General features: G+C 60.9%; 49 protein-coding genes and 1 CRISPR repeat array (2 of these 50 cut by a window edge). Of the genes, 31 read left to right on the forward strand and 18 right to left on the reverse strand.

From position 1 onward, the window contains the following. Positions 1–681 carry the 5' portion of an ADP-forming succinate--CoA ligase subunit beta gene (gene sucC, locus ACR9Y2_RS25895; protein ID WP_435044617.1) on the reverse strand. The gene continues 477 nt to the left of window position 1, outside the view, so 681 of the gene's 1,158 nt are visible here — the first part of the coding sequence; its start codon is at positions 679–681; its stop codon lies off the left edge, out of view. A 50-nt stretch (positions 682–731) separates the two neighbouring features. Between sucC and trpD the strand changes: the two genes are divergently transcribed. Beyond that, entirely contained in the window at positions 732–1,754 is a 1,023-nt protein-coding gene (gene trpD, locus ACR9Y2_RS25900) for an anthranilate phosphoribosyltransferase (RefSeq protein ID WP_435044618.1), read from the forward strand. 13 nt (positions 1,755–1,767) lie between these two features. On the opposite strand, the gene ACR9Y2_RS25905 is transcribed toward trpD, so the two are convergent. Continuing rightward, the gene (locus ACR9Y2_RS25905) at positions 1,768–2,145 is read right to left on the reverse strand and encodes a response regulator (RefSeq protein ID WP_194450609.1); all 378 of its coding nucleotides are present in this window, start codon (positions 2,143–2,145) and stop codon (positions 1,768–1,770) included. A gap of 90 nt (positions 2,146–2,235) precedes the next feature. On the opposite strand from ACR9Y2_RS25905, the gene zwf reads away from it, so the two are divergent. From zwf to ACR9Y2_RS25930, 5 genes are read left to right on the forward strand one after another with little or no spacing between them, the layout of a single operon-like run. After that, on the forward strand, positions 2,236–3,765 hold the full coding sequence (gene zwf / locus ACR9Y2_RS25910; protein WP_435044619.1) for a glucose-6-phosphate dehydrogenase: 1,530 nt from the start codon (positions 2,236–2,238) through the stop codon (positions 3,763–3,765). Then, a complete protein-coding gene (locus ACR9Y2_RS25915; RefSeq protein ID WP_435044620.1) occupies positions 3,765–4,736 on the forward strand; it encodes a glucose-6-phosphate dehydrogenase assembly protein OpcA in 972 nt (323 codons plus the stop codon). The genes zwf and ACR9Y2_RS25915 overlap by 1 nt, the downstream gene beginning before the upstream one ends. Further along, positions 4,733–5,434 carry a 6-phosphogluconolactonase gene (pgl, locus tag ACR9Y2_RS25920; protein ID WP_435044621.1) on the forward strand — a complete coding sequence of 234 codons (702 nt, stop codon included), beginning with the start codon at positions 4,733–4,735 and terminating at the stop codon, positions 5,432–5,434. Before ACR9Y2_RS25915 ends, pgl begins: the two co-directional genes overlap by 4 nt. 51 nt (positions 5,435–5,485) lie before the next feature. Further along, entirely contained in the window at positions 5,486–5,857 is a 372-nt protein-coding gene (locus ACR9Y2_RS25925; protein WP_435044622.1) for a BlaI/MecI/CopY family transcriptional regulator, read from the forward strand. Further along, entirely contained in the window at positions 5,854–7,635 is a 1,782-nt protein-coding gene (locus ACR9Y2_RS25930) for a M56 family metallopeptidase (protein ID WP_435044623.1), read from the forward strand. The genes ACR9Y2_RS25925 and ACR9Y2_RS25930 overlap by 4 nt, the downstream gene beginning before the upstream one ends. A 155-nt stretch (positions 7,636–7,790) precedes the next feature. Here ACR9Y2_RS25930 and ACR9Y2_RS25935 read toward each other — a convergent pair whose 3' ends face one another. The 3 genes from ACR9Y2_RS25935 to deoC form a co-directional block, all read right to left on the reverse strand. Then, positions 7,791–8,948: a tetratricopeptide repeat protein gene (locus tag ACR9Y2_RS25935; protein ID WP_435044624.1), complete on the reverse strand. Its 1,158-nt coding sequence runs from the start codon at positions 8,946–8,948 to the stop codon at positions 7,791–7,793. A gap of 157 nt (positions 8,949–9,105) precedes the next feature. Continuing rightward, the gene (locus tag ACR9Y2_RS25940; protein ID WP_435044625.1) at positions 9,106–10,020 is read right to left on the reverse strand and encodes a sugar phosphate isomerase/epimerase family protein; all 915 of its coding nucleotides are present in this window, start codon (positions 10,018–10,020) and stop codon (positions 9,106–9,108) included. A gap of 12 nt (positions 10,021–10,032) precedes the next feature. After that, entirely contained in the window at positions 10,033–10,764 is a 732-nt protein-coding gene (gene deoC, locus ACR9Y2_RS25945) for a deoxyribose-phosphate aldolase (protein WP_435044626.1), read from the reverse strand. A gap of 137 nt (positions 10,765–10,901) precedes the next feature. Here deoC and ACR9Y2_RS25950 point away from each other — a divergent pair, with 137 nt between their 5' ends. The 8 genes from ACR9Y2_RS25950 to ACR9Y2_RS25985 all read left to right on the forward strand — a co-directional run bounded on the left by ACR9Y2_RS25950 (position 10,902) and on the right by ACR9Y2_RS25985 (position 20,624). Next, positions 10,902–11,504 (forward strand): DUF4126 domain-containing protein, encoded by a 603-nt coding sequence (locus ACR9Y2_RS25950; RefSeq protein WP_435044628.1) that lies wholly within the window; start codon positions 10,902–10,904, stop codon positions 11,502–11,504. Positions 11,505–11,533: 29 nt separating this feature from the next. Next, positions 11,534–12,001: a GyrI-like domain-containing protein gene (locus ACR9Y2_RS25955; RefSeq protein ID WP_435044629.1), complete on the forward strand. Its 468-nt coding sequence runs from the start codon at positions 11,534–11,536 to the stop codon at positions 11,999–12,001. A 79-nt stretch (positions 12,002–12,080) separates the two neighbouring features. After that, a complete protein-coding gene (locus tag ACR9Y2_RS25960) occupies positions 12,081–12,581 on the forward strand; it encodes a hypothetical protein (protein ID WP_435044630.1) in 501 nt (166 codons plus the stop codon). Between the two features lie 98 nt (positions 12,582–12,679). Next, the gene (gene gndA / locus ACR9Y2_RS25965) at positions 12,680–14,182 is read left to right on the forward strand and encodes an NADP-dependent phosphogluconate dehydrogenase (protein WP_435044631.1); all 1,503 of its coding nucleotides are present in this window, start codon (positions 12,680–12,682) and stop codon (positions 14,180–14,182) included. Positions 14,183–14,310: 128 nt separating this feature from the next. Continuing rightward, positions 14,311–17,433, forward strand: a complete 3,123-nt coding sequence (locus ACR9Y2_RS25970; protein WP_435044633.1) for a DUF1553 domain-containing protein — start codon at positions 14,311–14,313, stop codon at positions 17,431–17,433. Positions 17,434–17,441: 8 nt separating this feature from the next. Continuing rightward, positions 17,442–18,854 (forward strand): DUF1501 domain-containing protein, encoded by a 1,413-nt coding sequence (locus ACR9Y2_RS25975; protein ID WP_435044634.1) that lies wholly within the window; start codon positions 17,442–17,444, stop codon positions 18,852–18,854. Between the two features lie 89 nt (positions 18,855–18,943). Then, positions 18,944–19,543, forward strand: a complete 600-nt coding sequence (wrbA, locus tag ACR9Y2_RS25980) for an NAD(P)H:quinone oxidoreductase (protein WP_435044635.1) — start codon at positions 18,944–18,946, stop codon at positions 19,541–19,543. A gap of 124 nt (positions 19,544–19,667) precedes the next feature. Beyond that, the gene (locus tag ACR9Y2_RS25985) at positions 19,668–20,624 is read left to right on the forward strand and encodes a substrate-binding domain-containing protein (protein WP_435044637.1); all 957 of its coding nucleotides are present in this window, start codon (positions 19,668–19,670) and stop codon (positions 20,622–20,624) included. Positions 20,625–20,726: 102 nt separating this feature from the next. Here the strand turns inward: ACR9Y2_RS25985 and ACR9Y2_RS25990 are convergent, their stop codons facing one another. The 4 genes from ACR9Y2_RS25990 to ACR9Y2_RS26005 all read right to left on the reverse strand — a co-directional run bounded on the left by ACR9Y2_RS25990 (position 20,727) and on the right by ACR9Y2_RS26005 (position 24,801). Continuing rightward, positions 20,727–22,406, reverse strand: a complete 1,680-nt coding sequence (locus ACR9Y2_RS25990; protein ID WP_435044638.1) for a carboxylesterase/lipase family protein — start codon at positions 22,404–22,406, stop codon at positions 20,727–20,729. A 159-nt stretch (positions 22,407–22,565) separates the two neighbouring features. After that, on the reverse strand, positions 22,566–22,793 hold the full coding sequence (locus ACR9Y2_RS25995; protein ID WP_435044639.1) for a hypothetical protein: 228 nt from the start codon (positions 22,791–22,793) through the stop codon (positions 22,566–22,568). A gap of 5 nt (positions 22,794–22,798) precedes the next feature. Beyond that, positions 22,799–23,299, reverse strand: a complete 501-nt coding sequence (locus tag ACR9Y2_RS26000) for a hypothetical protein (protein WP_435044640.1) — start codon at positions 23,297–23,299, stop codon at positions 22,799–22,801. Between the two features lie 68 nt (positions 23,300–23,367). Further along, complete coding sequence (locus tag ACR9Y2_RS26005) at positions 23,368–24,801, reverse strand: sigma-54-dependent transcriptional regulator (RefSeq protein ID WP_435044641.1); 1,434 nt, start codon at positions 24,799–24,801, stop codon at positions 23,368–23,370. A gap of 662 nt (positions 24,802–25,463) precedes the next feature. Between ACR9Y2_RS26005 and ACR9Y2_RS26010 the strand changes: the two genes are divergently transcribed. Beyond that, positions 25,464–25,958, forward strand: a complete 495-nt coding sequence (locus ACR9Y2_RS26010; RefSeq protein ID WP_435044642.1) for a DUF4142 domain-containing protein — start codon at positions 25,464–25,466, stop codon at positions 25,956–25,958. Between the two features lie 60 nt (positions 25,959–26,018). Here ACR9Y2_RS26010 and ACR9Y2_RS26015 read toward each other — a convergent pair whose 3' ends face one another. Beyond that, complete coding sequence (locus ACR9Y2_RS26015) at positions 26,019–26,570, reverse strand: RNA polymerase sigma factor (protein WP_435044643.1); 552 nt, start codon at positions 26,568–26,570, stop codon at positions 26,019–26,021. Between the two features lie 314 nt (positions 26,571–26,884). Here ACR9Y2_RS26015 and ACR9Y2_RS26020 point away from each other — a divergent pair, with 314 nt between their 5' ends. Then, positions 26,885–27,382 carry a ferritin-like domain-containing protein gene (locus ACR9Y2_RS26020; protein ID WP_435044644.1) on the forward strand — a complete coding sequence of 166 codons (498 nt, stop codon included), beginning with the start codon at positions 26,885–26,887 and terminating at the stop codon, positions 27,380–27,382. Between the two features lie 81 nt (positions 27,383–27,463). Here ACR9Y2_RS26020 and ACR9Y2_RS26025 read toward each other — a convergent pair whose 3' ends face one another. Then, entirely contained in the window at positions 27,464–30,007 is a 2,544-nt protein-coding gene (locus tag ACR9Y2_RS26025; RefSeq protein WP_435044645.1) for a glycoside hydrolase family 2 TIM barrel-domain containing protein, read from the reverse strand. Between the two features lie 179 nt (positions 30,008–30,186). Beyond that, complete coding sequence (locus ACR9Y2_RS26030) at positions 30,187–30,897, reverse strand: TetR/AcrR family transcriptional regulator (protein ID WP_435044646.1); 711 nt, start codon at positions 30,895–30,897, stop codon at positions 30,187–30,189. A 294-nt stretch (positions 30,898–31,191) separates the two neighbouring features. Here ACR9Y2_RS26030 and ACR9Y2_RS26035 point away from each other — a divergent pair, with 294 nt between their 5' ends. Continuing rightward, entirely contained in the window at positions 31,192–31,506 is a 315-nt protein-coding gene (locus ACR9Y2_RS26035; protein ID WP_435044647.1) for a CRISPR-associated protein Csx3, read from the forward strand. Positions 31,507–31,511: 5 nt separating this feature from the next. On the opposite strand, the gene cas6 is transcribed toward ACR9Y2_RS26035, so the two are convergent. Beyond that, the gene (cas6, locus tag ACR9Y2_RS26040) at positions 31,512–32,021 is read right to left on the reverse strand and encodes a CRISPR system precrRNA processing endoribonuclease RAMP protein Cas6 (RefSeq protein WP_435044649.1); all 510 of its coding nucleotides are present in this window, start codon (positions 32,019–32,021) and stop codon (positions 31,512–31,514) included. 502 nt (positions 32,022–32,523) lie between these two features. Here cas6 and ACR9Y2_RS26045 point away from each other — a divergent pair. From ACR9Y2_RS26045 to ACR9Y2_RS26090, 10 genes are all read left to right on the forward strand, one after another. Then, on the forward strand, positions 32,524–34,776 hold the full coding sequence (locus ACR9Y2_RS26045; RefSeq protein WP_435044650.1) for a type III-B CRISPR-associated protein Cas10/Cmr2: 2,253 nt from the start codon (positions 32,524–32,526) through the stop codon (positions 34,774–34,776). Positions 34,777–34,787: 11 nt separating this feature from the next. Continuing rightward, a complete protein-coding gene (locus ACR9Y2_RS26050; RefSeq protein WP_435044907.1) occupies positions 34,788–36,062 on the forward strand; it encodes a type III-B CRISPR module-associated Cmr3 family protein in 1,275 nt (424 codons plus the stop codon). Beyond that, on the forward strand, positions 36,059–37,117 hold the full coding sequence (gene cmr4, locus ACR9Y2_RS26055) for a type III-B CRISPR module RAMP protein Cmr4 (RefSeq protein WP_435044652.1): 1,059 nt from the start codon (positions 36,059–36,061) through the stop codon (positions 37,115–37,117). The genes ACR9Y2_RS26050 and cmr4 overlap by 4 nt, the downstream gene beginning before the upstream one ends. Next, a complete protein-coding gene (locus ACR9Y2_RS26060) occupies positions 37,111–37,539 on the forward strand; it encodes a type III-B CRISPR module-associated protein Cmr5 (protein WP_435044653.1) in 429 nt (142 codons plus the stop codon). The genes cmr4 and ACR9Y2_RS26060 overlap by 7 nt, the downstream gene beginning before the upstream one ends. Continuing rightward, positions 37,523–38,308 (forward strand): type III-B CRISPR module RAMP protein Cmr6, encoded by a 786-nt coding sequence (gene cmr6 / locus ACR9Y2_RS26065; protein ID WP_435044654.1) that lies wholly within the window; start codon positions 37,523–37,525, stop codon positions 38,306–38,308. Before ACR9Y2_RS26060 ends, cmr6 begins: the two co-directional genes overlap by 17 nt. 17 nt (positions 38,309–38,325) lie before the next feature. Next, entirely contained in the window at positions 38,326–39,984 is a 1,659-nt protein-coding gene (locus ACR9Y2_RS26070) for a hypothetical protein (RefSeq protein ID WP_435044655.1), read from the forward strand. Positions 39,985–40,289: 305 nt separating this feature from the next. Next, positions 40,290–41,150, forward strand: a complete 861-nt coding sequence (locus ACR9Y2_RS26075) for a hypothetical protein (RefSeq protein WP_435044656.1) — start codon at positions 40,290–40,292, stop codon at positions 41,148–41,150. A gap of 1,925 nt (positions 41,151–43,075) precedes the next feature. Next, positions 43,076–45,034, forward strand: coding sequence for a CRISPR-associated endonuclease Cas1 (gene cas1 / locus ACR9Y2_RS26080; RefSeq protein ID WP_435044658.1), 1,959 nt, complete (start codon positions 43,076–43,078; stop codon positions 45,032–45,034). Next, entirely contained in the window at positions 45,007–45,282 is a 276-nt protein-coding gene (gene cas2, locus ACR9Y2_RS26085; protein WP_435044659.1) for a CRISPR-associated endonuclease Cas2, read from the forward strand. Before cas1 ends, cas2 begins: the two co-directional genes overlap by 28 nt. A 220-nt stretch (positions 45,283–45,502) precedes the next feature. Then, positions 45,503–46,134: a CRISPR direct-repeat array (repeat unit 37 nt; unit sequence GGGAGAAGGAGCGCCCCGAAGAGAAGGGGTTTAGAAC). A 631-nt stretch (positions 46,135–46,765) separates the two neighbouring features. Continuing rightward, positions 46,766–48,403: a hypothetical protein gene (locus ACR9Y2_RS26090; protein ID WP_435044660.1), complete on the forward strand. Its 1,638-nt coding sequence runs from the start codon at positions 46,766–46,768 to the stop codon at positions 48,401–48,403. Between the two features lie 148 nt (positions 48,404–48,551). On the opposite strand, the gene ACR9Y2_RS26095 is transcribed toward ACR9Y2_RS26090, so the two are convergent. Together ACR9Y2_RS26095 and ACR9Y2_RS26100 are read right to left on the reverse strand one after the other, a co-directional pair. Next, positions 48,552–49,487, reverse strand: coding sequence for an abortive infection family protein (locus ACR9Y2_RS26095; RefSeq protein ID WP_435044661.1), 936 nt, complete (start codon positions 49,485–49,487; stop codon positions 48,552–48,554). Positions 49,488–50,489: 1,002 nt separating this feature from the next. Then, the gene (locus ACR9Y2_RS26100; RefSeq protein ID WP_435044662.1) at positions 50,490–51,905 is read right to left on the reverse strand and encodes a PhoPQ-activated pathogenicity-related family protein; all 1,416 of its coding nucleotides are present in this window, start codon (positions 51,903–51,905) and stop codon (positions 50,490–50,492) included. A 38-nt stretch (positions 51,906–51,943) separates the two neighbouring features. Here ACR9Y2_RS26100 and tdh point away from each other — a divergent pair, with 38 nt between their 5' ends. Both tdh and ACR9Y2_RS26110 read left to right on the forward strand, forming a co-directional pair. Continuing rightward, positions 51,944–53,005 carry an L-threonine 3-dehydrogenase gene (gene tdh, locus ACR9Y2_RS26105; RefSeq protein WP_435044663.1) on the forward strand — a complete coding sequence of 354 codons (1,062 nt, stop codon included), beginning with the start codon at positions 51,944–51,946 and terminating at the stop codon, positions 53,003–53,005. A 124-nt stretch (positions 53,006–53,129) separates the two neighbouring features. Beyond that, a complete protein-coding gene (locus ACR9Y2_RS26110; protein ID WP_435044664.1) occupies positions 53,130–54,317 on the forward strand; it encodes a glycine C-acetyltransferase in 1,188 nt (395 codons plus the stop codon). Here ACR9Y2_RS26110 and ACR9Y2_RS26115 read toward each other — a convergent pair. Both ACR9Y2_RS26115 and ACR9Y2_RS26120 read right to left on the reverse strand, forming a co-directional pair. Further along, entirely contained in the window at positions 54,314–54,886 is a 573-nt protein-coding gene (locus ACR9Y2_RS26115) for a hypothetical protein (protein WP_435044665.1), read from the reverse strand. The genes ACR9Y2_RS26110 and ACR9Y2_RS26115 overlap by 4 nt on opposite strands. A gap of 18 nt (positions 54,887–54,904) precedes the next feature. Then, positions 54,905–56,092 carry a hypothetical protein gene (locus ACR9Y2_RS26120; protein WP_435044666.1) on the reverse strand — a complete coding sequence of 396 codons (1,188 nt, stop codon included), beginning with the start codon at positions 56,090–56,092 and terminating at the stop codon, positions 54,905–54,907. A gap of 467 nt (positions 56,093–56,559) precedes the next feature. Between ACR9Y2_RS26120 and ACR9Y2_RS26125 the strand changes: the two genes are divergently transcribed. Both ACR9Y2_RS26125 and ACR9Y2_RS26130 read left to right on the forward strand, forming a co-directional pair. After that, complete coding sequence (locus tag ACR9Y2_RS26125) at positions 56,560–56,757, forward strand: Flp family type IVb pilin (RefSeq protein WP_194451076.1); 198 nt, start codon at positions 56,560–56,562, stop codon at positions 56,755–56,757. 270 nt (positions 56,758–57,027) lie between these two features. Further along, positions 57,028–57,225 carry a Flp family type IVb pilin gene (locus ACR9Y2_RS26130; RefSeq protein ID WP_435044668.1) on the forward strand — a complete coding sequence of 66 codons (198 nt, stop codon included), beginning with the start codon at positions 57,028–57,030 and terminating at the stop codon, positions 57,223–57,225. An 83-nt stretch (positions 57,226–57,308) separates the two neighbouring features. Here the strand turns inward: ACR9Y2_RS26130 and ACR9Y2_RS26135 are convergent, their stop codons facing one another. Then, positions 57,309–57,671, reverse strand: partial view of a hypothetical protein gene (locus ACR9Y2_RS26135; protein ID WP_435044669.1) — the end only. The gene runs 900 nt beyond the window's last position; the window shows 363 of its 1,263 coding nt (coding positions 901–1,263); its start codon lies off the right edge, out of view; the stop codon is at positions 57,309–57,311.

Genomic DNA, 57,671 nt, shown 5'->3' on the forward strand with positions numbered 1-57,671 from the left:
ATCCTTATGCCGGAACATGGCGTTGTCGTCGAAGGTGACCTTCGCGTCCAGGGCAACCACACGGCCGTCGGAAGTGAGCACCAACGGGTTGATTTCAGCCAGGGACGAATCGGTTTCGACGTACGCCTTGACCAGGGCCTGCATCGTCTTCACCGCGGCGCCCACACTGGCGGCGGGGATGCCGATACCGAAGGCCAGCTTGCGCGCCTGCCAGCCCATCAGGCCAGCGCCCGGATCAAAGGCTTCCTTCAGGATCAGTTCCGGCGTCTTCGCGGCAACTTCCTCGATGTCCATGCCGCCAGCGGCAGAGGCCATCATGACGAGCTTGCCTTGCGCCCGGTCCAGGACGATGCCGACGTACAGTTCCTTCTCGATCGGCAGCGTCTCTTCCACCAGCAGGCACTTCACCAGCCGGCCTTCCGGCCCCGTCTGGTGCGTGATCAGCGTCATCCCCAGGATCTTGGCGGCCACTTCAGCCGCGGCCTCCGCGTTGTCGGCCAGCTTAACGCCGCCGCCCTTACCGCGTCCGCCCGCGTGGATCTGTGCTTTGACGACCACCCGGCCGCCGAGTTCCACCGCTATCGCTTTGGCCTCATCCACGCTGAGTGCCATGCGTCCGCGCGGTACTGGAACCCCATACTTGGCCAAGATCGCCTTGGCTTGGTACTCGTGTATTTTCATAGGAATCCGCTTGTGGTAGGCTCGAAAGAAGCCCCGAAATCCAATATAGCATGCCGTTTTTGCCCCTCCTGCACCGCCTCCTGAACAGGGAAAGTCTGCCCGCGGCGGATGCCCGCGCAGCCATGTCCGCCATCCTGGCCGGAGAAGCCTCCACCCCCCAGATTTGTGCCTTCCTGGCCGCCCTGCGAGTAAAGGGCGAAACCGCCGATGAGATCCTCGGCTTGGCGCAGGCCATGCGCGACAGCGCGGTGCGGATCGACCACGGAATTACAGACCGCATCGTACTCGACACCTGCGGCACCGGGGGCGATAATCGCGGCACCTGCAATGTCTCCACTATCGTCGCCATCGTCGTGGCCGCCTGTGGAGTGCCCGTCGCCAAACACGGCAATCGCTCGATGTCATCCCTCTGCGGCAGCGCCGATCTTCTCGAGGCGCTGGGCGTGAAGATGCTGACAGATCCGGCCGCCATCGCCCGCTCCATCCGCGAAATCGGCTTCGGCTTCCTCTTCGCCCCGGTGCTGCACCCGGCCATGAGGAACGTCATGCCGGCCCGCGCGGAACTCAAGACCAAGACCGCCATGAATCTGCTGGGCCCGCTCACCAATCCGGCTGGAGCGACCGCCCAGCTTGCTGGCGCGCCTTCCCTGCAGGCGGCCGAACTGATGGCGGTCACGCTCGCCGCATTGGGTCTCGAACGCGGCTATGTCGTGCATGGCTTTGATGGCCTGGACGAGGTCACCACCACCGCCCCCACCCACATGCTGGCCATCACCAAGGGCGCCATCGATCACCGTGAAATCACGCCCGAGGAGTTCGGTGTGCCACGGGCGACCATCGAACAGTTGAAGGGTGGAGACATCGCCACCAATCGCGACATCGCCGTGGCTGTGCTGAGCGGTACGCCAGGCGCCTATCGCGATATTGTCCTGGTGAATGCCAGTGTGGCGCTGAGGGCAGCCGGCAAGGCTCAGTCCTTCCAGGAGGGCATGGAAATCGCCGTCGCGGCTATTGATTCCGGCGCGGCGCTTACGAAGCTGCGGCAGGTGGCGGAGTTCAGTCAGGGCGCGTAACGCGCGCCCGCGCTTACATTGAGCCCGTGTGACGCTTCAGGATCTGTGGGAGATTGGTCGAGAAGGCAGAACGCGCCAGCACCATGTTGGCGCCTGCATCCTGTGCCTGTTGCTTCAACTCCCCCTGTACGTGCGAAACAAACCCAATCAGCGACACGCGCTTCAGATCCTCAATCGCCTTGAAGTTGGTAATCACGGAGACTGCGTTCACCGAGTGCGCATTGAGGTCCAGGATGACGAGCAGCGGCTGCTCGGCGACGCTCTTTTCGAGAACGTCTTTCTCTGACTTGAGAAATTCACAGGTCAGGCCGGCGCGTTTGGCGGCGTCGTTGATCTTCACGACGAAGAAGAGGTCGTCAACGACCGCGAGTATCTTGGTGGACTTGGGCATGGGAATTCAAAACAGACGGCAGGAAATTTGATTTTAGCTGCAATGGGGGCTGCGGGCAAGCGCCCCCCCTGCTCATGCTAATGTAGGCGCATGGCTGGGACCTATCCTCTCGAGGACCCGCTTCGCTACGAAAAGCCGGTTTCTCCTTCGGCTATTGTCATCTTCGGCGCGAACGGCGACCTCACCAAACGAAAGCTGTTGCCCGCCCTCTACAGGCTGGCTTACGAACGTCGTCTGCCCGCTGGATTCGCAATCATCGGCATCTCCAGGACCGAGATGACCGACGATCAGTTCCGCGAAAAAATGCGCGAAAGCGTGGAACACTTCCTGGAAGACAGCCCTTTCGACGCAGATCTTTGGACCAACTTCGCGAAGGGCCTTTTCTATGTCAGCGGCGACCTCGCAGACGCCGCCATGTACACCGCCCTGGACGCCAGGCTCAAGGAGATCGAAGTCAGCCGCCAGACCGGCGGCAACGTGCTCTTCTACCTGTCGACGCAGCCCAGCTACTATTCCGCCGCCGCCGCCGGCCTGGGTGCGGCCGGCCTGCAAAACCCTTCCACCCCTGGCGCCTGGCGCCGGCTCATCGTTGAAAAACCGTTTGGCCACGACACCGCCAGCGCGGCTGAACTCAACACCAACCTCCAGGCTGTCTTTCCGGAGAATGCGATCTATCGCATCGACCACTACCTGGGCAAGGAAACCGTCCAGAACATCCTGGCGTTCCGCTTCGGCAATGGCATCTTCGAACCCCTCTGGAACCGCCGCTACGTGAACCACGTGCAGATCACCGCGGCCGAATCCATTGGCGTCGAAGGCCGCGGAGCTTACTACCAGGAAGCCGGCGCGCTCCGCGACATGATCCAGAATCACCTGCTCCAGGTGATGGCCACCATCTCGATGGAGCCGCCCGCCAGCTACGAACCCAACGCCGTCCGTGACGAGCGCGCCAAACTCCTGCGGTCCATCCGGACCCTCAAGCCCGAAGAAGTGGCTACCCATGCCGTGAAGGGCCAGTACGGTCCCTCGAAAATCGGCGGCGCCGATGTGCCCGGCTTCCGCCAGGAGCACGGCGTCGATCCCGAAGCGCAGACCGATACCTTCGCGGCCATCACCGCGACGGTGGAGAACTGGCGCTGGGCCGGGGTTCCGTTCTACATCCGCACCGGCAAGCGCCTGCCCAAGCGCGTTACCGACATCGCCATCCAGTTCAACCAGGCGCCCCTGTCGATTTTCGAAGGCGAGACCGGCCAGCAGTGGCCCAACCTGCTGGTGGTCCGCATCCAGCCGGAAGAGGGCATCTCCCTGCGCTTCTTTTCGAAACTGCCGGGCGCGGGCATGAAGCTGCGTCCCGTCACGATGGACTTCAACTACGGCACCAGCTTTGGCACCCGCACGCCCACGGCCTACGAAACACTGCTGCTGGACGCCCTCGAAGGCGACGCCACCCTGTATACCCGCCTCGACATGGTCGAAGCCAGTTGGAACGTCGTCCAGCCCATTCTCAACGTCTGGAACGAGACGAAGTTCGAGTTTCCAAACTACGCCGCGGGGACCTGGGGCCCGGCTGCGGCAGACGACATGCTGGCCGCCCGCGGCCATGTCTGGAGGGTTCCGTAATGGCCGATCCATCAGTTATCGACGCGGGCCAGCTCCTCAAGGAGCTGGACAATAGCTGGCGATCCATCGGCAAGTCAGAAGGCTCGGGCGTACTCCGGGCCTGTGCCATGACCTTGCTGGTCGTCGTCCGGGCGGAAGAGGATCCGCAGGTTCTGGGCGAAACGCTGGCCGAGATCATGCACGAGCATCCCAACCGGACCATCGTGATCCGTGTCGGGGAAGGGAACGCGCCGGTGGAGGCCCGTACCACGCTCCAGTGCTGGATGCCCTTCGGCCGCCGCCAGCAGATCTGCTGCGAGCAGATCGACATTTCGGCAACCCGCGACAATCTGTCCGCCGTCCCGCCCATAATCTTCGGCCTCATGGTGGCTGACTTGCCCGTCGCTCTCTGGTGCCGGGATCTCTCGCTGGCATCGCTCGAAGAATTACGCCCCGTCCTGCGCCTCGCCGGCAAAGTCATGGTGGATAGTTCCTCCCAGCGTGACGCCGTCAAGGCTCTCGAGTGCCTCAAAAAGCTCTCCGGCGGCACCTGGACCCTCGCTGACCTCACCTGGGCCCGCATCACGCGCTGGCGCGAGACCATCGCGCAGGTGCTGCGGCGCGGGGAACCCATGGAATGGTGCGAGGTCACTTACGCTGGCAAAGGCATCTCCACGGCCGCCGGTTACCTGGCCGCCTGGCTGAAGCGCGTATCTGGCTCCGACGTCCCGTTGCGCTGCGAAGACGAGGAATGTCCCCCCGCCGGTATGGGGCGCATCCGGGCCGTCCGCCTGCAGGGCGGCAGCCAGGTGGTTTCCCTGCGCCGCACGGGACGGACCTCGCTCAGCATTGAAGCCGGCCGCATGGGTTCCACCGCGGTCTTCCCGCTGCATACGGACTCCATGCTGCTTCACGAGGAATTGAACGTCTTCGGACGCGATCCCCTGTTTCAGGACGCGCTGGCGACCCTGCCGGAGGTCGTGCGCGGATGACCGACCGCATCCACGTCTTCAGTGATGCCCAGGGCGCGGCGGAAGGCTGCGCCCGGGCTATCGCTGATCGCCTGAACGAAGCCATCGCTGCCCGCGGCATTGCTACGCTTGCTGTTTCAGGCGGCAGCACTCCCAAGCTCATGTTCCGGGAGATGTGCTCGCTGGCCCTCGATTGGTCGAGAATCCACCTCTTCTGGGTGGATGAGCGCATCGTTCCGCCCGATGACGAACAGAGCAACTACCGCATGACCCGCGAGAACCTGATCATTCCGGGCCAACTGCCTGAGAGTCAGGTGCATCGGATTCACGGCGAAATCGAAGCCAATTCGGCGGCAGCGCTCTATCGCAGCGAAATCGAAGCCATATTGGGCGCCGAGCCGCTTTTCGATGTAGTCCAATGCGGCGTGGGCGACGATGGCCACACCGCATCCCTCTTTCCAGGCGAACCAATGCTGGCTGACCGCACCGGACTCGTCGCCGCCCTGTGGGTTGCCAAGAAGAACCAGTGGCGCGTCACGCTTCTGCCCAAGCCGATTCTGGCGGCCCAGACCCTCTACGTCCTTTCCAGTGGGGCCGACAAAGCCACAGCCGTCCAGTCTGCCTTGCAAGGTCCCGCCAATCCGCTGGGCGTCCCCTCTCAGCTTCTGCGCGACGCTGAATGGTTCAGCGACGCCGCCGCCGTGCAACATCTTGCGTAATGTACGAAGTTCTTCGTTGACAGTACGAAGGACTTCGTATAACGTCGGGATGTGAGACCAACGTCAGCGGAATTAGAGATCCTCGGAGTGCTCTGGGAGCAGGGCCCGAGTACCGTCAGGCAGGTTCATGAAGTGCTGGAGGCCCGCAAGCCCACCGGCTATACCACCGTCCTGAAACTCCTCCAAATCATGTCGGAAAAAGGACTTGTGGCGCGGGAGGAATCTGCCCGCGCCCATGTCTACCGCGCCGCGCTGCCACGCGAGACCACCCAGGGCCAGCTTGTGGGCGACCTTGTCGACCGTGCTTTCGGCGGCAGTGCCGCGGAGCTCGTCATGCGCGCCCTTTCCACCCGGCCCGCGTCTCAGGAAGAACTGGACGAGATTCGCAGGATGTTGGATTCCTATCGCGGAGGGGCCGTATGATCTACCGGGACGCCCTCGGTTGGGCTCTCATTCACTTCCTCTGGCAAGGCACCGCCATCGGCCTGGCGGCGGCCGTCATTCTCACCAGGCTGCGCCGTCCCGAGACCCGCTATCTCCTGTGCTGTGCGGCTCTTGTGGCGATGATCGCGGCTCCGGCCCTCACCTTCGCGGTCCGCCTCTCCGGCCCGGCCGTTACCCCACTGGTCCTGGAGGGGACAGCAAAGATCAGCATCGACGCCCCGTTGCCGCCACCCAGCATGTGGGAACAGTTGGCCGGTTTCCTGGACGCATGGCTGCCCAATTTGACGGCTGCCTGGTGTATGGGAGCTTGCCTGCTGCTGTTGCGCGCGGCCGGCGGATGGTGGTGGGCGCTGCGCCAAACCAAGGCGCGCCAGTTGCCGCTGGACCCCCACTGGCTGGCCCAGGTGGAGCGCCTCCGTGTTCGCATGGCCATACCCGGCATGGTCCGCGCCTTCGCCTCCTCCACCGTCCTGGTCCCCCAGGTTTTCGGCTGGTGGAAGCCCGTGCTTCTGCTGCCCGTCTGCGCCCTGGCCCACATGGCTCCGGAACATCTGGAAGCGCTGATAGCGCACGAGTTAGCGCATGTCCGGCGCCGCGACTATCTGGTCAACCTGCTGCAGACCGTGGTGGAGAGCCTGCTCTTCTACCATCCAGCCGTGTGGTGGGTATCGGGCCGGGCGCGGCTGGAACGCGAGATGTGTTGTGACGAGGCGGCCGTCGAGGCGTGCGGCGACCGCCTGCTGTATTCCACCGCTTTGCTGCGGTTGGAGGAATCGCGAATTGAGTTTGCCATGGCCGCCACTGGCACCGGACTGAAAGATCGAATCGGGAGACTACTTGGCATGGAAGAACGAAAGAACGGAATATCCCCGGCCTGGCCGGCTGTCGCGCTCGTCTTATGCGGCGGGCTGGTCTGGGCTCAACTCGCGCCACCGGCCCCGCCGGCTCCACCTGCTCCGCCGCCGCCGGCAGCGGCGAAGAACCGGAAGCAACCTCCGCCTCCGCCTCCCCCGCCGCCCGTTCCCGAGGCACCGGAACCCGGCGCGGCCCCAGCCCCTCCTCCACCTCCTCCGCCCCCTCCTCCGCCGCCTCCGGCCGTGATCGCCGGGGTAGTGGGCGGAATCCCGGGCGGAATCGAGGGCGGGATTCCGGGCGGAGTCGTCGCTGGCGAAGACGCCCAGGATCAGGCGGAGTTGCAGGAACAACTGGCCCAGGTCCAGGCCAACATCGCCAGGCTCGAAGAGCAGCGCGCACGGCTGCAGGCCCAGTTGAGCCGACAGTCCGCCGCCAGCGCATCGATGGAGTCGGAACAGGCAAAACTCCAGATGCAGCGGGACAAGCTGGAACACGAAGCCGCCTCTGAAATGCGTCTGCAGAACAAACACGAAGCCGAGGAAGCGGCCCGCCTGAACCAACAACTTCTGCATGAGATGGCCAAGACCAAGCACGAGGCCGAGATGGCCGCCCAGGCCGCTAAACACGAGCGGGCCATGTCCATGGTCGAAATGGACCAGGCCAAACGCCAGGCCGAAGCCGCAGCCGCCGAACGGGAGCGCCGTATCGAATTCGCGAACCAGAAGTTCAAGGAAGCAGGCCGGCGCGGGTCGGATACGGACCGTGGCAAGTACTACATCCAGCACGGTCCCCCGGACCAGGTTGACGTGCAGCCCGACGGCGAGACCTGGAGATACCAGGAGGGCCTGATGGTCACCTTTGATCCGAAAGGCAAGCGCCGTTCGATCAAAGGCGGGGTCTAGGGAACGCAGCAACAGACGTAAAAATGGCCGGGCTCCGTAATGGGCCCGGCCTTTTTGTGTTCAGTCGGATAGGCGGTTTGGATAGGCAGGTTCAATGGAAAACCGCGCTCCGGCGCATGTCCGGAGCGCGGTTGACAGTCTAAACCAGGACAGGACTACTTCTTCGGAGCCTTCTTGCCGCCCTTCTTGGCGTCCGGATTCACGAAGTTGGTTTCGATCGTTCCACCCACCAGTTGAAGCAGGCCTTTGGCGGCCTCGACGTTCGGCCCGGTCGGGTCGAGCTCGAGATATTTCTCGCAGGCTTCCTTCATGCCGGCCGGCGCAACGGGCTTGTCACCCTGCAGGGTCATCTTGCCGCTCAACGCGCTGCAAAACTGGAACCAGGCCGGAGCATACTTCGGATCCAGCTCGGTGGCTTTGCGGAAAGCTTCGACGGCAGGATCGGTCTGGCCGGTGTTGATCAGCACCGCGCCCAGGTTGAACATGTACTTGCCGCCGCCCGCGGGTTCGAGGGAGACAGCCTTTTCCAGTTCAGCCTTGGCTTCCGGAATCTTCTTCTGGGCCGCGAGCACCAAGCCGTAGTTGTTGTGCAGGCCCGCGTCGGCGGGTTGCAGTTCCAGGGCCTTGAGGTAGTTCTCGGCGGCACTGTTCAGCGAGGCTTCCTTGTCGGCGCCCGACTGGGTCTTCGCCAGCAGGTCATGGGTCGCCGCCAATTGAATCCAGACCGCGGATTGCTTCGGATCCAGTTCACCAGCCTTCTTGAACGATTCGATGGCGGTGGGGTAATCCTTCGCTTCCTTGGCAGTCATGCCGGCATTGTAAGCGTCGTTCAGTGCTTTGTTCTTCTGCATCTGAGCGGAGCGCTCTTTCAACTGCTTCTCATAGGCGGCCTTCTGCTCGGGGGTCATTTCCTTCGCCAGTTCCTGGCTGATCTGACCGGTTTCGGCAGCCTTCTGAGCAGCCTGGCGCTGGGCGGCCATCTTGCGGAGATCGAAGATGACTTCCTGGGGTTCGCCCATCTGGCTGCGGATTCCGTTCACCGCATCCACCACCTGACCATTGATTTCGCAATTGATCACGAACTGACCGGGCACTGGCATGCCACTATAGGTCCATTCGCCCTTCTTGTTGGTCTTGGTGTTCCAATTCCCCTTGATGTCCTTGCGTTCGATCTTGATGACGGCGCCTTGAATGCCTTTGCCGTCCTCACCGATAACTTTGCCAGTAAATGTGCCCATCTGGCCAAAGGCCAAACCTGCCATGACGAGGCATGTGGCCGCCGTCAGGGCCGCTTTGCGGAGCTTGCGCAACATAAGAAAGAGACCTCCAACTCTGAATCGTACCTATCCAAACATAAGGTTACTACAACGCGATTCCGCGTTGCCAGACGAATTCGTAGAGTTCCGGCCGCCGCCGCTGTTACTTATTTCAGATGCGGCGGCCGGGACGGAAGTTGCCCGGCCACGAGGACTATGGAAGGAATTGCGCGAGGTAACCACCACTCTGCAACAGGGCGGCCTGCCGCAGCTCGAGGTTACCCTCGTAGGCCCGGTCTTCCACTTCAATACATACCGGACCGTCGTAAACCTCTGTTAACACAGAGAATAACTTGCTCCAGTTCACGTCGCCCAGCCCCGGCAGTTTCGGCGTATGGTACTGGTTCGGATACGCCAGCAGACCCACTTCGTTCAGGCGGTCCTGGTCGAGCCGGGCGTCCTTGGCATGAAAATGGAACAGCTTCGCCTTAAATTCGCGCAGCACTCCGACATAATCCATACCCTGCCATACGAAATGGGACGGGTCGAAATTTAGGCCAAAATTGTCCGATGGGATGTCGTTGAACATGCGGCGCCAGATCGCCGGAGAGGTGGCGAGGTTCTTGCCCCCGGGCCATTCGTCACGCGTGAACGACATGGGGCAGTTCTCAATCGCAATCTTCACGCCGTTGGCCTCGGCCAGGGCAATCAGCGGCTTCCAGGTCTTCAGGAAACGGGGCCAGTTCTCATCGACACTCTTCACGTGGTCGCGGCCAATGAAGGTATTGACCACCGGCACCCCCAGCAGCGCGGCCGCCTTGATCACCTTCTTGAGGTGGTCTGTATACACCTTGGCTTCGGCCAGATTCGCAGTGAGCGGGTTGGGGTAGTAGCCCAGTCCGCTGATGGAGACCCCTGCCTCGGCGCACTCTTCCTTAATACGGGCGGCGTCGGCCTTCTTCATGTCGACGACGTCGATGTGGGTCACCCCGGCGTAGCGGCGCTCCGCTTTCCCCTTGGGCCAGCACATCAGCTCCACACAATCGAATCCGCTCTCAGCGGCGAATTCCAGCACCTCGGTGAGCGTCTGGTCCGCGAGAATCGCGCTGACGAATCCCAATTTGAGCATTCAGTAATCTCCTTAATAACCTGAGGGCGCCGCGGCGCCTCGAAAATCGATGGCGGGCAACCCGAGGCGTTGACGGGCGTCCTCCAGCATGGAAGCCGTGCGGGTTGCGCCGCAGCGGGTGACACCCAGCGCGCGCACGCGCAGCAGGGCGTCCAGATCGCGAATGCCCCCGGCCGCCTTGACCTGGACTCCAGCCGGCGAATGACGGCGCATCAGGCGAAGGTCATCGTCCGTTGCCCCGGACGGAGCATACCCGGTCGAGGTCTTCACCCAATCAGCCTGCAGTTCAGCACAGATTTCGCACAAGCGGATCTTCTGTTCATCATTCAGGTAAGCATTCTCGAAGATGACCTTCACCTTCTGTCCGGCGGCATGCGTGGTCTCGACGACGGCCTGGATGTCGTTGGCGGCATAGGCCCAGTCGCCGCTCAGCACGGCGCTGATATTCACCACCATGTCCAGCTCTTCCCCTCCGTCGGCGAGGGCCTGGCGGGTCTCCGCAAGCTTGATTGCAGTGGAGTGACAGCCGTGGGGAAACCCAATGGTGGTGCTGGCTTTCACGCGGCTGCCGCGCAACCGTTCAGCACAGTGGCGCAGCGCATAAGGCAGAATGCAGACGCTGGCGGTGTCGTAGGCGAGGGCGAGACTGATGCCGTGCTCCAGATCGTCCCACTTAAGGGTCGGGTTCAGAAGGGAGTGGTCGATCATCTTCGCGACGTCTTCGTAGGTGTAGTCGAGTGACATGGCGATAGTGGGCAGACCGCAAGGTCCTCCCGTTCCAAGATATCGCGTGCGAGGCAGTGCATGGGCATCGCCAGGGCGCACGGAACGAATTCAGGCGATTCGGCGTATCATGTTCTGACATCTGGATTGACTAAGCTATGGACCCGGTACATCTGCTGGCCACCACGTTAGGGTTGGGTTTCGCCGCCGGATTGCGGTTGTATTCCACCGTTCTGGGCCTTGGACTCGCCATCCGGTTCGGCGTCCTGAAACTGCCGGCCGACCTCCACGGGCTGGACGTGCTGGCCCATCCGGCCGTGCTGATCGCCGCCGGTGTCGCCTTTGCGGCCGAATTCGTAGGCGACAAGATTCCGTGGGTGGATAGCGTATGGGATTCCGTCCACACCATCATCCGGCCTGTTGGGGCGGTGGTGCTGGCAGCCACTGCCTTTGCGGATCTTGATCCAGTCGTGCGCCTGGTGCTTGTCATCCTTTGCGGCGGGGTGGCGTTGTCGAGCCACGCCACCAAGGCGGCCACGCGGCTGGCCGTGAACCATAGCCCCGAGCCTTTTTCGAACGTCGCGCTGAGCCTCATTGGCGATGCGGCCGCGCCGTTCATGGTGTGGCTCACCGCCGCGCACCCGATGATTGCGCTGGTTCTCGTCCTCGGCTTCCTGGTGCTCTTCGCCTGGCTCGCACGCCGCATCTGGCGGTTGCTGCGCAGCGGCTTTGAACGGCTGCGCCGCTGGTCCATGGCGTGACGCGCAGCGGGTAAACTGGAGGCGTATCCATGCCGGAACCGATCGTCCTCACACTGGCCCCGCAACCTGCCCTGGTTATTCGCGCCACCACCGCTCCTGACCAGATTGCGGCCGTCCTGCATCGCTGCCTGCCGGCCGTCTGGCAATGCGCGGTGGAACGCGGCGCCACCATCTCCGGCGCGCCCTTCACCAGGTATCTGAATTTCGACGAACAGGGCCTGATGGAAATCGAGGTCGGTATGCCGATCCTGGAACTGGTCGAGGGACAGGATCCGGTACAAGCCGTGGAACTGCCCGGCGGTCCGTGCGCGACCCTGGTCCACGAAGGCGTCTATGAGCGCCTTCCGGCAACGCATATGGCGCTCGATGAATGGCTGGAGTCGAACGGGCGGCTGCCGGCCGGCCCTCGCTGGGAATCCTATGTAACTGACCCCGGTAAGACGCCGGATCCTTCCGACTGGCGCACCCTGCTTGCACAGCCGCTGGCGGCCAGTTAGGGCAGTCTCACACTTCTTCACATTTCGGCGCTAGGCCCGATCCCGCTACCTCTCGTCCGTGGAGATAGAGGCCAGCGCCATGACCCATACAGTAGCGATCCTGCTCCACTTCGCTTTTGCGGCCGGCCCGCAGTTTCCAGCGGCCGTCCAGGCGGAACTGAACGCCATCTATGCAGCCACTCCGGTGCGGTATCAGGTGGTGCTCGAAAGCAGGGAGATGTACCTGGGCGCGGTGGACGGGGTCGTGTATGTCGATGTGAAAGGCAGTTGCGCCGGGCAGGCGCGATGGACCGGCGGCGCGCTGGCCACGACAGAGAGCCTGGACGGCGTGCTGCAGCCGCTGATGACAGTGGAGTGCGACAAGCTCGCCAACTATGTCGGTTACCTGCCGGCCGTGCCGAAGGCCATGGCGCGCGTTCTGGCGCACGAACTGCTGCACTACCTGCTGCAGGAGCCCCACCACGCGTCGGAAGGCCTGTTCCGCGCTTCGCTGTCGCGGTCGAACCTGAAACACGGCGTCACTCTACTGCGGACCGTCGAGACCAACCGCGTCAAAGCCCGGTTCACCGGCAGCCTCTGATTGCTGCAGCCGTCCACCCGGATAGCGAATCTATACCTCCTAGTGCTGTCTTGCGGTAGTTGCGGCTACCATAAGGACAGATCCAGCAGAGGAGCGCTATGGCTGAACCTATTTCTGATATTGGCCTCATTGGCCTCGCCGTCATGGGCCAGAATTTCGCCCTGAATGTGGCCGACCACGGATTCCCCATCTCTGTCTACAACCGGACAACGGCCACGATGGAGAAGTTCGTGGCGGAGAACCCGAATACGCCCGGCGGGCTGAAAGGCTTTGCGACGCTCGAGGAGTTTGTAGCGTCACTGAAGAAGCCGCGGCGCGTGATGATTCTCGTGAAGGCCGGCGCCGGCACGGATGCCGTGATCAACGGCCTGATCCCGTTGCTGGAAAGCGGCGACATCATCATCGACGGCGGCAACGCAAACTGGAACGACACCATCCGGCGCGAGCACGAACTCAAGGCCAAGGGCCTGCGTTTCATCGGTTCCGGCGTCTCGGGCGGGGAAGAGGGTGCGCGCTTTGGTCCCTCCCTGATGCCGGGCGGCGATCCCGCGGCCTATGAATTCATCCGGCCCATCTGGGAAGCAGTGGCCGCCAAGGTGGACGAGGCTTCCGGCAAGCCGCTGGAAGGCGCCGCGCCGGGCAAACCCATCACCGGCGGGGTGCCGTGCACCACCTACATCGGGCCGGACGGGGCGGGGCACTACGTCAAGATGGTCCACAACGGCATCGAGTATGGCGACATGCAGATGATCTGTGAGGCCTACGCCCTGATGTCAGGCGTGCTGGGCTTTACGGCGCCCGAATGCGCCAAAGTCTTCGCTGAGTGGAACAAAGGCGTACTCGACAGCTTCCTCATCGAGATTACGGCGGACATCCTGGGCCAGGCCGATCCCGTGACGGGCAAGCCGATCGTCGACGTGATCCTGGACACAGCCGGACAGAAGGGTACGGGCAAGTGGACCTCGGTCAGCGCCCTGGATATGGGCGTGCCCGCGCCCACGGTGGCTGAAGCCGTGTTTGCGCGCTGCATCTCGGCGGTGAAGGAAGAGCGCGTGGCGGCGTCGAAGATTCTCACCGGGCCGGCCTCCACTTTCAGTGGCGACAAGGCTGCCATGGTCCAGGCCATTCACGATGCCCTGTACTGCTCGAAGATCTGTTCTTACGCGCAAGGCTTTCAGCTGATGCGCGAGGCGCAGAAGGAGTACAGCTGGACGCTCCACTTCGGTGAAATCTCGATGATCTGGCGCGGCGGATGCATCATTCGGGCTCGCTTCCTGCAGAAGATCAAGGAAGCCTACGACCGGGACGAAAAGCTGGCGAACCTGCTGCTGGATCCCTACTTCAAGAGCGAAATCGATCGCTGCCAGGAGAACTGGCGCAAGGTGGTGTCTGCAGCGGCCACTTACGGCGTACCCGCCCCGACGTTCTTCTCCGCCTTGGCCTACTATGACAGCTATCGCGCTCCGCGCCTGCCTGCCAATCTGCTGCAGGGCCAGCGGGACTTCTTCGGGGCCCACACGTACGAACGCGTGGACCAGCCGCGCGGGAAATTCTTCCACATCGATTGGCCGAAACCGTCGCGGCCGCAACTCGATGTGTAACAGGTAAGTTCAGGCGCCCGGGTGGTTTTGCCAGTTCCACCCGGGCGCGCACCAGGGCTTGTAGGGGTGTGATGCGGCCCGTGTTGAGATAACATGACAAGCATCACTTACTGAGGAGCCGGGCTGGGATGCGGGCTATCTGGATTACTGCTGTTTTACCGGGCGTTCTGCTGGCCGCAGGCGCCAAGAACGTCGACTTCGACCGCGAAGTGCGGCCGATACTCTCCGACAAGTGTTTCCAATGCCACGGCCCTGACGAGAAAACCCGCAAAGCCGGCCTGCGCTTTGACGACCGCGAAAGTGCCTTTGGCAAAGGTGTCATTTCCCCCGGCCATTCGGTCGACAGTAAGCTCTATAAACGCATCAGCCACGAGAAGAAGGGCCTGCGCATGCCGCCGCCCACCTCGGGCATGTCCCTGACGGACAATGAGATCGGGGTAATCAGGCGCTGGATCGACGAAGGCGCGAAGTGGGAAACGCATTGGGCCTACAGGCCGCCCAAGCGAGCCGCTGAGCCGGTCACCCGGCGCAAAAACTGGGTTCGGAATCCGATCGATTCGTTCCTGCTCGCCCGCATCGAGAGCGAGGGCCTGCAACCGTCGCCAGAAGCCTCCAAAGCCACATTGATCCGGCGTGTGACTTTCGACCTGACGGGCCTGCCGCCGACCCCGGCCGAGGTGACCGCCTTTCTCAACGACAAAGGCCCGCAAGCCTACGAAAAGGTAGTGGACCGGCTGCTGGCGTCCCCGCGCTATGGCGAACGGATGGCGATGCAATGGCTGGACCTCGCACGCTACTCCGATACGCACGGCTATCACATCGACTCGCACCGCGACATGTGGCCCTGGCGCGACTGGGTGATCTCCGCTTTCAATCGGAACCTGCCCTTCGATCAATTCACAGTCTGGCAGTTGGCCGGCGATCTGTTGACGAATGCGACTCGCGAGCAGCGCGTGGCCACGGGCTTCAATCGCAATCACATGATCAACTTCGAGGGCGGCGCGATTCCCGAGGAATACCAGGTGGAGTACGTGGCCGATCGCGTGGAGACCACCTCCAACGTCTGGATGGGCACCACCCTGGGCTGCGCCAAGTGCCACGACCACAAGTACGATCCCATCCGCCAGAAAGACTTCTACCGCTTCGGCGCTTTCTTCAATACGCTGCCCGAGAAAGGGCTGGACGGGCAGAAGGGCAATGCTGAGCCGCTGCTCGCCCTGCCGGATGATGCCCAGGAGAAGCAACTGGCGGAGCTGAAGCAGGCGCTGCAGGCACGCATGGACGAACTGCCTCCGGAAGACCTGATGCTCGGCCAGTGGCTCTGGGAGAAGAAGAACTTCGAGGGCATGAATCCTGCCTCCCCAACGGAAGGTCTGCGGGCCTGGTACGAGTTGGACGGAAATCTGACCGACATCAGCGGCCACTACCGGAACGGGCGGGTCTTGAAGGGCGATCTTACCTACGGCGCCGGCGCCCCGGTGAACCGGGCGGCCGACGTCGATGCCGCCACCGAGATCCGCTGGCCGGCTGGCGTCCTGGAGCCGGGCAAGCCCTTCACCCTGGCCTTCTGGTTCCGCATCGGACGGCAGAAGGAATCGAAGATGTTCCAGCAGCTCGAAGGCCAGAAAGGCTTCGAGGTCGGCTTCGGCGTACCGGAAACGCTGCCCCGACTGCGTCGCGGCCATCACCTGGAAGTGCGGTGGTTCGACGGGACGGCCAAGGAATACGCGCTGCGGTCAGACGAGTGGATTGAACAGGGGCGCATGTATCACGCGGCCCTGGTCAGCGATGGAAAACAGGTCACACTGTTCCTGGATGGCGAGCCGTCGAAACTGCTGGTCGAGAAACAGACACTCAGCGGGCCGGTGGACGTCAACGGCCCCATCGACCTGAACAATACCTCCACGGGCGGCTTCTTCCGGGGCCGTTTGGATGATCTGCGGATCTACGGTCGAGCGGTGAACCAGGAAGAGGCGCTGCGGCTGGCGGTCGAGTACCCGGCCGAAGTTCTGCTGGCGACAACCGGCAAACGGTCTGGTGACCAGTATGGGCGGCTTCGCGAATACTACCTGACGAAAGCAGGTCCGGCGGAATGGCGCCGGGCCTACGCTGAGTTCAAGAAATTGAGCGAGCAGAAGGAACTGCTGGAACAACAGATCCCCACCACGATGGTGATGGAAGAGGCGGCCAAGCCCCGCGAGACCTTCCTGCTGGGGCGCGGCGACTACACGAACAAGGTGGAGAAAGTCACGCCCGGCGTACCGTCGATGCTGCCGCCGCTGCCGGTCGGCGCGAAAGCTGACCGTCTGGCGCTGGCGCAATGGCTGGTGAATCCCAACCACCCGCTGACAGCGCGTGTGGCCGTGAATCGCTACTGGCAGATGTACTTCGGCACCGGCATCGTGAAGACCTCAGAAGATTTTGGTTCGCAGGGCGAGCCGCCGGTGCACGCGGAACTGCTGGACTGGTTGGCGACGGAGTTTGTCAGGACTGGCTGGGACGTCAAAGGCATGCAGCGGCTGATCGTAACTTCGGCGGCCTACCGCCAGACTTCGAAGGTGAGTCCGGCCCTGCACGAAAAGGACCCGGAGAACCGCCTGTTGGCCCGTGGCCCGCGCTTCCGCATGCCGGCTGAGATGGTACGCGACAACGCGCTGGCGGTGAGCGGGCTGTTGAAGGAAAAGATCGGCGGGCCCAGTGTTCTGCCCTACCAGCCGCCGGGACTCTGGGAAGAGCTGGCCTTCGGGGAAGCCTTTTCAGCGCAGGAGTATAAACAGGACCACGGGGACAAACTCTACCGGAGGTCGATGTACACCTTCTGGAAACGGACGGTTCCGCCGGCATCCCTGAACACGTTCGACGCGCCCGATCGCGAAAGATGCACCTCCCGACGTGCGGTGACGAATACTCCGCTGCAGGCGCTGGTCACTCTCAACGACCCCACTTATATCGAAGCGGCCCGGAACCTGGCGCAGAATCTGCTGGAGAAGAAAGAGACCGACGACCAGCGGCTGCGCGAGGCATTTGCGCAGGTGACTGCGCGCCCGCCCTCGAGCGCGGAACTGCAGGTGCTGCGCGCGTCCTTGAAGGGCGAAATGGCCAGCTATAAACAGAATGCGAGCGGCGCAGAAGAGCTGCTGAAGATCGGTGAATCGGCCGTGGACCGCAAGGTCGAACCGGCTGTGCTGGCTGCCTGGACGAATCTGTGCACGGTGCTCTTGAACCTGGACGAGACGATCACGAAGGAGTAGATGACAATATGAATCGCCGCGAACTCCTCACTCGATTGCCCATGGGCATTGGCGTGGCCGCGCTGTCGCATCTGTTTGGAGCTGAAACGAAGCATGGCATTCCCGGCCTGCCCGGCTTGCCTCATGTCCCGCCCAAGGCGAAGCGCGTCATCCTGCTGCACCAGTCGGGCGGCCCCTCGCAGATGGACCTTTTCGACTATAAGCCGGAGATGAAGAAGTTCCAGGGCGTCGATCTGCCCGGCAGCGTCAGGAACGGGCAGCGCATCACGGGCATGACCTCGGGCCAGGCGACGTTTCCCGTGGCTTCGTCGATGTTCCAGTTCCAGCAGTACGGGCAGACGGGAACATGGGTGAGCGAACTCCTGCCGTACACGTCAAAGATCGTCGACGATCTGGCATTGATCAAGACCGTGCATACGGAAGCGATCAACCACGATCCGGCCATCACGTTCTTCCAGAGCGGCAGCCAGCAGCCCGGCCGCCCCAGCATCGGCGCATGGGTGAGCTACGGCCTGGGCAGCGAGAACGAAAATCTGCCGGCGTTCGTAGTGATGGTGAGCCAGGCGCATGCCCTGAATACCGACCAGCCGCTGTTTTCCAGACTATGGGGCAGCGGATTCCTGCCGTCCAACTACCAGGGCGTGAAATTCAGGGCATCCGCGGATCCCGTCCTGTACCTTTCCGACCCCAAGGGCATCACGAAGCAGAACCGGCGCTCGATGCTGGATGCCATCGGCAAGTTGAACGAGATGAAGTTCAAGCAGGTGGGCGATCCGGAAATCGAGACCCGCATCACGCAGTACGAAATGGCGTACCGGATGCAGACCTCCGTGCCGGAACTGGTCGACCTGTCGAAGGAACCCGAGAGCACGTTCGAGATGTACGGCCCGGAGTCGAGGAAACCCGGCAGCTACGCCCGAAACTGCCTCCTCGCGCGCCGTCTGGCCGAGCGCGGCGTGCGCTTCATCCAGCTCTACCACCGCGGCTGGGACCAGCACAACGACCTGCCGCGCGATCTGGCGCTGCAGTGCCGGGGCACCGATCAGCCCACGGCGGCGCTGGTGGCGGACCTAAAACAACGCGGCCTGCTGGAGGACACTCTGGTCGTATGGGGCGGGGAATTCGGCCGGACGGTTTACTGCCAGGGCCGCCTGAGCGAGTCGAATTACGGCCGCGACCATCACCCGAGAAACTTCTGCATGTGGATGGCGGGCGGCGGCGTGAAGCCGGGTGTGCGGATTGGCGAAACGGACGATTTCAGCTACAACATCGTGAAGGATCCAGTGCATGTGCACGACATGCAGGCGACCATCCTGCGCTGCCTGGGCATCGACCACAAGAAGCTCACCTATCAGTTCCAGGGTCGGCATTTCCGGTTGACGGATGTGCACGGAGAACTGGTGGAGCCTGTGCTCAGCTAGCACCACGAGACCTCAGGATTGCAGTACGCCTTGCTGGATCCGCTTCACCAGGCGTCCGTCGGCCATGAATCAAAAGGGAAGGATCAATCATGAGCAAAGTTCTTGTTCTGTACTACTCCAGCTATGGCCACATCGAGCAGATGGCTGAGGCTGTCGCGGAAGGCGCACGGGGTACGGGCGCTGAAGTCGACATCCGAAGGGTTCCGGAAACGGTGCCCGAGGAAGCCGCCAAAGCCGCGCACTTCAAGCTCGACCAGAAAGCCCCCATCGCCACCATCGATGAGCTTGCGAACTACGATGCCATCGTCATCGGGGTGGGCACCCGCTTTGGCCGCATGGCCTCGCAGATGGCAAGCTTCCTCGACAAGGCGGGCAAGTTGTGGCTGAGCGGTGTATTGAACGGGAAGGTCGGCGGAGCGTTCTCGTCATCCGCCACGCAGCATGGGGGGCAGGAGACCACCTTGTTCTCGATCATTGCCAACCTGCTCCACTTTGGCCTGATCATTGTGGGCCTGGACTATGGCTACGCGGGGCAAATGGGCGTGGACGAAATCGTTGGCGGCGCACCCTACGGGGCCACCACGATTGCTGATGGGGACGGCTCCAGGCAGCCCTCGGAACGCGAATTGAATGGGGCCCGCTACCAGGGGCGCAGGATTGCTGAAGTCGCGAATAAATTGAAGGGCTAGTTCAAGCAATCCCGTGGTGGGGGAGTCGGGCTTGCCAACCGCGCCCCCACAGTACGATGGCGGCTACCCTGGCGCGGCAACCGGTGGGGTCAATAGGAATATAGTGAACGGAGAGAGTGTCACCATGAAACACACCTTAACCGTCGCATTCGCAGTTCTCGCCCTCACCGGCTGCGGTGGTGGCCCCCGCCACCAGCCCAGCGAAAAATACTATTTGGTCTGCTCTAATCCGAAGATTCCCTACTGGCAGGAAGCCGGCGCCGGATTGGCGAAAGCCGCCACCGAATTGAATGTCCAGGCTGAACTCATTGGCCCCGATGTCTACGATGCCAAGTCGGAACTGGCGGAATTCAAGCGCATCATGGGCAACAAACCTGCAGGTATTCTCATCTCACCTGGCGATTCCACTGTACTCCGGCCGGAAATCGATGCCGCTGTCGCAGCAGGCGTCCCGGTCATCACCATCGACTCGGATGCTCCGCAAAGCCAGCGGCTCTTCTTCATCGGTACCAATAACTATCAGGCTGGACAGATGGGCGGCGGCTTGCTCGCCAAACTCCTCAACGGCAAGGGCAATGTCGTCTTCTATAGCATCGCCAACCAGAAGAACATCGAGGAGCGCTTGAACGGCTACCGCGCCGCTCTCGCCTCTTCACCCGGCATCAAGATCGCCCAGGTCATCGACATGAAGGGCGACGCGCGTGTTGCCTTTGATATGACTACCGAACTCATCGACAAGAACACCCCCGTGGATGCGTTCGTCTCCCTCGAATCCCTGTCCGGCAGCGAGATCGCCGAAGTGCTGGAACGGAAGAAAGTGGAAGGCAAGATCATCATCGCCATGGACACCGCGGCCAGCACCCTCGGCTGGATCGAGAAGGGCAAGATCGCCGCTACCCTCATGCAGAAACCATACACCATGGGCTATTACGGCTTGAAGACCCTGGCTGGGATTGTCCTGGAGAAGCAGGCGGCCGCGGGGAAACCGAACGCCTCCGATCCGAAGGCGCCCTACCCGGTGTTTATGGACACCGGTACGATGCTGGTGGATAAGTCGAATCTGGCCGAGGTAAAGCACTAATCCAGATCGGATCCCACTGCACCAACTGGCCGGACCTACAGCTCAAACACAGAATACGCGGGGAACGGCTCCTTATTGGACATCCGTTCCCCGTTTCTCGTGCTAGCTGGGCAAAGCCTTCCGCGCCTCCCGGTCCGGATCATTCTCCACCTTGCAGGCGTCATCCAGGACCATGGTTTCGCCCTTCGCCGATGTGTACTTCGGCCAGGTTGGCAGCCCGCCGCCATTCGGATCGCCTGTCTTCATGAACTGCAGCAGGGCTCCGGCCATCTTCGTTGACAGGGCTTTCGGCCTCGGACCCCCGCCCGTGTGCGTCAGCATCACGTCGGTGTTATAGAACCAGAAGCAGATATCGACGCAATGGAACGCTCGCGCGCGGCCGTCGAACAACGGCGGCTGCCAGGTAAACCAGTCCACGAAAACCGGCGCCGGCTGTTTTGACTTCACATCCGCCAGTGCGACCACCGATTGCCGGTTGCTGCTCACCAGCGACCAGATCTCCGCCGGCGTCTTGCCCGGAAACGCCTTGGCATACGACTCCACTACGTCCTTCGCCTTGTCGCCGAAGCCTGCGCCAAAGCCCGCCCGCAGCTTCACCTTCTCCGCCACATCCGCCAGCGTGATGGCTTCGAGCGAAGAATCCGTCCAGCTTGGCGACTGCTCATTCTCCACCGAACTAATGATCATCGGCACATTGGCCGCAGTGGGCGCACCTACGGGATCATACGGATGCTGCGGCAGAATCGTGCCGTCCACCACGGGACTGAACCCGCGCATCATCCCGCCGCCCGGCCCCGCTTCCCGCGCCACGGCCTGCTGCGCTTTCGTGGCAATCGCGTAGAACTCCTTCCAGGGCATGGCCTGGAGCTTCTCCAGATCCGAGGCGGTCAGTCCGGCCTCTTTCACCACCGCGGCCCCCAGTTTCTCCGAGAAGGCCTTCTCACCGGATCTTCGGGATGCTCCGCTCAGGACAACTGCTTTGTGGAACAGGCCCTTTGCCGACGGCATCGCCGTGAGAATGCACACTTTCGCGCCTCCTCCGGATTGCCCCATGATGGTGACGTTGCCTGGATCCCCGCCGAAGTTCGCGATGTTGTCACGCACCCATTCCAGCGAGGCCACAATGTCCATCATGCCGACGTTGCCGGACGCGGCGAACTTCTCGCCACCCACTCCGGCCAGGTTACAGAAACCAAGCGGCCCCAACCTGTGGTTGATCGAGCAGAACACAGCATTGCCGAGGCGCGCAAAGTTCTCACCGCCATAGCCATCCTGCTCAATGGCATTGCCCGCCGTGAACCCGCCGCCATGAATCCAGAACAGCACCGGCCGCTTCTTTCCATCGTTGATGGCCGGCGTCATGACATTGATGCGCAGGCAGTCTTCACTGACATCGCCGTAGTTCCAGTGGTCCCGGAAAGAGGCGAACTGATTCGCATACCGGTTGTCCATGTTCTGCGGAGCCGAGTTGCCATAGAACAACGCTGGATACACATTGGTCCACGGTGCAGGTTTACGCGGAGGCATAAACCGGTTGGCTCCCGAGGTGTCCGCTCCATACGGCATGCCGAGGAAATGGTGGATACCGCGTAGAATGTAGCCCCGGACCTTGCCATATTGAGTGTTGGCGACCGCAATATTGTCACCCACCTGCAACAACTGCCCGTCGTTGCCTTTCGCTAGCGCAATGCCGGGAGAAGTCGTGAGGGCAGCCGCTCCCACGGCGAGTCCGGCGGAACCCGTGCCCAGTGCCTGCATGAAATCGCGTCTGTTTGCTTTCATTTCTGTGAGTGCCTCGCATTCTGGCCGCGGCTGCTCCTGGCGGGCGGTCCCGGCTTCAGACAGTCTATACCCGGCTTGCGGCGAATGCGCCCCCTCTGCAATCCGGCCGGGACGCCGCTCCGCCGGTTCGGTGCGACACCGGTCAGGCTTCAGTCCACCCTAGTGGATCGCAAGAATCCGCAGTGCCTCCGCCATGCCCGGATCCCGCCCGTTCCGCAGGTCTTCCTTCGCAAACACTCGTACCGGCACATCCGGAGGCACCCCCGTCACATCGTACGCCCGGTCGACCGCATCGCGATGAGCCGCATTCGGCAGCGCGAAACTCCAACCATTTGGAAGACGGCGTGACAGCGGATCGCAAAACACGCCCTGCGTACTCTCGCCCACACGCATCACCCGCTGCCCGCCGCAGTCGTTTCCGGCCTGACCCTGGCTCGCTGCTCCGCCACTCGCTGCGCCCAATCGACACCCCGCAAACCAAATCCGATGTACTGTTCGGCAAATGTCCGCGCAAACACATCGAAGTTGCCCAGTGGCGTATTGGCAGTTATCGGAGCGCAGGCCGCCGGCACCTCGGCCACCCGTTCCATCAGGAGGCTGTTGATTTCCCCCGCACGGATCAGTCGCTTGCGGAGCCCGTCCGGCTCATCGGCCACTGAGAACTCCGCGACGTCTATCGCCCGGAAGTGATCCCCGGAGCCCTTCATTCGCCGCGCCGAAAAACCCGCGACGCATGTCGAGGCCGTCACCTCGAAAGTCTGCCAGGAGTCACCGCGAACGACATAAACGTCGCCCCAGCCGATACTCCGCCAAACGCCGTCCAGTGGTGCGCCAGCTTCCAACACAGAGCCCGCGAGCACCACTGCCAGAACTGCGATCTTCCCAGTAGCCATGAGACGTGTCGCAATTATAGAGGTGGTGCCCGCATCCACTCAATCGAAACGACCCTGCCGGCCGCCTCTTAGCCCAGTCCTGCTTCCGGCAGCGCATCCTCAATGGGAGGGAGCTCTGCTGCCTTCGCGGCCTGATTCTTGTACGTCTTCAGCCTGGCGTGGATCGTCTTCACGCAAAGCCCCGTGATCCGCGCCGTCTCCCGTCGATCATTCTGCGTCATGGCCAAGGTCGCCAGGATGATCGATTCCTCGGCGCTTTCAATCGAAGTAGGGAAGGGCAGCGTGATCCGGCCCGCCTCCACCTCGCTGCGCATGGCCGCCGGAATCGAGCTGCTCGGTGCACTCAGAAAAGACGGCGGCAAATGGCACGGCAGCACGATATGGCCGTCGCTGAGGATCAGCGCACGCTCCAGGACATTGCGCAGTTCGCGGACATTCCCGGGCCAGGCATGCCGCTGCAGCATCTCCATCGCAATCTGGCCGACGTGAAACTCCGGGTGCCCATACTCCTCCCTCAGCAGTTGGCACAAACCAGCGGCCAGGGCCGGAATGTCGTCCCTTCGCGCACGCAAGGGTGGCAGATGGACGGGAATCACATTCAGGCGATGGAATAGGTCATTGCGGAACCCGCCGCTGCGGATCGCGTCCCCCAAATCCCGGTTCGTCGCCGAAATTACACGAAAATCCAACTCGCCCGACAACTCGCCGCCCAGCGGCTGCACCCTCGAATCCTCCAACACGCGCAGCAGCTTCGCTTGAGCGGCCAGCGGCATCTCGCCGATTTCGTCGAGAAACAGCGTGCCGCCGTCCGCCTGTTGCACCAGGCCGGCATGATCCTCTGTTGCCCCGGTGAACGTCCCGCGCCGGAAGCCGAACAACTCACTCTCAATCAGGCCCTCCGGTAGGCCAGCCGAGTTGATGGCGACAAATCGGCCCGATCTGTGGCTCAGCCGGTGGATCGTTCGTGCCAGCACATCTTTGCCTGTGCCGCTTTCTCCGTGGATCAACACGGCCGCTCGCGTAGTCGCGATGCGCTCGATGATCTGCTGGACCCGCAGCAGTTCATCGCCGCTGCCAAAGTGATACTCCTGCTTGGAGCCAGCCGGGGGAACAACCCGGGCCGCCTCGCGCTGGTCATCCTGAAGCTGCTCAAACAGGCGGCGCAGTTCCAGCAGAACCAGGGGTTTTCGCAGCATCCAGTAAGCGCCGCGCTGGTGCACAGCCTCAAATGCAAGATCCATCCTGCTTTCGTTGGACTGCAGCACCACGGGCATACGCAAGCCCCGTGACCGCAGACGGCGAATAAACGAGAAACCATTAGCGTCTGCAATGCAGAACTCACACAGGATGAGGGTCGGTTGAAATTGGCGGCACCGTGTCAGCCCTTCATCGAAGCCGGTAGATTGGGCGGTCTCGCAGCCCCATTGGGAAATCGTTTCTGCCGCGCTTCGCCGATCAGTGGCGTCGTGATCAATGATGAGAACTCGAATCGCGGATTGCATAGTCGATTACCTGCCTCGCCCTTGGTTTGCAAATCGCCGACCAAAGGGGCGCGCGGCAGATAACCTATTGTGTAATCAACAAGATTGCGAGTGTCGACGAAGCTCCGCCAAGTGTGCAAAAACTACCGGAGGCACAGGGAGAAGGTATGTAAAAAATCAAGAATTGTGTATTTTTTCCATCCACACCAAGAACACGGCGAGCCATCCACCCCAGTCCGGGCCGCTACAAGCAGCTATAAGGAATCGACTTGTAGCCCGCGAAGGCACTCATCCATTCACCACCTCACCCCCATTCAGATGCAGTACCTGGCTCGTCATATAGGAAGAATCCTGGCACGCGAGAACACACAACAGAGAGCAATTTCCACCGGTTCCGCCGTCCGCCCCACCGGGACTTTCTCCCCAAAATGGGCAACAGGCGCGTTGTGGAGGTTGTCATGCCGGATAGACTCACCACGCCTCCAACCTGTTTCAGACAATTATTCAGCTCGCCGCTCGTCGCTGCTAACGACAGGAACCCGGGAATGCGGTTCGGCGCCCCGTGATGAACCTGCGAAACAAATAAGGCTGCTCACCTTTCTATCAGGCGACTCGCTCGCTCTTGATTCAGATAGGTGCTTATTGGTGAGCCGGTCTGAGAGTCAAAGCTCAAGGAGAATCCCATGAAGTATTGTCTTTTGCTGTTACTCACACTTACAGGAGCCTATGCGATGTTCGGAAGCGACAAGGACTTTATCACCAGCGCCGCCGACGGTGGAAAGCTGGAGGTCGAACTGGGCCAGAAAGCGCAGGAGAAAGCCGCCAGCGGGGAAGTCAAGAAACTGGCGGCCATGATCGTCCAGGATCACACTCGAGCCAATGCCGAGTTGGCCACGTTGGCCAGCACAAAGGGCGTAACCCTGGATTCCAATCTCTCCATGAAGTCTCGAGCCAAAGTAGCCAAAATGAGCCTCCACTCTGGCGATGGCTTCGACAAGGCTTATATCGCCGCCATGGTCGACGATCATAAAGAAGACATTCTCGCCTTCCAACAGGCCAGCGTTTCAGCGCAGGATCCGGCGGTTCGCAAGTTCGCTGAGAAGATGCTGCCCACCCTGCGCAATCACCTCGAGAAGGCCGTGGCCCTCCAGCGGGAATACGCGAGCGCCGGACGCTGACCGCACCAACGGCTGAAAACGAATGGCGTGCGCCCCTTACCAAAGCAGCGCACGCCCACCTCACGCTTCCATCAGCATGCTGAAGCCAAGCATGTCGCGGATACGCCGCCGCAGACGGCACAACCGGATCCGCACGGCCACCGCGCTCAAACCCAATTTCGTCGCGATCTCCCGTGTGTCATATCCTTCTTCGTAAAAGAGGCGCAGGATCAATCCATCTCGCTTGTCTTCACCTTCAAGCACACGCTGGATGTCCACCTGGCACTCCAACTCCAACGTCTTGTGCCCGCAATGCGCATTCGAGCACGGGCCCTGCGTGATGTTGAGGGGAACCGTACGGTAGATCGTTCTGGCCATGTTCCGGAACATGTTCTTGGCGATCCCGTTCACCCAGGACACAACGGATTCGGAGGACTGAAGCTGGTTGCGCCGCTCCCAACCTCGAACCCACGCCGCCTGCGCAATCTCTTCGGCTACGTCTCCTGTCGCTCCGCGTGAATGCAGAAAGCGAACCGTCCTCTCGAAGCCCGCTTCAAATTCGCTCTCGAATACGAATTCATCGGCTTGAGGCGGATCCCACTTCCGAGGTGATGTGCTCGCCGTCTTGCGCATGAGTTTCTGAATGGCACTTCGGCTGCCAGATCGCGGAACCGCAACCACGGCCTTTGTTTACCGTCGCCACCAGCGCAATTACCTGGATATCGGCAATACAGTCCGGACATTTCTACCGCCTGGCCAGCGACTGGAATCCATTCAGGTACAGCGGGTTCCGCCGCTCTTCGACCCACCTTCGCCGCCTTCCTCTTCAAACCGAGTGAAAGCGGTCTCCTTTCTCTCGTCCCGCCAATTCACAGTATTTCTGGAAAATTCGCGCCCCAGCCGTGAAACACAAGTCGAGTCCCAGCGGTCTACGCGTCGGAGGTCCAATGCAACAGAACGTTCTGCACACTTGTCTGGTTGAGAACATCCGCGACATCTACGATGCCGAAAAGCAGTTGACCAAGGCCATTCCCAAGCTCGCCAAAGCAGCCAGCTCAGACGAACTGGCCGAGGCCCTGCAGGAACATCTAAAGGAAACCGAGAATCAGGTGACCCGCATCGAGCAGGTCTTCAAGCTCCTCGAAGTCCCGGCCCGCGGCAAAACCTGCAAAGGCATGAAAGGCCTCATCGAGGAAGGCGCCGAAGCCCTCAGCGATCACGACGAAGGCGTCCTTCGCGATCTCGCCATCATTGCCGCCGCCCAGCGCGTCGAGCACTACGAGATCTCCGCCTACGGCACCGCCCGGGCACTCGCTGAACAATTGGAGCAAGCCGAAGTCGTCAGACTCCTCCAGCAAACCCTGAAGGAAGAGGCCACAGCCGACAACAAGCTCACTGAGTGCGCCATGAGCCTCTACGACACCCAGAGCGCCGTCCAGCAGTAAGCGGCTCAAATCAACCCGCGGCCTGTGGACCCGCCGTGTATTCCGGCGCCGCTCACAGGCCGCGAGTCCCAACACTTCCACTTACTGCAATTCCGGCCGCATCTTCCCGCTCTTCGCCTGGATCGTCACCGCCCCCTCAGCCAACCCCGGCGCCGTTGCAGTCAATCGAATCGGCCCGCCCTGCTTCGAAGTCCGGATGATCACCTGCGCCCGCCCCTGGTACAGCTTGCGTTGCGTACCCTGATACGGCGTGCTATCCCTTCCATCGGCATTGCCCACCGCCGCCAGAACGCCCGGCCCGCTAATCGCAAAACGCGTATCGTGGTCCGCCGCCATCTGTAAGCGCCCCTTCTCATCCACCGCCTCCACCGTCACATACGCCAGGTCCTGCCCATCCGCCTGCACCTCCGTCCGCTCCGCCGTCAGCTTCAACCGCACGGGCCGCCCCACCGTAGTCAGGATGCTCTCCGCCACAGCCCGCTCCCCACGAACACCCACTGCCTTCAGCGTGCCCTCCGCATAGGGCACATCGAACATCGCTCGGAACTCCTGCGCCCGCCCCGTCGGCTTTTCCCCAATCAGCTTGTCATTCAGATACAGCCGCACTTTCTCGACCCCCGAATACACTTCCACCTGCAGCATCTTGCCTTCCTGCCCCGGCCACGTCCAGCTTGGCCTTGTCGGGAACACAGCCCAGCCCACCACCACTGTCTTCTTGCCTTCCGGCTCCGGCAGCCGCACCGTCGCGTACACACGATCGCCCCCATTCCACAGAATGTCGCGATAATACGACTGCGGTTTCCGATATCCCGTGATGTCGATATCGCCGCATTGCGCCATGTGCCACGGGAAGCCCGGGAACATCGCGCTCATCGGGGACTCTCCACCCTGCGCCGCGCCCTGTGTCATCAGCGCGCTCATGTCCACCCCATTCGCCATCGCCAGGAACATCTTGTCCACCATCGACTGCATGCCCGACATCGCCTTGCTCGCCATCGCCGCCAATTCAGGCGAACCGTAGCTATACGACCCAATGCCCGACTCGCCCAGGTAATCCATCGCCGTCCACACAAATTCACCCACGATATAAGGATTGTCTTGGACCAGGCTCCACTCCGTGAACGCCGCACCCGGGAACGACTCGGTCGTCATCATCACCCGCCCAGGCAGCCGCTGGTGGTCCTCCGCATGGTGCGCAGCCAGGTTGTAGTTGTAGCCCGTCACATCCAGATTCGCGATCACCGCATCCGGGAACGCCTCCGATGTGCTCGTCGGAAACGCCTGGCTCACCGCACGGCTGCTGTCCAGCGACCGCACCTGCGCCGCCAGTTGCTTCGCGATCCCCGGACCCCGCTCCACCAGCACCTCCGGAATCTCGTTCCCGATACTCCAGAAAATCACCGAGGGATGATTCCGGTCCCGCAGCACCATCGCCGAAAGATCGCGCTGCCACCATTCATCAAAATTGCGCCCATAATCAAACTTCGCCTTGTTCGCCTTCCACGAATCAAAGGCCTCGTCAAACACCAGCAAACCCAGCCGGTCGCAAGCCTCCAGGAACGCGGGCGACGGGGGATTGTGCGAAGTCCTCACCGCGTTGAACCCCGCGGCCTTCAATATCTGCACGCGCCGCTCCTCCGCCCGGTCGAACGCCATCGCCCCCAGCGGACCGTTGTCGTGATGCACGCTCCCGCCCGCCAGCTTGATCGGCTTGCCGTTCAACAACAGGCCCTTCTCCGCCGACCATGCGATCGTTCGAATGCCGAACGGTGTCTCCACCTCGTCCACCACCTGCCCGCCCTGCAGCACCCGGGTCACCACCCGGTACAGCGCCGGAGCCTCCAGTGACCACAACACCGGCCGCGCCACCACTACCTCCTGCGTAGCCTCGGCCGCGCTGCTCGCCGCCACATCGATCGCTGAGTGCGCCGTGCCGCTCACCTTTCCGCTCCTATCGACGATCCGTGTCTCCACCGTTAGGCCGGCCCGCGCCGCACTCTCGTTCGCCACATGTGTACGCACGGTAACAGTCGCGCTCTCCGCCCCCGCCTGCTTCGTCGTGACGAAGACACCCCAATCCGCCACATGAGCCGGATGGTTCACCACCACCCGCACATGCCGGTAAATGCCCGAACCGCTATACCAGCGGCTATTCGGCTGCTGCGAGTTGTCCACCCGCACCGCCAGAACATTTGGCCCGGAGTAGTCCAACTCCGAGGTGAGATCAAATCGAAAACTCGTATACCCATAGGGCTGGTGCCCCAGCTTGTGTCCATTGAGATACACCGTAGCGTCCCGGTACACGCCGTCAAATTCCACATTGACGCGCCGGCCCTTCCACTCCGCCGGAGCGCGAAAACTCTTCCGATACCACCCCGTACCCGCCGGATAGAACCCACCGCCCGAGCCCGTAGGATTGTCCTTGGCGGGCGAACTCTCAATACTCCAGTCGTGCGGCAGATCCACCTTCCGCCAACTCGAATCGTCAAACGCACGAGCCTCAGCGCCGACAGGATCCCCCAGAACAAACCGCCAATTGGCATCGGCAGCCAACTCCAGCCGAGGCTGTTTCGATTGACCCATAGCCATCACAATCACCGTGAGAAACACCAAAACCAGTCGCAATCCGCCAACTCCGCAAACGCGCCGCGGCGCAAATTGAGCCGCGAACGTAAGTGAGCGGATAGCTAACCGAAAGCCTCCAGCCAACAGCCGAGCCCGCCCATCCGGCCGAGACCATCCACACCCGCGCCCGCCGCAACCAGTCGCACCCACTTCGTCTTCAAGGGAAATGTGTCTCACGTTTACTTCTTCTTTCTTTTCTGACCAGCCTTCGTGCGTTTCCTTCGCTGCAAATCCGCCACCGCATCGGGAGCGCGCAAACCCAGCAGCAGAATCCGAATCGTCTCGCGGAACAGCCGGTCCACCGGCTGCCCGTACTCCACCTCCACGCGGCTACCCAACGACGCGAGCCGCCGCTGCGCGCCAATCGCGGCATTGATCACCGCATGCAGGGTCAACTCCGGATCCAGGTCCGCCCGCAGCGACCCCTCCGCGATACCCTCGCGAACCAGCCTGCTGAAGTACTCCAGGCCCCCCGGGCTGACCTGCGCTTCCAAAGAGAGCAGCCGTTCCGGAGACCACTGCCGCGCATACAGCGCATCGAACTGCGCCATAAACCGGATCTTCGAGGGACTGTGGGTAAACCCCTCGGCCATAAACTCGAACAAGGCGGTAATCTTACCCAGCGCCGAATCCGCCGCGTCCATCAGTGCTTTAGCGCGCACCGCCGAATCCGCAAACACGTCCGCCACGATAGCCCAGACAATATCGTCTTTATTAAGGAAGTACTCGTAAAGCGTGGAAGGCCGGATCCCGGCGCCCTTAACGATATCGGCCACGGTAACCCGGTCGATCCCCAGCTCATCAAACAGCTTCTCAGCGGCATCCAGAATGCGCTGGCGTTGTCGAACCCGATGGGAGCGATAAGCCCCCCGTTTGGAAGATTCATCCATCTCGGCCGCCGGCCCAAGTCCAATCCGAAGCCCAATCCAAATTCGAACAGTGCTTTCGAATTAGCCTATCGCCCAACCGCCCCGGTGTCAACGCAAATCTCATCATCCGCAACGTCAAAAAGCCCGAAGGGGACGTCGATCCCCTGGCCCAAAACGCCGTACTTTGGTGAGTTCTTCGGAAGCTGCAGGTGGCCAGGGCGGCCACGTCCCCCCACCCGCAAGGCCCCAACTACCAAAACCAGAAAATCCAACCCACCCACGCATCCCCCCTCCATTTCCCACTACCCTGGGAGCATGGCGCACTCCTACACGGTCGACCTTCTATCCATCTCAGAAGGAGTCACCGCCGTGTCCCTCGCCTTCAGCTCCCCCGCCACCAACGTGGAGATCGTCCCGGATGCCATCGCCGCCATCGCCGCGCTCCACCTCCAGGGCGGTCGGGGGATCCACTTCACCGGTCCAGCCAGCCTTCCCGTAGCCATGGCCCTCGCTCACGCCGTAGCTCATCTCTATGGCTATGTGGCCTGCTTTGATCCCAAGCTCCAAGGCTACGTCGTGGCCATCTCCCACGACCCCGCCTTCCGCCCCGGAGCGCTCATCCCCGCCTGACCCGCCTACTCCAGCACCAGCACCCGCACCCGTCCCAACCCAAACGCCGCCTTCTGCCCGAAGTGCAGCAGTTCCGCCGACCGCGCCCACATCATCGCCTGCGTCACATCGCCCTCCAACTCCATCCACCCAACCACGCCATCGAAATCCAACCACTTCTCCTGCCGGAAGCTGTGCCTCGGCAACTCGTAATGAAACAACCGGTGCGCCCGCAACTCCACCCTCATCGCCGGAGCCTCTACCCACGGCAACCGCATCTGTGAACACGTCCGGTGCATCTGCACCGCCCGCCCCAGGCTGTGCTCGAAAAACCGCGCTGCGAAATCCTCCGGCCGGAACGTCGCCGCCCGCTCCAGCTTGAACACCGTCGGCGTCAGAAATACCAGCCGGATCCGTCGCGCCGCCGCTTCCACAATCGCCGGCATGGTCTGCGCCACCTGCCCCCAGCAAACGCAATCCAAATCGCAACCGCGCCCATGCCCCGCCGATGCATCCACAACGAGCAACGCCGCCATGGCGAGAATCCTCACAAAAGCTCTAAGGCGCCCTGCGGCAAATCTAGAATTGCATCCAATCCGATCAAATTGAACTTATTTGAACAGAAGAGCCGCCTGGGATTCTCGACCACCTCATTTCGGGAATCGTGCGTTCTAACCATGATTGTGATATAACAATCACCCGGGAACATGTGCCGGTCAATGCGGGTTTCCGTGTTTGGAGGAAACGACGATGTTGAGGAATGGCCTCATTGCATGGTTTGGTTACCCGTGGAATGAGGGGTGGGCCAGGAATCCAAGTCGGGAATTTTGGAGAGCCGACGTTCTCCGCACAGCCCAAGACGCAGGACTGATCACCGACGGTTGGAACGAAATATGGCATTCAACCGATATCCTCTTGCAGAACGAGGAGACTCCTGTACTCGCATCCCTTCCTGATCCCGTTGCGAAGATTGAGTTCGTCCATCCAATATCCTGCGCCCGTTCCGTTCTCTGGACGGAGGCTGGTGATGCTCAGGAATTGGACAATGCAATCCAGCAGTCCCTGTCGGAAGGTGTCCGCACATTGGCTTCCGACACTGATTCCATCACTCAACTGAAGAGTTTCTGCCGCTGGAGAGCCCGCCTGATCTCTACGCTCGAAAAGCAAGGGGGAACAATTGGGCGACAGGCCCCGCAGTGGCCGGCAAGGCCGGATCTTCCGTGTTTTACCATCTGGCAGCGGCTCTCCCTGGCAGCGGCGCTGGCAGGTGCAGGCACGGACCGAGTCTTCCTGTCCTTCCGCTTTGCCGGCATCCAGGAGTTTATTGACAGGGCACGCACCACGGCGGACTACTGGAGTTCCAGCCAACTACTCAGCTATCTCAGCTGGCAGGCGGCCCAGGTCATCGCCGAGCAACTCGGGCCGGATTCGCTCATCTTTCCGCAGCCCTGGGCTCTAAGTGGGTACCGCCGTTGGTGTGGAATCGAAGCCGCGCAGGCAGGCGGAGATTGCCCAAGTGGTTTTCTGGCTATCGTGCCACGGGAATCGGCGAGGGCCGTCGCGAATTCATCCGAGAAAGCCATACACATCGCGTGGAGCGAACTGACTGGGAAGTGTTTTGCCGTGATGAACTCCCTCCGCCCGCCCCGGTGTGTGAAGTCGGAATGGAATGCTCAGTTGGACCCCAACCGCGTTTTCGAGATCTATTGGGCCACAGTCTCCTGCAATACAGGTGATTACGGAGAACGCTTCCAGGCAATTTCCACGGAGCTGGAAACCAGGAAGATGCTGCGCAATTTCGAGGCGTGGGAGCAGCCGGGCTTGAAATGTTATCAGGACGGCTATCGACAGGCTCTTCCCGGCGGGGCCATCGGCGCCGCGGAATTACGAAAATGGTGGGATGATCTGAGCCAGCACAAGTCAGCATGGGTCGACGGAAAGTCCGTCAACATCGAGAACCGGTTCCGTGCTGGCGAGCGGCTATCGGGTTTGGCGGTAGTAAAACGGCTCGCGAGCCGCCTGATCTTTGAAGATCAGGCAGAATCAAAGATCTCCTTCCCTTCCACCGCCTCTGTTGCTGTCGTTCCCTTCTTGGAGTCTTTATCCAGGAAGGCTGCCAATCCTAGGGTCGCGACTGCTGTCAGCGCGTTTCTGAGTAAACTCATACTTCTCCTGCAGCGGCTGGGAAGTGCTCCGCTCCTTCACATCAGTCCATACCCTGAGTACCTCGCCAACGCCTGGAAACAGGTAGACCTCCCGGATGTTGCCCGCGTGGACGGGTCTTGGTGGTATGACAGCGAATTCAACTTGGAGTCGATTCGGCGGGAGTACGGCACCGTGGCCTCTGCCCAGGGGATCCCTGATCTGACATCGAAGTGCGCTGAACTCCTGCTTGCTGTACGGAAGGAGGCGGAGTTGGATCCGCCATCGCGCTATGTAGCTCTTCTTGCTGGCGATATGGACGACATAGGTGGCTGGATACGGGGTGCGCGGGCAGCCCCATTGTCTTCGTATGCGCACTCTCAGTTTGCTGCGACTCTGGGCGTGGATCAGCGTACGCCTGACTTTTACCAACACTTGGCGCTGGGTGAGGCTCTCACCGCTGCCGCCGCCGTCGCTGACGTGGAGGTGACAAAGCTCGGCGGTCGTTTGGTCTACGCTGGTGGGGACGACTATCTGGCCTTCTGTCCAGCAGACAGGCCACTGCGCGTAATGGACTCCATTGCGCAGGGGGTCGAAGTCGCTTCGGGATGGCTAACGGAGGGGCGCAGGGGGGATCGTCGGCTCACCATCAGCCAGGCTGCCCTGCTCGTGCCATTTAATGAGCCACTGAGTGGTGCGGTGGCGGAGGCCGTACGCCTCCTCCACGAGACGGCGAAAGAGGAGTGTGGCCGTGCTGCTGGTGCGGTCTCCATCCGGCGCCGTTCCGGGCAGCAAACCATCGCTTCTGGTGCCTGGGTGACGTCCGACGGACGCCGTGTGTGGCCGGCGATCGACAGCATTGCCCACCTCTTCAGGAGTGGCTACGTCTCTCCCCGCGGCGTCGCCAAGGCGCAGGAAATGGCCGCCGGGATGCGGCAGATCAACGACACTGCCGGACTCCAGGCGATGTTTTTGTTCCTCTTCGGCGGCAAGGCCCGCCCCGAACTCTCTGCGGCCCTGAGTACTCTACTGTGTGCGGCCCAAGAGGCAGTGCTTCGCGGGGGAAATACCGGTATCTGGCAGCAAGTGGAGGCTCAACTGCTCCTTGCACGGTTTCTGGCGCGACAGGCACAAGGGGAGGTCCTATGAGCGGCTGGCGCATGAGGCCATTCGATGTGGCTCTATTCAAGGATGGGCGCCCGTTCTCTCCGGGAGAAGGCGGCACCGCCGTCTCGGTCATGGATTGTCCTCCTCCTGAGACTCTGTACGGAGCTCTCAGAAACGCTATCTTAACGGCCCGCGGCGTCAACGTAGCTTCTTATATGGCTGGCACGCTCTCCGGCCCGGACGCGGAAGTTCTCGGCAATCCCAAGCGGAGGCAACTCGGCACTCTCACCATCAAAGGCCCCTTCTGGGAGGAAGAGCGCTCCGGATCGAGCCAGTTGCTTCTCCCTTGGCCTTCCGATGCGATCCCCGTGAAGATGAACGGTGGCCAGCGGGAATTCGGCTACATGCTGCCCGCTGCCGCTTCCCATTCCGAATCGGATGCTTCCGCTAATTGGCCGGTGAGTTGGCTCCACAACCTCATTCCGCGTGTCCGTCTCGCCTCGGGGCATCTCGGCTGGCCTCGCGGCTCAGCGATCCAGAATGATCCCGGCCGCATGTTTCTACCTGTCGATGCTCCTGATGATGTTGGCGGGAATCTGCTTCGCTATCTGACTCTGGCCCCCTCATTGCGCTCCTCGGTCGCATCTCGCGTAGTCGATGTCGAGCCTCATTCCGGCATCGAAAAGGAGAATGGAACAGGACGCGTTGCAGACGGTGCGCTCTATACGGCCGAGTTCATTCGGCCTCGGGCCGGTGAACAGGGCAGCGTGATGTCCTTTCGCTTCGATGTCACCGCCGGTGCTGATGCCCTCCCTCGGCAGTTTGTCGTCGGACTTGGAGGGGAGAGAAGACCCTTCAGCGCCTCATCTGTTGAGACTCCAGCGATCGCCACCCGCGTCCGCGATGCCGTGCGGCAGCACCTTCACCAATCTCAGCGCGGCGGAAAACTCTACTTTCGTCTGCTCCTCTTGACCCCTGGCCTGTTTACCCGGAATGGCTGGTTCCCGGATGGTATTGACGCTGCCACCGGTGGTGCCCGCTTTGACGGTATCGATTATCAACTGATCTCCGCTACCATCGCTCGCCCCCTTTGGCTCAGCGGCTGGGACTTGGTCCGCAAATCGCCAAAACCATCCAGGCCGCACGTCGCACCAGGCGCGGTTTACTTCCTGAGCGCCAGCGGTGGAACGAACCTCGCCGAGGCCGTGATGGACAGATTTTGGATGAATTCGATTCAGGAGGGGCCCCTCGCCCCCGCATCAGACTCGCCTCATCCCTGCGCGCGAATGGGGATGGGCATCGTACTCGTTGGAGGACTTCAACTATGACCGAAGCACTGAACAACACGCCCGCCCCACGAGGCCGTGCCCAGCTTCTGGCGCTACATGCCGAATCCGGGGTGCATGCCGGTACGGGTTCGACCATCTCCCACTTGGATCTGCCAATCCAACGGGAAAATTTCACGAAGCTGCCCATCTTCCAGGCGTCCACTGTCAAAGGGGCTCTGCGCGAGCACTTTGAGAGCCTCGCGGCTTCGGTGACCGCCGCAGGGGAGGGCACCAGACAAGCTGCCGAAAAGCAGGTCGACGCCTTCTTTGGTCCAGAGAGGGGGGATCTGACTGCGGGCATGGGTCTCATTCAAGAAGGTCGGCTTTTGCTCCTGCCCATTCGCAGCCGGGTCTCCGTCTACGCCATGGTGACTTGCCCGCTGCAGCTGCAACGACTCAAGCGTGATGTCGCCGGCATCTTGCCTTATCTCAACGACGAGACACGGGCCAGCGCGGAGCGCTTTTTGGGGCTGGCCGTACCGGAACCCGGCGAGTCACAGGCCGCCGTGGTAGCCAGCAGCCCCCTACAAGCGCAATCCACCGGCCACATCTTTCTCGAGGACTATCGCTTCCAGGTGCTGGCACCTTTCGAATCGTCCTGCGATGCTTTGGCCCTCTGGTTCAGCGAATGGCTTTACGGGTCTGCTCAGCCTGCCGATCTCACCGATCAATACTTCAAAAGCCGGTTCGCGACCCACTTCGCCATCCTCTCCAACGACGACTTCCTCGCCTTCGCCGAAATGCACCTGCCAATTGAAACTCACATCCAGCTTAACGAAGGGGGTACAGTAGCCTTCGGGCCATGGAATGAAGAGTTCCTGCCACCAGACAGCGTCGTCTCCCTGGCCGTGGTGATGCCTGAACCCCTAACGGGTGTCCCAGGCACCGCCGTCTTCCCTGATAGCGACGCAATGAACACCTACTTTGCGGCAGGTGTCTGTACCGGAACCCGCATCCGTCTGGGCGGAGGGCGCAGCCTCGGAAAGGGTCTGTTACGGTCCGCCCTCCTGGGGGGAACGATCGGTTTGGCCACCAATGGAGAGCCCACATGCTGAACATCTCTGAAGAACGTTCAAAGTTCTCATTCGACGAGGTGAGGCGGGAACTGGATTCTAGGCCGAACGCGAATGGGGACAAACGTGAGTTCACTTCCTTCATGAAGAAGCTGCCCAGCTTGCTGGCCGTGAACGGGATCCTCAAAGTAATTCCGTATCTGCTGACCTCTCGCAGAGGTACGCCGTACTGGACCTACCAACGGTTTGAAACATGGCTGAACGGCGACCGTCTCGCCTTCAATTGGCCAGACCCTGAGAATGATCAACTCTCTCTTCGAGTGCAAACGGTAGACTCTCGAACCTTGCGGGACATCAATCGGGAGTGCGTGGAGCTCTCGGCTTGGCTCAAGCACTGGACGCAGGCGTTAGCTCCCGAAGAGGAAGATGCCGGCTCAGGAAGCGAAAATGGCGACCACAGCTAAATACAAGCCCCGCTGGCCTGATTGCGCGGGTTGTTCGAACGGCGCGCTGTTGCTCTACCGGGAACCCATGGTTGAGGATCACCCAAAAGCCGCTACACCGGTCGGCTGCGCCCTCGAGGGTCTCAATAGACTCCTCCAGCAAGCAGATACCGCTTCGCTCATTCAGAATCTGTACGGCCGGGCTCGTCAGGGTTGGATCAGCCTGCGAGCGAGGGGCATTCCCGTATTGGAACTGATCGTTACCATCCGTCGGCCCTTGGCGCTGGGGCTTTCCGAAGGCAGGGTGGACGACATGAGCTTCCAACTCCACCCCGTCTACGGCACGCCCTACCTGGGCTCCAGCGCGCTGAAAGGCGCTCTGCGCCATTGGGCGTTCACTTACGCCGATCCGGAGATCTCCAAGACTACTTTGGACAAGCGACTGGGCGACATGGCCGGCGAAGCTGAAGTTCGAATCACCGAAGCGTGGCCTGTCGCCGCGAACTCCTACTTCCAGCAGGGAGTTTTCACTCCGCACTTGAAACCGTTCTTTGAAGGGGAAACCGCCAAGGGGCCGGTGGATTGGAATAACCCGACGCCGGTCGAGTTCTTGTGCCTGAGGCCAGGTGTTCAATTCCACCTTGCTCTCTTGGGCCGGCGGCCGGATACCCCCGTCGCTTATCTGCAGGAAGTCTATGAATGGCTGCACGGCAGCATGCGCGAAGCAGGTGTCGGCGGGCGAAGCCGCAAGGGCTACGGGCGCTTGCGCGTCGAGGTTGTCCCAGAGTGAAGATTCTAGTCCTCAACATGGGCACGCAGGAGCCTCGCTTGGCGCTTCGCCAGGAGCAGGGGGCCTGGACCCATTACGTCTCGCTCGGGCACCCGGGATCGGAAGAACGGGCCATCAGAAACGCCCTCCCCGCGAGCAGATGCTCGTTCTATGAGCGTACGAAATGGATTCAGGAACAGGCCAATGATGCTTGGCTCCCGCGCCTCACTTTCCCCATCGCGGAAGCGCTCCTGCGTTACGTGAAGGAGAAGGGCTGGAGCAAAATCGATTGGATCGTGCTCGCCTGCACCGAAAACCCAACTCATCAGGATCTGCGATTTGACCGCAATCAGATGCCCGTGGATCCACAGGAACCGGCGCACTTTGACTCTCACCACACCGCTCAACTCCTGACTGCCTGGCTCCGCCTCACCCCTCGACACCAGCCCTTGACTGCTGCTGCGCGGATCCATCTGCTTACCTATACCGATGATCCACACCTTGTCCAGCGGGCGATGGTGGCGACGGAACAGCTCATCCAGGGCATTCCGGATCTCGACGGCGCCCTGATCGGAGCCAGCGAAATCCTCATCGCTCAATCGCCCGGCCTGCCCATGATCAATGCCGCACTCCTGGCGGCCGTGGAACGCCGAAACCGGCGCGCGGCCCGGCCTGTCCAGATCGATCGCCCTGCTGAAGACCTGTTACGTCTCGGCGGGCTTCCGAAGGAAAGCTTGATTCGGGCCGCCAGTGCTCAGTTCCTCGCCTTGGCCCGGCTGGGAAGTGAAATCCCCCACGCCGCGCTCGACTGCGACTATTCTCGCCTGGCCGTTCTCGCCGATCTGGTTCCACCCTTTCCGTCCGGAACCAGCCCAAAACTTTCTGAATTGAAAGCGGCCATCACCGGTCTGGAGGGCCAATGGCGTCTTCAGCCGCCAGATCGGGTCGCCGGCGATCTCGATCGGCTTGCACGCCAGTATCGGCTCGCGGTCTGGAAGCTGTCTGCCGCATTCCAGCGAGTGGAGCAACTCGACTCGCCGACTTGCGACCGCTGGGTCGACGATGTCGTTTGGCTGTCCGGGCTGATCTTTGAGCGGTTGCGGTTCCTCATCGTGTCAGCCGCCTTGGGTGTCCCTGAACTCGTTTTGCGAAGAAACGTCAAGCTGGCTTCCTTGACTCCACTCCGGCCTCGGTTGACTGAACTGAAACTCGCCGTCCATTCCGCAGGCCTCCGTCAGATAGACTGCAAGACTCTCTCGGCGGAAGCGTGCATCTGTGCACTGCAAGGCGTGTTCGACGAGCGCCGGTGGCCTGCCGTGTCAGCGCAATGCCCACAACTGGCGGAGGTTCGAGAGCCCTTTCTGCTATGGGTGAAACGCGTGGAATCACTCAGGGAATTGCGCGAACAGCGGAATCTACTGATGCACCACGTGCAAGGGACTTCCAAGACGCAGCTGGAGCAGTTGCTTCTCAAGGCGGCTGCCGAGTGGGGCCTCCAGCGGTCTGAAGTGCCTGCGGAGATCTCTCGGATGCTCGATGAACTAGTCGAAGCCGTGTCGCATCCCGAACGCGGACTGAAGTTGTTTCAGCAGGGAGCGCGGGATGCTTCCGCCGATAATCCGTTCGAGATCACCTCGGTGCGGGTCCGGCTGTCCGCGCTAGCTGCAGCCGCGATGAAAGAAGCGGAGGAACTATGACTCTGTGGACTGGACAATTCGAGATCGTAACGCCACTCATTCAATGGCGTGCTCAGCCTGACTCTCCCTTGCGGCTGGAAGGTGTTATCTCCGGTCTGGAGTTCTGGTTGCGGGCTCTTGCGGCGGGTTTGGAGTCAGCCCCCCCAGGGGCCCCCAGCCGTGGCCTTCCCGCCTCAAAAATCCTCGAAGTCCAGCATTCCATATTCGGCTCCACCGAGAAGGAATCCGCTTCTCCATGGCTATGGGACGTTGACGCGGGCGTAGGGACCGCATGGCAGACCTCGTCGGGCTACGGACCGGGCGCCATGGCCGAAATCGCGGGCCGCGGACGGGACAAAAGCGGGCAGTCCATCGCACCCAAACGTGCATACTTCTCCCCGGGGCAGAACTTCGAACTGCTATGCCGGGGGCCCAGACAACTCACACCGGCGTTGCAGGGGAAATGGGAGGTGCTCCGGTCATTGTTGGAGGTCTGGTCGCTCCTCGGCTCGCTCGGCGGGCGCACCCGCTTCGGTTTTGGTGCTGTGCAGTCAGCCCAACTGAGCGGACTGCCGCATCTGGGCAACGAAGTCCGTAGACGGTTGGGCGTTGCCGCCAACGCCGTCTCCATGCTCAAACTCGGCCACGACCGGACACAGCGTCAATCCTCAACTCTCCCCTCCTGGCCCGAGGCAAGCGAGTCCGGGCTTCGAATCGCCTTGATCAACGAGACATTTCACAGTCTGGACGAAGCTTTCGAGCAGATCCGAACCCTTTGGAAACCGCATCGCTGGCCCGACGGCGTACGGCATGACTTGCAGCGGTACTGGACTGAGTCTCCGAAACCTCCTCAATTGAATCAGAAACTGGCGCGCGCCGCTGCTTTCGCCCTCCCCTTGCGCGTCTCAAACTCCCTGCTTGGTCCAGACTATAGCTCCCGGATGCTGGATCTGAGAGCGCCGGACTCGATCACCAAACTCCGGCGGCCGTCTCGCATCTGGTTTAAACCAGTCCAACTCAACGGTGCCTACGCCTTGGTTGTTTTGTATTGGCGCTGGACTCTCTTCCCTGCCGGTTCGAGCCTGTCATTCCCGATCCCACTGCCGTCGCCAGGGGTTCTGGATCAATACTGGACGGATCATATTGTACCCACTGCCGAGGAGATCTCCTGGTGCCCTGCCAATTGAGGCAAAGCCTTTCCCATCTAGGAGATGATACCTTGATGCCCAAAACGGAGCTTCAGGCCGGGGTCCGGAATGGGCCGCGTATCTGCCTCAAACAGAATGACTTCCAGGTCGATGAACGTGATCCGCTCGGCCCGTATGACAACTCCAGGAACAGGCCGGCCAGGGGGTGCGGGAAAACCCGGCCAAAGGAGGCTTGTTTACAATGACATAGCAGCGCTGCTGTCCGAGAGGGGGCCCCGACAAGAAGGGGTTTAGAACTTTTCCTCCCCATCTCCAGCATGGCTACCCTTTCTAGTCCGAGAGGGGGCCCCGACAAGAAGGGGTTTAGAACTTCACCTCTTTCGCAGTCGCAGTCGCGGACTCTTGAGTCCGAGAGGGGGCCCCGACAAGAAGGGGTTTAGAACTCAATAAACATCTTCATATCTATCCTCCTGGAATTTAAGTCCGAGAGGGGGCCCCGACAAGAAGGGGTTTAGAACAAAACTGTTCTTCATTGTCTCAACTCCTTATCAGAGTCCGAGAGGAGGCCCCGACAAGAAGGGGTTTAGAACTGTGCGATCTTCGAAGAGCCCTCCGGGCCCTCCTCTGTCCGAGAGGGGGCCCCGACAAGAAGGGGTTTAGAACCCTGCCTTTCGTAACCTTAGGCGCAACACCGCCACGTCCGAGAGGGGGCCCCGACAAGAAGGGGTTTAGAACATCTGCCTACAAAAGCCCCTCTTAGGGTTCGTAGGGGTCCGAGAGGGGGCCCCGACAAGAAGGGGTTTAGAACGGCGAGCCACCGCGCTCAACTGAATGATTGGATGTTCCGTCCGAGAGGAGGCCCCGACAAGAAGGGGTTTAGAACGCAAGAAGTCATGAGTCTGGAAATAATCTCGATTTTCCTGTCCGAGAGGAGGCCCCGACAAGAAGGGGTTTAGAAACATCGCTATCACCATCACCTTTCGCGAACCTATCACCATGTCCGAGAGGAGGCCCCGACAAGAATGGGTTTAGAACTTGAATGTCGATGGCCTTCATTTATTCCTCCCGAATAAGTCCGAGAGGAGGCCCCGACAAGAAGGGGTTTAGAACCTGTACCATCAGTCCCTCTCGTCCATCGGAGTTCCGCGAGTCCGAGAGGAGGCCCCGACAAAAAGGGGTTTAGAACGTCACATAGCTCTTCCTGAACTCAACATCTCTCAGGATTGTCCGAGAGGATGCCCCGACAAGAAGGGGTTTAGAACTTGATGCCAGCTGTACCATCAGTCCCTCTCGTCCATCGTTCGAGAGGAGGCCCCGACAAGAAGGGGTTTAGAACGGGACATTGTAGTTTTTTCTTCACGATGTCTCCTTGTCCGAAAGGAGGCCCGACAAGAAGGAGTTTGGAGCGTAATATTGAGACATGGAAAACAACACGTCGACCGCCAATCAGAATCCGAGACGATGCCCTACCATGAACAATGCTGCGAGAGTGATTCACGCCACAGATCAATTAAGTCACAAATCTCGATGCAGCACGCCGAAAAGTCGCAATGATAGAGATGCGCACGATCAGTAGGGCAAAGTGTTCGAAGTTCAGTTCGGCGATCAGCGTTAATGCCCAAGATCATTGAAGCGAGAGGCCACCAACCGCCTGAATAACTCTTTGGAAGAGAAAGGAGCGAAATACGAACGATCCCATCGCCAACAAACCTGACACAACCAGCCAGTACCCGATAGATCCTGACAACCAAGCCGAACAGCCTGCCACTCCGCCCATCGAGGCGCCCCTGGCGCAGCCCAATCTTCCATCGGAAGTCAAATCCGACGGTCAGGACACCCCCGCCGCCTGGAACTGCTCCTTCCAGGACCTCTGGTCAGCCTGGGAACGCGTCGCTGAGAATGAAGGCTGCGCCGGAGTCGATCGAGTAACCGTAGAGTCCTTCGCCGAGCACGCGGAAGGCGGCGTGGAAGCCCTCCATCAGGAACTCTCCAGTGGCACATGGCGTCCTCTCCCCCTCTTGCCACTCGTCGCCGAAAAACGACCGAACAGCCCGGCAACCCGAACCTTCCACATTCCGGCCGTCCGTGATCGCATCGTCCAGACAGCGTTGGCGCGGAGGCTCTCTCGTGCCTTTGAGGCGGAGTTCTTGGACTCCAGCTTCGCCTACCGCCGCGGACGCGGCGTCGATCGGGCCATCGCCCGAGTTGCACAATGGCGCGACCGCGGCTGCCGGGCCGGCGTCGATGGCGACATCGCCAGCTTCTTCGACAACGTTCCGCACCGTCTCCTCCTGGAGCATCTGCGGCCGGAAGTCGAGGAGCCCGGCGTCTACGAAATGGTCGCTCGCAGTGTGCGTGCCTGGGTGTGGAACGGCGACCGGGTTCGCCGGCTGACCAGGGGCATCGGCCAGGGCTCCCCGCTGTCGCCTGTCCTCGCCAATTTCTTCCTCCATCCGCTGGATGTCGAACTCGAGAAGTCCGGCTGTCGAGTAGTCCGTTACGCTGACGACTTCCTGGTTCTCGCCGAATCTGCCGAATCCGCGCTTCAGGCTGCCGAGCGGGCTGCCGCTGTCCTCGACCAACTCGGACTCAAGCTGAACGTCGACAAGACCCAACTGGTGAACTTCGAGCGGGGCTTCAACTATCTGGGAGCTTGGTTTGTAGGCGAGCGGGTCTATTTGCCCTGGCGCATGGGACCAAAGCCCAAAGGGCGAATCGTCAAGGCGGCGCCTCCTATGCCCGCGAGGTTGCTTCATCAGTGGCGTCAGAAGCGGCCAGGCAAGACCGAACCCGAGGCCCCGGTAATCAAACAATCTGCAACCGGGCCGCCCGGTGACAATCGCTTGCCTGCCACGAAAGGAAGTGCCTTCATGGCCTATTTGTATGTCAGCGAGCAAGGCTCCATCATCCGCAAATCGGGTGAGCGGCTAATGGTGGAACATGACAGCCACGTCGCTCTCGATCTGCCCTACCACAAACTCGAGAATGTCCTCGTCTTCGGCAATGTCCAGGTCACCTCACAAGCCATGCTGGAAATGCTCGACAAGGGCATCTCTCTCAGCCTGTTCACTCGCCACGGCCGCTTCCGGGGCGCCCTCGCAGGTGCCGAATGTCGCAATGTGCCCCTGCGCCTTGCCCAATACGACTTCCACCGCGATTCGGATCGAAGTCTGGAGGCGGCCCGCGCCACGATCGCCGCCAAAATTGGCAACGGTCTGTGGGTACTCGAACGGTACCGGTCGCGCCATCCGGACGTCGATCTCGGCACAACCGGCCTCACCGCGATCGAGGACGCTCTCACGCACGCCAAGACCGCTGAATCGGTGTCTGCCCTGTTGGGCGTGGAGGGCTCCGCTGCTCGCGCCTACTTCGATTCCTTCATGCGTTTCAACCTTTCAGGATTCCCATGGCTGGGCCGTCGCAAACATCCATCCACCGATCCCATCAACGCCCTGCTCTCCTTCACCTACAGCCTCCTCACCGAGGAGTTGCGCGGCTTGCTCGAGGCTTCCGGGCTGGATCCGGGTGTGGGTTTTCTTCATGAGCCCGAATACGGGCGGCCCTCTCTGGCCCTCGATCTAGTGGAACCTCTCCGTCATCCTGTGGCCGATCGCTTCGTGATGTCGATTCTCAACCGGCACGAATTCAAGGCTGAAGATTTCGAGCAACACGGCGGCCCCGCTCAACCCGTGTACCTCACGACGGAGGCGATCAGGCAGTTCTTTCAGCATTACGAGAAGTGGATGTCCGGCAAGGACGAAGAGGATTCGGGAGCCGGAGCAGGCGGTTATCGCGCCCTGCTTCGGCGCGAGTGCAGACGAGCAGCCGCCTGCGTCCGAGACGGCATTTCCTGGGCGCCTTATCGCTGCGGCGAGGAGATATTACCGGAGGACCCTTGGAATACCTCGTCTGTTACGATTTAAAGGATGACCGCAGGCGCATCCGCATAGCCGAGGTTCTGCTGGACTTTGGTCAACGGATTCAGGAGAGTGTGTTTATAGTCTTCTTGGAGCCACCGCTCCATGAAAAGATGTTGATCCGGTTGCAGGCTGAGCTGGAGCCGACCGAGGATAAGCTCCATGTGTTTGCAATATGCGACGGCTGTGCGGGCAAGACTCTGGCACTGGGCCAGGGCCGGGTGCCAAAGGACGAAGATTACTACATTGTATAGGCCAAGCCACATGGAATCAGCAATTTGGAGCAGTCATTGGGTGAACGTGTCCGGAGGGTGGGGTGCGGAGGAGTCTGGCAAACTATTGAATCGACAGAAGATGGGCCCAGTTTTGGCGCAGCGTCAGTGGGCTGCCGGGGTCTCCAGGAACACCGGGAAATGGGGGTGCGGGAAAATGCAGCAGGAAGTGCCCTGTTTGTAACAGCTTGGAAGGTGTGCTGGGAGAAGGAGCGCCCCGAAGAGAAGGGGTTTAGAACCCTCCGGTTCTTCAATCTTTAGGTTAACTCGTGCGTTATGTGGGAGAAGGAGCGCCCCGAAGAGAAGGGGTTTAGAACACGGAGGTTCTTTTCGGAAAAAGAAGTTTGCGCTGTGGGAGAAGGAGCGCCCCGAAGAGAAGGGGTTTAGAACAATTTTGACTTCGGTTGAGCCATTGAACTACAGAAAAGGGAGAAGGAGCGCCCCGAAGAGAAGGGGTTTAGAACGCGAATCTGTAATACATCCATGTAGCAAAACTCCTCGGGAGAAGGAGCGCCCCGAAGAGAAGGGGTTTAGAACTCTCCTGCTCCTTTCTTCCCTGAGTTGGACTCAAAGGGAGAAGGAGCGCCCCGAAGAGAAGGGGTTTAGAGCCTTAGTCGCGTATGGTTTCTTACCAATCCTAAATCCTTTCGGGAGAAGGAGTGCCCCGAAGAGAAGGGGTTTAGAACTTGAATTAATGGCAATACTCCTAATTTCACATCAATTGGGAGAAGGAGTGCCCCAAAAAGAAGGGGCTTAGAACTAAACAAGGCTCCAGCCCTTTTTCTCAAATCTTGAATGGGAGAAGGAGTGCCCCGAAAAGAAGGGGTTTAGAATTATTAGGTGTGGAGCTCGATGTATCAAAGAGACATTTTGTGGAAGTAATGAAGGCCTGAATTCCTCGGCCTATGGGGATGCCATTTCTGGCCGTGTCCCTCCACTACCCCCGTGCTTCGGCTCGGAGTACACTGGAGGACCGGGCTGAGGCTGTCGATGCGAGCCTGTTTCCGGTGACGAGGCCTTTCTGGAGGAGGAGACGACAATGGACGTTCTAGCCTTTGAAACGCGTTTCCTCTCCGTTTTTCGCTATCGAATTGGCTTGCAGGCTGAATTGCGGAGCCGAATCGCTGCCGCCAGTACTTCACTCACCAGTGGGGAAGCGACCCGGATTTGGGCGAGGAAAGCCCCAGGGCCAATATATCGCGACGAGTTCTTGCCACAAGCCATCGATCGCCTCTTCGGTGCCCGCCGGCTTGACCCACTCGCCAGTCCAGAGAACATTGAATTTGATTACTGGACGCTGGATGAGAAAGTGTCGGACGCCTGGGGTGGCCGCCATCTTGCCTTCTGTGGCCCAAAGCAAGTTGGTCTGCAGCCGGCCCTGCGTTCTCAACGCGCCGAGTGCGGCTTTGGACAAGGCATCGAGCTTCTCCTCGGGCCGGATGGTGCCGGCCTGCTGTCAATCCCAATGCGCCGGAAACTGGACAACCACCAATCTCGCTTTGAACCGGCGGACGTGAAGGAGTTCAATTACCGCCTCTCTCAGTTCTATCGCCGCAAATCTGGATTTCTTGCCCGGCTTCCGGACGAAGTGGACCCTGTCGTTGAGACTCTCGGACCTTCGAATCCAGAGGATATCTGGAGCCAGCGCTGGTCCCGCCAGTGGATGGAAACCCAGGTCCTGGGCCACCCCTATGCCTGGTTCACTCTCACCGATCTCGCTCGATACCTGCTCCAACCCGTTGAGGAATTGGGTCGGGGCCATGCCCGTCGAATGATGGATCAGTTGGGGGTGTTCACCGTCGTCCGCCTTTCGAAGAGCACGCAAATCCGAAGCCTCGATCGCCCCGATGGGGTGAGTGCCGAGGAAGACGTGGCCGGCTTTGCTGCCGCCCTCTCGCAAATTGAGGAATGCAATCACCCTCTGCCCGCGGCCGGTACCCCTGGTGTCGCTTGCGAACTGTTGAATGAAGGTCACATCGTCGCCGCCTCCACGATGGGTTGCGCCCAAGTCATGTGCGATCAGGGCATAGAGTACGATCGTGCGCGCCTGGGAGACCGCCGTGACAAGTGGTTTCCCTGCTACGCGGCGGCTGTACTGACCCGTGCTGCATTGCATGGCTGGAAGGAACAAGCCGCCCACATCGCGGAAGGGCTGGAACTGGCATCCCATCACCCGCATTCAAGCCACACAACTCCGAAGCCCTCTAAGCCCAATCACGAGAAAACAAGTGAAACTGACAGGATCGCTCTCCGGGAAGCACTCGAACACCTGCGCCACGCTGTTCTCCGAGGCCGCCTGGCCGGATTCTACGAAGAGATCAGCCAACGCGATGCCCTGAATCGCTTCTTTCGCCTCTGCCTGAAGGGTCTGCGTGTGCCCGAAAGCGAAGAGGTCCTCCGCCGCACAATTGCTGAACTGGAAACAGGGGCTAGTGCCCAACAGAGGACCAGGGATGGAGGAATTCTCGCCGAGACTCAATCGAAAGTGGAATGGATCGAAGTCTTCGTAGTCTCCATCTATTCACTCGAACTCGTTCACATCGTGGGCAACGCTTTTGAGTTCAGGGAGATCTATGTCGCCTGCGGCGCGCTGCTCGCTATGGGGTTGGCCATTGCTGCGGCTCTTTCCCTCCTCAAGCCTTGGAAGCACCACCCTGGCCAGTTGAAGCGTCTTTCCTACGTCCTGCTCTCGGGAATCGGAGTCCTCTCACTCTACCTGCTCCTGGGCTTCATCGGTTTCCCAAAACACGGAGCCTCCCCGGTACAGGTGGCGCGCGAAGAGTTCACGCACATGGAGCAGCAGGTGACCGCAAAACACGATTGGTCATCAGCAGCCAACCGCCCGCTGGTGGAGGAATCCTGGCGATTGGTCAGTCTCGCTCGCGACGAGGAGGCCCACAATCCAAAAGAGGCGCTGGAACTGCTGAAACGCGCGACCCGCTTGTTACGGCAGATCGAATCCAAGCCAGCCGCCCAGGCTGACGTATCCCATACAAGTCCAATCCAAACGCCGACACCCATTTCTCCAGCAGGGAAGGCACCCGCAATGAAGCCCGTTGGGGGACCGAGGAAAGCTCACACTATCCAAGCACCGCCGAAATGATCAGGCGCCCCCGTTAGGTCGGGACAAAGATCTATTGCGGACCAGCGCTGACTGAAAATCAACCTCGCTGAGTCCGGGACTCGTCGCTGCACCCGCCAAGTCTCAGATTTGCACGGCCCGCCCGGCTTGGCGATTTGATTTCGTGGCATTAGAACGGAATATCGTCGTCCTTGGGTTTGGACCGCTTTCCCGGGTTCTTGACCGCCTGCTGTTTCCGGAGCCCCTCCTTCACAACAAACTGGATGTAGGTCCCAGCCAACTGAATCGCAAGTTCGGCATAGGGCCGTGGCACGCGAATGGCGCTCTGTCCTTGGCCATGCCCGCCCAACTTGTTCCGCAAGGTTGGCAGCGCCATGAATACCGATTCCATACTCTTCGCATCTGAATTCTGAAGGTCATCGCAGAAGCCCGCCGTGATGAATTCCCGGATGAGAGTGGCCGCATTGCCCTCCTGACGATTCGTCACGACCTTTAAGGCACTCTCGAAACTCTTGCACGCGTTCAGAATTGCCCCCTTGTGGTCTCCGGATTCCAGGTCGCTTCTCGCCTCACGGAACTCTTCTTGCGCCCCGTCGAACCCGTCAGCGCTCAGCAGTTCGTGAGTCGGCTCGATGACCGCCTTCTCGACGAATTCAGAATCAACCTGGAAGAACCGTCCGTCGGCCATTCGCCAGTTGCAGGACTCCTGCTCGAAGGTTTCGTTGAGGTCTCGCTGAAAGGCTGCACTAGCCTGTTGCCCGAGCTGAGCGTGGAATGCCTCAAGCAGATCCAATACTTGTGCAGGGAATGCCTCCGAGACAAACCGATCGGTCTTCGCAGGAAACCACTGTCCACTCTCTTTTCGGATCTTCAGCACGTCCCAGCCATAAACTGCCGTTAATTCAACGATCGCCTCATCCAGGACATCGCTGTTCCCCCTCCAGTTATCATCGTCGCTAAGTTGAACGGCAAACTCGTAGTTATGGTTGCAGAGCAGTCGCCAGATTCTTCGCCGCAACCGCCCAGGGAGCGAAACTTTGATGCTTTTCTCAACGAAGAGCGCTTTCTCATGGCGTTTAGAGAATGGCCGGAGCACGATTCCCATTACAGCAGATCAAAACTGAAAAGGATTCGGTCCAGCCTATAAATCGGGGAGGGCGAGCTTGGCTACACAGTTTGAAGCTCTCAACCCCCGGCCCCACCATCGATAGCCAATCCCATGCGAGCGGAGCACGGCCGTTGCGGCGATCGGTCCGGGAACGTCGCGCGGGTCGCCCCGGACTTTCCAGCCATTGTGCAAGTGGGCGATCTCGAGTCACAGCCGAATCCAGAATATCTTCCCTTCCGTTTCAACACCTTAACGCATCCCTCTTCGAACAGCCCCGCACACCCATGCCACAATCCCGCTTCGACAGGCCACACCCTGTCGTCGAGATCAGGCGTCCACCCCAGGCGCCCGGCCTCTAGTTCTTTGACATCCGCACCGCCCCGGACCCCAAGCCCGCACACCTGTTCCACTCCCAGCCAGAACCGGACCGCGCACCCTGACCAATCACCATAATTTTGAGGGAACAAACCCATTCGTCCTCTCAAGGCCGGAGGACCAGCCAATCCACCCGCACGGAGCGATCAAACCCAATCGGCCGCCATCGCCCCATACGCCCCCGTCAACATTCAAATCGCAAACACCGCACTTTTTGAGGGAACAAACCCATCATCGAAAGGAAGGCCATTCCGCCAACCAGAAACCCTGGAATCCACTCGCACCGAGCGATCAAACCCAACGCAGCCCCCACGGCCCCAGCCAACCACCAATACCGAAATCCGCTCAGCCTGAGCGATCAAACCCAATTCGTCCGCCAAGATCGAAGACGCTTCCGTGAAAAGGCAACCCCCCGGAATCCACTCAGCCTGAGCGATCAAACCCAATTCGCAGCCCGAGGCCTCCAACGCTTCGGCAAGAAGGCAAACCCCGAATCCACCCACCCAGAGCGATCAAACCCAACTTCAACCTCACCCAGAACCCCCCAAAACACAAACAGCCGCCAGGCACGAGAGTGCCTGGCGGCTGTCCACTCCGGCCCGGCCTAAGCCCGGCCAATCCTTCTTACTGCTTCCGCAACACCCCGCCCTTCGGCGTCTTCGGAGTCGGAGCAGGGAACGGATACACATCCGGCATCACCTTCACTCCCGTCGTGAACTTCCATTCACTCCCGCCCGGCGTCGGGAACGTCAACTCCAAAAACGAAGCCGAATAGCCATGCTCCGGCTTCGCCAGCTTCACCACCCACTTGTTCGGACTCTCCGCCGCCACATCCTTACTCTGGTACGCCGGCCCAATCTGCTCCAGCCGGAAATCGCGCGCCTCCGGATTCGTGGCGCTCCACAGCTTCACCGCGCTCGGCTTGTCCTTGCACGTCACCGTGATAATCCCGTCCTTCGAGATCGTCCAGTCAAACTCCGGCCGCTTCCAGCTCTTCACAATCGATTCGTAATACGAAGCCAGACTCTGCGCCGCATCCGACCGCCGCGTCACCCCATGGTCCGTGTTCGGCACATACCGCAGGTACTTCTCGCCCTTCAAATCATTCCAGTAGAACTGCGATGAATCCACCACGAAAAACTGGTCCCCCGCCGAGTTCACAATGTACTTCGGCATCGTCATCCGGTCGCGGTACTCGTACGGCTCTTCAATCTCCAACAGCTTCTTATACTGCTCCGTACCCTGCCACTCCATGATTCCGTGCTCCACGTAATCCTTCACCGCCGGCGCCCAGAATCCATACACCCGCCAGTGATGCGTGAACGACGCTTCCATGTTCAACATATCGATCACCACCGGCATCACCGCGATCACGCGCTTGTCCACCGCGCCCACCGTCCACGTCGTCCAGCCGCGCTTGCTGCCGCCCGTAATCACCCACCGGCCGACCTTTACTTGGCCGCCCGCCTCGCTCGCCAGGAATTCCTGCGTCGCGTCCATCGACTTCACCGCGCCCTTCGTCATCGGCAGCCGCAGCGGCCACTTCTCGTCGCCCGTCTCCAGGAACTTCTGCCACGTGAACGCAATAATCGCGTCCTCCGTCCTCTGCCGCGACTCGCCAAAGAAACTCAACGGCTGGTTCGGAATCATCTTCAAATCCACCGTCACACTCTGCGTCTTCGCCGCCATCCCCGCCAGGAACGCATCCTGCTTGTCCGGAGCCGCATTGTTGTTATTCCCGCCCCCAATCGCCAGCAGCGCAATGTCGCTCTCCACCTTCTCCGGCTTGTACACCGTCACCCAGTGCTTCCATTCCGTCCGGTCGACTTCGGCTGTCGTAAGATAGTTCTGAGAAGTGACATTTAGGACGTACGCTGTCACCCCCTGCCCCGGAATCGTCTTCACCAGCTCCCACTTGTAAGCAGGATCCGGCTTCGCGACATAACGGTCCAGAGCCGTCTCTTTCTTGGTCTGCGCGCACACTGACAGGCCCAGAACGGCAAGCAGGGCTAGGGATGGAGTGATTCGGTTGTGATACATGGAACCCGCATAAATCATAACCGATATACTAGGTTCAAATGGCTGTTTCGTCGTCCGTTCTGATGCCCGCTCTCGTCAAGCCCCAAGCCGAGCGGGGGATGATTTTAAAGGATGTTCCGGTCCCCGAGATCGGCAAAAATGACGTCTTGATCCGGGTTCTTAAGACCGGCATCTGTGGCACCGACGTCCACATCTACCAGTGGGACGAATGGGCCCAGCGCCGCATCCACCCGCCCCTGGTCGTCGGCCACGAATTCATGGGGATGGTCGAACGCGTCGGCGAAGCCGTCGATGAGTTCAAGCCCGGCGACCTCGTCTCCGGAGAAGGCCACATCGGCTGCGGCCACTGCTTCTTCTGCCGCACCGGCCTCGGCCACATCTGCCGCACCATGAAGATCATCGGCGTCGACCGCGACGGCTGCTTCGCCCGCTTCATCTCCATGCCTCAGTCCAATGTCTGGCGCCTCAAGCCCGGCATCCCGCATGAAGTCGCCGCCATCTTCGATCCCTATGGCAACGCCATGCACACCGTCATGGCCCAGCCCGTCAACGGCCGCACCGTCGCCGTCATCGGTGCCGGAGCCATCGGCCTCATGGCCTGCGCCATCGTCAACGCCGCCGGAGCCCTCTCCGTCCTCGTCGTCGAACCCCACGCCCACAAGCGCGAAATGGCCCAGAAACTCGGCCTGCCCTTTACCTACGACCCGCGCGAACCCGGCTGGGAGAAGGCCCTCCTCGAACGCACCCCCGACGGCATCGGCGTCGACGTAGCCCTCGAAATGTCCGGCAGCGCCCCCGGCATCCACACCGCCTTCAAGATCGTCCGCGCCGGAGGCGATGTCGCCATGCTCGGCATCCCGTCCACCGAGGTCGGCATCAACCTGGCCGAAGAGATCATCTTTAAGTCGGTCACGGTGAGAGGCATCAACGGCCGCCTCATGTACCAGACCTGGTACCAGTGCGAACGCTTCCTGCTAGACCACAAACTCGACCTGCTGCCGCTGATCACCCACCAGTGCGGCTACAAGGACTTCCAGGACGCCTTCGGCCTGTTAGAGCGCGGCGAAGCCGTCAAAATCGTAATGAGCTGGGAAGAATAGCACCTCCCATGCCGTCCGCAAACGGAGCCGTGAGCGTCAGCGAGCGGAGGAGCAACCGGAAGCCCCCAGTCCTCCTCCCACCGTCCGCCTGCTCCACCATCTCCTTCAAGAAGGACCCATATCCATGCCGACAAACCCCTTAGCCTACCTCGGCCAGCAACTCGACGAGCTCAAGGCCGCCGGATCCTACTTCCGCCTGCGTGAACTCGAAAGCGCCTGCGAAGCCGTCAGCCACGCCGATGGCCGCGAGGTCATCAACCTCGCCTCCAACAACTACCTTGGTCTCGCCAACCACCCGAAACTCAAGGAAGCCGCCCTCGAGGCTGTCCGCAAGTACGGAGCCGGCACCGGAGCCGTCCGCACCATCACCGGCACCCTCGACATGCACATGGCGCTGGAACGCAAGATCGCCGCCTTCAAGCACACTGAAGCCTGCGTCGTCTTCCAGAGCGGCTTTGCCGCCAACGCCGGCACCGTCAGCGCCATCCTCAGCCCCGAAGACCACATCATCAGCGACGAGCTCAACCACGCCTCCATCATCGACGGCTGCCGCCTCTCTCGAGCCAAAATCCACGTATTCCGCCACCGCGACGTCGCCCACGCCATCGAGAAACTGGCCGCCCTCAGGGACGAGCCCGGCCGCAAACTCCTCATCACCGACGGCGTCTTCTCCATGGACGGCGACATCGGCCCGCTCGACCAGCTCACCGAAGCCGCCGAGGCCCACGGAGCCATCATGATGGTCGACGACGCCCACTCCTCCGGAGTCCTCGGCCGCAACGGCCGCGGCACCGTCGATCACTTCAATCTGCATGGCCGCGTCCATGTCCAGGTCGGCACCCTCTCCAAGGCCATCGGAGTCCTCGGCGGCTATGTCTGCGGCAGCAAGGACCTCATCGAGTTCCTCTACCACCGCGCCCGCCCGTTCCTCTTCTCCACCTCGCATCCGCCGGCCGTCACCGCCGCCTGCAACGCCGCCTTCGACCTCCTGGTCGAGGAGCCCGAGCGTATCGAGAAGCTCTGGGACAACACCCGCTACTTCAAGGCCGCCCTCAAGGACAGGGGCTTCGACACCGGAGTCAGCGAGACGCCCATCACCCCCATCCAGGTGGGAGAAGCCAAGATGGCCCACGCCTTCTCGGCCGCCCTCTTCGAGGAAGGCCTGTGGGCCACCGGCATCGGCTTCCCGACCGTACCCAAGGGCAAGGCTCGCATCCGAGCCATCGTCACAGCCGGCCACACCACGGCGCATCTGGACCAGGCGGTAGAGATCCTGGACAAGGTAGCCCGCCGCATGGGCATCCTGGCCTAGCGCATAAACAGCTTGTACCGCTCGTTCTTATAAGTGCTCCAGGGCGAGAACCCGCCATGCTCCTTATAGAGCTGGTACGCGAAGTCGATATTGGCCTGGCAATCCAGCAAGTCCCGCAGGTTCAGCCCTGGCCGCTGCAGGTGGACCGTATTGATCTGGAAGTAGCCCCAGTCCAGTGACCCGTCCCGATTGTAGTGGTAGATCTCGCACTTGCCCTGCGGGTTCTCGGCCCGCTGGATCGCCAGCGCCAGCCGGCAATCCGGACCGAACTTGCGGCAGGCATACTCCTGCCACGCTGTAAGACCCTTGCCGTTCTGGTCCGCCTGGGCCTCGATCGCTCCGCCGGTCGTGATCCGCTTGGCCACGATGATCGGGGATTGCCAGTGCAGCATGACCGGGCTCTGTAAGGTGACCGTATAGCTCCGCCAGAACCACCAGCCCGCCAGGGTCAGCACGAGTGCAATCAGTAAGATGGCCCGGAGATCTGGCGTGATCGAGAGGTTGGTCTGGATCCGGGCAGGACGGGCCCGTTTGCGCTTGCGGGCAGCAGCGGTGCGTTGAGCGGCCAATCAACCAGCTTCGCAAACTTAAGGACGCCGCTCAAAGACCTGGACCCGGTTGAAGTAGTGCTTCCCGGCCGACTCACAAGCCAGGCAAGGCGGTTCCACGGGCCGGAAGTCGCGCTGCAGGGCCGCCAGCAGCACCTGCGAAGCCGGGCTGGCCGAGTCCACCACCGCCACAATCCGCCCTGGAGCCCCGGCGATCAGCCGGGCCGCCTCAGTCTCCAGCTCAGGTGTTCTAGGTGTTCCCTCGTAGCCGGGGTGCGCATCGATCTGGGCCGGGAAACTGGTCCGCCGCCCTGCAGCGCCCTTCCAATACCACTCAATGGGCTGCCGGGCGAGCCGGCAATAGACCACGGTATCCGTCGGCCGGATCTGCTGCGCCAGGGTCACGGCCGCTGCCCGGCTGTTGCAGGGGGATACGTTTCGGCTGTCGAAAGTGGCCCAAAGGCACGCCGCGAGGGTGAGCACCGGAACCGTCACAGCCCCGGCTCGCGAAACGAAGGCGGCCAACGCCCAGGCCAGGAACGGCGCGGCCACCACTGTAAACCGCGAATTATAAAGGGGTTTCCACTGCGAAAGGACCAGCGGAACGACAATTGCGGCCAGCGCGCCCAACGCGGGCTGCCACCAGGCGCTCAGCGTCCTGGGCTTCGCTCCGCGCAGAGCGACGACAACCAGGAACACAGGAGCCACTGCAGCAGCCAACCAAAGGTGTGCCGCCAAAACCTCTAACCCCGCCGTCCATCCGGGCCGTTTCAGCCAGGCCAGTTGCTCCCCGGTGCTGCCGATCTGGGCCAAAGCAGCGTCGCCCCACAGGGTCATATATAAGAAGAAGCCCCCGAGAACCGGGACAGCCAGCCGGAACGCCTTGATTCCGAACAGCCCGAGCATCGCCACACCAAGCCCTAGCAGGAAGAAAATGAACCAGTTATGGGTGAGCAGCCCAGCCGCAGAAACCAGCAGCAGGGCAATCCGTGCACTCCGCGAGGCCGTGGTCGCGCTCAATATCCGCCAACTGCACCACAAGGCTGCTGAGCACACGGCCAACTCCAGGGTGTACATCCGGCCATAGCCGGTCAGCAGCAGGACAAGAGGATTGGCCAGCAGCAGGGCCGAACCGGTCCAGGCGATCTCCGGAGAATCGGCTTCCGAGAGGAAGCGCCAGAAAAACCACGCGCCCAGCCCCAAACCGAGCGCCGAAAACACGCGCAAACTCGCCTCATTCGCTGGTGCGACCGTAAGCCATAGATGGAGAAGGAGATAGTAGAGCGGCGGATGCACGTCGAGGCGCAGCGCGGCCAATAATTCCGGGAGCCGCAGTACAGAAGTACTTAAACTGAAGACCTCATCAGATAAAATCGGAGCCCCCAAACCAACCGCTCCGCAGTACAGGTACCCCGCTATGAGGAGGTACCGCGAGCTGTTTTGGGAGGATGCCAAGGGATTCGCCTGAGTCATGTATCGGCCGGAAAAGAATGGACCTATAGGTTTAGGCGAGCGTTTGTTCGCCCCACTCTCAGGTCCGCATACTCCTCAGGCCTGCAGCTACTCCTAAGGAACACTTGGTTGATTCTAAGTTGAGAATTAGGTACTTCGTTGGATTTGTGTAGCCGGGAGGTACTGTTACTGTGGGTCTAGCAACGACAAGACAAATCGTTTGCAAGGGAGAGGAGATCACAATGAAGAAACTTAACATGCTCATCTGGAAGCTGCGGATCATGAAGGACACCCGTGGCCAGGACCTCATTGAATATGCTTTGATGGCCGGCTTCGTAGCCGTGGCCGCCGGCGCCATCGTCCCCGGCGTGGCCAGCAGCATCAAGACCATCTTCGGTAAGGTCAACAACGTGATGACCAGTTCCGCGACCCAGGGCTAAGCCCATTCGCGTGCACTCAACATTTCATTATCCCATGGAGGGCGGCTCCGCTGCCCTCTTTGGCTATCGGCTGCTTGGTCCAAGGTCTTGATGGCATTGTTTGTATGTCATCTTAATACCTTTGTCAGTCCCCGGGGCGAAGAGATCAGTAATTCTCGCCTCTCCAACTGAGTAGGTAAACTTATTTTAAGGTCTAGTCACGGCTGATATTGTAAGGCTATCCAAACCGTGCGAAAGCACGGACACGGACAAAGGAGAGGATGAGAGATCATGAATCGCATGCTACAAATCGCACTTCGGCTTCGGGTTTGGAAAGATACTCGCGGTCAAGACCTGATTGAATACGCACTGATGGCTGGTTTCGTCGCCGTCGCGGCCGGGGCAATCGTTCCTGGCGTCGCCGACAGCATCAAGACCATCTTCGGTAAAGTCAACAACGTGATGACCAGTTCCGCCACGCAGGGCTAACCGGCTCCGCAACGCAGGGACGAAGAAAGAAATTGGAGAGGGCGCCCGTGGGTGGGCGCCCTCTTTGCTTTTAGCCGCCCGCCTCAAGCCAGCCAGTTGACCAGGTCACCCTTCGCGTCGTATTCCAGAGCCTTCGGCTGATCCAGGATCTCCACCATCGGATTTGCCTCCAGTTCCGCCCGAAGATTCTCTGAGAACGCCATCAACGTCAAATCCTGCGAGTTGCGAATCCAACCAATCTTCAATTGCAGTGGGTCCATCACTCCGACAGTGCGCCAGATTTGTTTCAGGCATTCGCGGTCGGTGGGGAAATGGACAGGGATGCGGATGGAAGCCATGGCGCCCGAGGTCAGACCATTGACGTAAGTTGGCTTCTTCTTCATGCCCTTGAGGACGCGGCTGTTGACGATGTCGCTCATGCCCAGGCCTACGGCATTGCCATAGCT

Source organism: Paludibaculum fermentans (genome assembly GCF_051172195.1).
GTDB classification, from domain to species: domain Bacteria; phylum Acidobacteriota; class Terriglobia; order Bryobacterales; family Bryobacteraceae; genus Paludibaculum; species Paludibaculum fermentans_A.

Bases quoted from the DNA above. Each gene is read 5' to 3' on its own strand.
- ACR9Y2_RS25950 (WP_435044628.1), top strand. From the start codon at position 10,902: ATGGACCCGGTACATCTGCTGGCCACCACGTTAGGGTTGGGTTTCGCC.
- ACR9Y2_RS26035 (WP_435044647.1), top strand. From the start codon at position 31,192: ATGGCGCACTCCTACACGGTCGACCTTCTATCCATCTCAGAAGGAGTC.
- tdh (WP_435044663.1), top strand. From the start codon at position 51,944: ATGGCTGTTTCGTCGTCCGTTCTGATGCCCGCTCTCGTCAAGCCCCAA.
- ACR9Y2_RS26070 (WP_435044655.1), top strand. From the start codon at position 38,326: ATGGGCACGCAGGAGCCTCGCTTGGCGCTTCGCCAGGAGCAGGGGGCC.
- ACR9Y2_RS26050 (WP_435044907.1), top strand. From the start codon at position 34,788: ATGAGGCCATTCGATGTGGCTCTATTCAAGGATGGGCGCCCGTTCTCT.
- ACR9Y2_RS25940 (WP_435044625.1), bottom strand. From the start codon at position 10,020: ATGCTCAAATTGGGATTCGTCAGCGCGATTCTCGCGGACCAGACGCTC.
- zwf (WP_435044619.1), top strand. From the start codon at position 2,236: ATGGCTGGGACCTATCCTCTCGAGGACCCGCTTCGCTACGAAAAGCCG.
- ACR9Y2_RS25975 (WP_435044634.1), top strand. From the start codon at position 17,442: ATGAATCGCCGCGAACTCCTCACTCGATTGCCCATGGGCATTGGCGTG.
- cmr6 (WP_435044654.1), top strand. From the start codon at position 37,523: ATGGCGACCACAGCTAAATACAAGCCCCGCTGGCCTGATTGCGCGGGT.
- ACR9Y2_RS26020 (WP_435044644.1), top strand. From the start codon at position 26,885: ATGCAACAGAACGTTCTGCACACTTGTCTGGTTGAGAACATCCGCGAC.
- pgl (WP_435044621.1), top strand. From the start codon at position 4,733: ATGACCGACCGCATCCACGTCTTCAGTGATGCCCAGGGCGCGGCGGAA.
- ACR9Y2_RS26110 (WP_435044664.1), top strand. From the start codon at position 53,130: ATGCCGACAAACCCCTTAGCCTACCTCGGCCAGCAACTCGACGAGCTC.
- ACR9Y2_RS26005 (WP_435044641.1), bottom strand. From the start codon at position 24,801: ATGCAATCCGCGATTCGAGTTCTCATCATTGATCACGACGCCACTGAT.
- ACR9Y2_RS26030 (WP_435044646.1), bottom strand. From the start codon at position 30,897: ATGGATGAATCTTCCAAACGGGGGGCTTATCGCTCCCATCGGGTTCGA.
- ACR9Y2_RS25930 (WP_435044623.1), top strand. From the start codon at position 5,854: ATGATCTACCGGGACGCCCTCGGTTGGGCTCTCATTCACTTCCTCTGG.
- ACR9Y2_RS25935 (WP_435044624.1), bottom strand. From the start codon at position 8,948: ATGTTGCGCAAGCTCCGCAAAGCGGCCCTGACGGCGGCCACATGCCTC.
- ACR9Y2_RS26060 (WP_435044653.1), top strand. From the start codon at position 37,111: ATGCTGAACATCTCTGAAGAACGTTCAAAGTTCTCATTCGACGAGGTG.
- cas6 (WP_435044649.1), bottom strand. From the start codon at position 32,021: ATGGCGGCGTTGCTCGTTGTGGATGCATCGGCGGGGCATGGGCGCGGT.
- ACR9Y2_RS25960 (WP_435044630.1), top strand. From the start codon at position 12,081: ATGACCCATACAGTAGCGATCCTGCTCCACTTCGCTTTTGCGGCCGGC.
- ACR9Y2_RS26010 (WP_435044642.1), top strand. From the start codon at position 25,464: ATGAAGTATTGTCTTTTGCTGTTACTCACACTTACAGGAGCCTATGCG.
- ACR9Y2_RS26075 (WP_435044656.1), top strand. From the start codon at position 40,290: ATGGCCGAAATCGCGGGCCGCGGACGGGACAAAAGCGGGCAGTCCATC.
- ACR9Y2_RS25905 (WP_194450609.1), bottom strand. From the start codon at position 2,145: ATGCCCAAGTCCACCAAGATACTCGCGGTCGTTGACGACCTCTTCTTC.
- ACR9Y2_RS26130 (WP_435044668.1), top strand. From the start codon at position 57,028: ATGAATCGCATGCTACAAATCGCACTTCGGCTTCGGGTTTGGAAAGAT.
- ACR9Y2_RS26125 (WP_194451076.1), top strand. From the start codon at position 56,560: ATGAAGAAACTTAACATGCTCATCTGGAAGCTGCGGATCATGAAGGAC.
- ACR9Y2_RS25955 (WP_435044629.1), top strand. From the start codon at position 11,534: ATGCCGGAACCGATCGTCCTCACACTGGCCCCGCAACCTGCCCTGGTT.
- trpD (WP_435044618.1), top strand. From the start codon at position 732: ATGCCGTTTTTGCCCCTCCTGCACCGCCTCCTGAACAGGGAAAGTCTG.
- wrbA (WP_435044635.1), top strand. From the start codon at position 18,944: ATGAGCAAAGTTCTTGTTCTGTACTACTCCAGCTATGGCCACATCGAG.
- ACR9Y2_RS26000 (WP_435044640.1), bottom strand. From the start codon at position 23,299: ATGGCTACTGGGAAGATCGCAGTTCTGGCAGTGGTGCTCGCGGGCTCT.
- ACR9Y2_RS26100 (WP_435044662.1), bottom strand. From the start codon at position 51,905: ATGTATCACAACCGAATCACTCCATCCCTAGCCCTGCTTGCCGTTCTG.
- ACR9Y2_RS26095 (WP_435044661.1), bottom strand. From the start codon at position 49,487: ATGGGAATCGTGCTCCGGCCATTCTCTAAACGCCATGAGAAAGCGCTC.
- ACR9Y2_RS25985 (WP_435044637.1), top strand. From the start codon at position 19,668: ATGAAACACACCTTAACCGTCGCATTCGCAGTTCTCGCCCTCACCGGC.
- ACR9Y2_RS25915 (WP_435044620.1), top strand. From the start codon at position 3,765: ATGGCCGATCCATCAGTTATCGACGCGGGCCAGCTCCTCAAGGAGCTG.
- cmr4 (WP_435044652.1), top strand. From the start codon at position 36,059: ATGACCGAAGCACTGAACAACACGCCCGCCCCACGAGGCCGTGCCCAG.
- ACR9Y2_RS26090 (WP_435044660.1), top strand. From the start codon at position 46,766: ATGCGCCGGAAACTGGACAACCACCAATCTCGCTTTGAACCGGCGGAC.
- gndA (WP_435044631.1), top strand. From the start codon at position 12,680: ATGGCTGAACCTATTTCTGATATTGGCCTCATTGGCCTCGCCGTCATG.
- ACR9Y2_RS25970 (WP_435044633.1), top strand. From the start codon at position 14,311: ATGCGGGCTATCTGGATTACTGCTGTTTTACCGGGCGTTCTGCTGGCC.
- ACR9Y2_RS25990 (WP_435044638.1), bottom strand. From the start codon at position 22,406: ATGAAAGCAAACAGACGCGATTTCATGCAGGCACTGGGCACGGGTTCC.
- ACR9Y2_RS26015 (WP_435044643.1), bottom strand. From the start codon at position 26,570: ATGCGCAAGACGGCGAGCACATCACCTCGGAAGTGGGATCCGCCTCAA.
- deoC (WP_435044626.1), bottom strand. From the start codon at position 10,764: ATGTCACTCGACTACACCTACGAAGACGTCGCGAAGATGATCGACCAC.